This window comes from Polaromonas sp. LjRoot131, from assembly GCF_964252805.1.
In the GTDB taxonomy this organism is placed as follows: domain Bacteria; phylum Pseudomonadota; class Gammaproteobacteria; order Burkholderiales; family Burkholderiaceae_C; genus Polaromonas.
In genome coordinates this window covers 494,450-550,615 of the sequence record NZ_CAXUPF020000002.1, presented here as the reverse complement: position 1 = coordinate 550,615, position 56,166 = coordinate 494,450, and the positions used below count along the sequence as shown (strand labels likewise).

General features: G+C 65.9%; 51 protein-coding genes (2 of these 51 only partly in view). 33 read left to right on the top strand and 18 right to left on the bottom strand.

All coding sequences use genetic code 11. The features are described from left to right. The 3 genes in view from ACSQ27_RS13110 to thiL are tightly spaced (at most 37 nt apart) and all read left to right on the top strand, a layout consistent with a single transcriptional unit that may run on beyond the window. A protein-coding gene (locus ACSQ27_RS13110) for a cation:proton antiporter (protein WP_436155931.1) crosses the window boundary here: on the top strand, positions 1-648 show its 3' portion. Its footprint begins 621 nt before the window's first position; 648 of the gene's 1,269 nt are visible here — the last part of the coding sequence; its start codon lies off the left edge, out of view; the stop codon is at positions 646-648. Then, on the top strand, positions 638-1,777 hold the full coding sequence (locus ACSQ27_RS13105; protein WP_436155930.1) for a YbdK family carboxylate-amine ligase: 1,140 nt from the start codon (positions 638-640) through the stop codon (positions 1,775-1,777). Before ACSQ27_RS13110 ends, ACSQ27_RS13105 begins: the two co-directional genes overlap by 11 nt. 37 nt (positions 1,778-1,814) lie before the next feature. Further along, on the top strand, positions 1,815-2,801 hold the full coding sequence (gene thiL / locus ACSQ27_RS13100; RefSeq protein ID WP_436155929.1) for a thiamine-phosphate kinase: 987 nt from the start codon (positions 1,815-1,817) through the stop codon (positions 2,799-2,801). Here the strand turns inward: thiL and ACSQ27_RS13095 are convergent. Further along, positions 2,789-2,977: a hypothetical protein gene (locus ACSQ27_RS13095; RefSeq protein ID WP_436155928.1), complete on the bottom strand. Its 189-nt coding sequence runs from the start codon at positions 2,975-2,977 to the stop codon at positions 2,789-2,791. The two genes, thiL and ACSQ27_RS13095, sit on opposite strands and share 13 nt — an antisense overlap. A 153-nt stretch (positions 2,978-3,130) precedes the next feature. Between ACSQ27_RS13095 and ACSQ27_RS13090 the strand changes: the two genes are divergently transcribed. From ACSQ27_RS13090 to ACSQ27_RS13065, 6 genes are all read left to right on the top strand, one after another. After that, a complete protein-coding gene (locus ACSQ27_RS13090) occupies positions 3,131-4,057 on the top strand; it encodes a LysR substrate-binding domain-containing protein (RefSeq protein ID WP_436155927.1) in 927 nt (308 codons plus the stop codon). 85 nt (positions 4,058-4,142) lie between these two features. Continuing rightward, on the top strand, positions 4,143-4,661 hold the full coding sequence (locus ACSQ27_RS13085; protein WP_436155926.1) for a phosphatidylglycerophosphatase A family protein: 519 nt from the start codon (positions 4,143-4,145) through the stop codon (positions 4,659-4,661). Continuing rightward, complete coding sequence (locus ACSQ27_RS13080; protein WP_436155925.1) at positions 4,658-5,149, top strand: CinA family protein; 492 nt, start codon at positions 4,658-4,660, stop codon at positions 5,147-5,149. Before ACSQ27_RS13085 ends, ACSQ27_RS13080 begins: the two co-directional genes overlap by 4 nt. 82 nt (positions 5,150-5,231) lie before the next feature. Continuing rightward, on the top strand, positions 5,232-5,723 hold the full coding sequence (locus ACSQ27_RS13075) for a nuclear transport factor 2 family protein (protein ID WP_436155924.1): 492 nt from the start codon (positions 5,232-5,234) through the stop codon (positions 5,721-5,723). Between the two features lie 19 nt (positions 5,724-5,742). Further along, positions 5,743-6,675: an alpha/beta fold hydrolase gene (locus tag ACSQ27_RS13070; protein ID WP_436155923.1), complete on the top strand. Its 933-nt coding sequence runs from the start codon at positions 5,743-5,745 to the stop codon at positions 6,673-6,675. A 21-nt stretch (positions 6,676-6,696) separates the two neighbouring features. Further along, a complete protein-coding gene (locus tag ACSQ27_RS13065) occupies positions 6,697-7,170 on the top strand; it encodes an OsmC family protein (RefSeq protein WP_436155922.1) in 474 nt (157 codons plus the stop codon). A gap of 9 nt (positions 7,171-7,179) precedes the next feature. On the opposite strand, the gene corA is transcribed toward ACSQ27_RS13065, so the two are convergent. Together corA and ACSQ27_RS13055 are read right to left on the bottom strand one after the other, a co-directional pair. Further along, the gene (corA, locus tag ACSQ27_RS13060; protein WP_436155921.1) at positions 7,180-8,166 is read right to left on the bottom strand and encodes a magnesium/cobalt transporter CorA; all 987 of its coding nucleotides are present in this window, start codon (positions 8,164-8,166) and stop codon (positions 7,180-7,182) included. Between the two features lie 245 nt (positions 8,167-8,411). Then, positions 8,412-9,629, bottom strand: coding sequence for a patatin-like phospholipase family protein (locus ACSQ27_RS13055; RefSeq protein WP_436155920.1), 1,218 nt, complete (start codon positions 9,627-9,629; stop codon positions 8,412-8,414). A 469-nt stretch (positions 9,630-10,098) separates the two neighbouring features. Here ACSQ27_RS13055 and hpf point away from each other — a divergent pair, with 469 nt between their 5' ends. From hpf to hprK, 3 genes are all read left to right on the top strand, one after another. Beyond that, positions 10,099-10,428, top strand: a complete 330-nt coding sequence (gene hpf / locus ACSQ27_RS13050; RefSeq protein ID WP_092132342.1) for a ribosome hibernation-promoting factor, HPF/YfiA family — start codon at positions 10,099-10,101, stop codon at positions 10,426-10,428. Between the two features lie 217 nt (positions 10,429-10,645). After that, positions 10,646-11,119: a PTS sugar transporter subunit IIA gene (locus ACSQ27_RS13045; protein ID WP_436155919.1), complete on the top strand. Its 474-nt coding sequence runs from the start codon at positions 10,646-10,648 to the stop codon at positions 11,117-11,119. 33 nt (positions 11,120-11,152) lie between these two features. After that, positions 11,153-12,103, top strand: coding sequence for an HPr(Ser) kinase/phosphatase (gene hprK / locus ACSQ27_RS13040; protein WP_436155918.1), 951 nt, complete (start codon positions 11,153-11,155; stop codon positions 12,101-12,103). A gap of 168 nt (positions 12,104-12,271) precedes the next feature. Here hprK and fur read toward each other — a convergent pair whose 3' ends face one another. Beyond that, positions 12,272-12,724: a ferric iron uptake transcriptional regulator gene (gene fur, locus ACSQ27_RS13035; protein ID WP_436155917.1), complete on the bottom strand. Its 453-nt coding sequence runs from the start codon at positions 12,722-12,724 to the stop codon at positions 12,272-12,274. A gap of 126 nt (positions 12,725-12,850) precedes the next feature. On the opposite strand from fur, the gene ACSQ27_RS13030 reads away from it, so the two are divergent. The 6 genes from ACSQ27_RS13030 to ACSQ27_RS13005 all read left to right on the top strand — a co-directional run bounded on the left by ACSQ27_RS13030 (position 12,851) and on the right by ACSQ27_RS13005 (position 18,634). Beyond that, positions 12,851-13,411 (top strand): outer membrane protein assembly factor BamE, encoded by a 561-nt coding sequence (locus tag ACSQ27_RS13030; RefSeq protein ID WP_436155916.1) that lies wholly within the window; start codon positions 12,851-12,853, stop codon positions 13,409-13,411. Further along, positions 13,408-14,241 (top strand): 4-hydroxy-tetrahydrodipicolinate reductase, encoded by an 834-nt coding sequence (dapB, locus tag ACSQ27_RS13025; protein ID WP_436155915.1) that lies wholly within the window; start codon positions 13,408-13,410, stop codon positions 14,239-14,241. The genes ACSQ27_RS13030 and dapB overlap by 4 nt, the downstream gene beginning before the upstream one ends. Positions 14,242-14,280: 39 nt before the next feature. Beyond that, on the top strand, positions 14,281-14,922 hold the full coding sequence (locus ACSQ27_RS13020) for a MotA/TolQ/ExbB proton channel family protein (RefSeq protein WP_436155914.1): 642 nt from the start codon (positions 14,281-14,283) through the stop codon (positions 14,920-14,922). Between the two features lie 2 nt (positions 14,923-14,924). Next, positions 14,925-15,359 (top strand): ExbD/TolR family protein, encoded by a 435-nt coding sequence (locus tag ACSQ27_RS13015; protein WP_436155913.1) that lies wholly within the window; start codon positions 14,925-14,927, stop codon positions 15,357-15,359. Between the two features lie 118 nt (positions 15,360-15,477). Next, on the top strand, positions 15,478-18,099 hold the full coding sequence (leuS, locus tag ACSQ27_RS13010; protein WP_436155912.1) for a leucine--tRNA ligase: 2,622 nt from the start codon (positions 15,478-15,480) through the stop codon (positions 18,097-18,099). A gap of 28 nt (positions 18,100-18,127) precedes the next feature. Next, positions 18,128-18,634, top strand: coding sequence for an LPS assembly lipoprotein LptE (locus ACSQ27_RS13005; protein ID WP_436155911.1), 507 nt, complete (start codon positions 18,128-18,130; stop codon positions 18,632-18,634). A gap of 23 nt (positions 18,635-18,657) precedes the next feature. Here ACSQ27_RS13005 and rocF read toward each other — a convergent pair whose 3' ends face one another. After that, entirely contained in the window at positions 18,658-19,572 is a 915-nt protein-coding gene (gene rocF / locus ACSQ27_RS13000; RefSeq protein ID WP_436155910.1) for an arginase, read from the bottom strand. Beyond that, positions 19,572-20,660, bottom strand: coding sequence for an ornithine cyclodeaminase (locus ACSQ27_RS12995; protein ID WP_436155909.1), 1,089 nt, complete (start codon positions 20,658-20,660; stop codon positions 19,572-19,574). The genes rocF and ACSQ27_RS12995 overlap by 1 nt, the downstream gene beginning before the upstream one ends. 138 nt (positions 20,661-20,798) lie before the next feature. On the opposite strand from ACSQ27_RS12995, the gene ACSQ27_RS12990 reads away from it, so the two are divergent. From ACSQ27_RS12990 to ACSQ27_RS12970, 5 genes are all read left to right on the top strand, one after another. After that, the gene (locus tag ACSQ27_RS12990; RefSeq protein ID WP_436155908.1) at positions 20,799-21,221 is read left to right on the top strand and encodes an Lrp/AsnC family transcriptional regulator; all 423 of its coding nucleotides are present in this window, start codon (positions 20,799-20,801) and stop codon (positions 21,219-21,221) included. 34 nt (positions 21,222-21,255) lie between these two features. Then, entirely contained in the window at positions 21,256-22,350 is a 1,095-nt protein-coding gene (gene holA, locus ACSQ27_RS12985) for a DNA polymerase III subunit delta (RefSeq protein WP_436155907.1), read from the top strand. A gap of 114 nt (positions 22,351-22,464) precedes the next feature. Next, positions 22,465-23,718 carry a glutamate-5-semialdehyde dehydrogenase gene (locus ACSQ27_RS12980; protein WP_436156237.1) on the top strand — a complete coding sequence of 418 codons (1,254 nt, stop codon included), beginning with the start codon at positions 22,465-22,467 and terminating at the stop codon, positions 23,716-23,718. Positions 23,719-23,869: 151 nt separating this feature from the next. Then, positions 23,870-25,165, top strand: a complete 1,296-nt coding sequence (gene gshA / locus ACSQ27_RS12975; RefSeq protein WP_436155906.1) for a glutamate--cysteine ligase — start codon at positions 23,870-23,872, stop codon at positions 25,163-25,165. Positions 25,166-25,465: 300 nt separating this feature from the next. After that, the gene (locus tag ACSQ27_RS12970; RefSeq protein ID WP_436155905.1) at positions 25,466-27,334 is read left to right on the top strand and encodes a potassium transporter Kup; all 1,869 of its coding nucleotides are present in this window, start codon (positions 25,466-25,468) and stop codon (positions 27,332-27,334) included. A 659-nt stretch (positions 27,335-27,993) separates the two neighbouring features. On the opposite strand, the gene ACSQ27_RS12965 is transcribed toward ACSQ27_RS12970, so the two are convergent. Beyond that, complete coding sequence (locus ACSQ27_RS12965; RefSeq protein WP_436155904.1) at positions 27,994-30,981, bottom strand: L-glutamate gamma-semialdehyde dehydrogenase; 2,988 nt, start codon at positions 30,979-30,981, stop codon at positions 27,994-27,996. A gap of 121 nt (positions 30,982-31,102) precedes the next feature. Between ACSQ27_RS12965 and ACSQ27_RS12960 the strand changes: the two genes are divergently transcribed. From ACSQ27_RS12960 to ACSQ27_RS12950, 3 genes are all read left to right on the top strand, one after another. Next, the gene (locus tag ACSQ27_RS12960; RefSeq protein WP_411885618.1) at positions 31,103-31,582 is read left to right on the top strand and encodes an Lrp/AsnC ligand binding domain-containing protein; all 480 of its coding nucleotides are present in this window, start codon (positions 31,103-31,105) and stop codon (positions 31,580-31,582) included. Positions 31,583-31,797: 215 nt separating this feature from the next. Continuing rightward, complete coding sequence (locus ACSQ27_RS12955; protein ID WP_436155903.1) at positions 31,798-32,937, top strand: ABC transporter substrate-binding protein; 1,140 nt, start codon at positions 31,798-31,800, stop codon at positions 32,935-32,937. Between the two features lie 89 nt (positions 32,938-33,026). Continuing rightward, positions 33,027-33,584: a DUF3617 domain-containing protein gene (locus tag ACSQ27_RS12950; RefSeq protein ID WP_436155902.1), complete on the top strand. Its 558-nt coding sequence runs from the start codon at positions 33,027-33,029 to the stop codon at positions 33,582-33,584. A gap of 117 nt (positions 33,585-33,701) precedes the next feature. Here the strand turns inward: ACSQ27_RS12950 and ACSQ27_RS12945 are convergent, their stop codons facing one another. Beyond that, positions 33,702-34,400, bottom strand: coding sequence for a YggS family pyridoxal phosphate-dependent enzyme (locus ACSQ27_RS12945; protein ID WP_436155901.1), 699 nt, complete (start codon positions 34,398-34,400; stop codon positions 33,702-33,704). Between the two features lie 48 nt (positions 34,401-34,448). Between ACSQ27_RS12945 and ACSQ27_RS12940 the strand changes: the two genes are divergently transcribed. The 3 genes from ACSQ27_RS12940 to ACSQ27_RS12930 all read left to right on the top strand — a co-directional run bounded on the left by ACSQ27_RS12940 (position 34,449) and on the right by ACSQ27_RS12930 (position 37,769). Further along, complete coding sequence (locus ACSQ27_RS12940) at positions 34,449-35,492, top strand: type IV pilus twitching motility protein PilT (RefSeq protein WP_436155900.1); 1,044 nt, start codon at positions 34,449-34,451, stop codon at positions 35,490-35,492. 152 nt (positions 35,493-35,644) lie between these two features. Beyond that, positions 35,645-36,781 carry a PilT/PilU family type 4a pilus ATPase gene (locus ACSQ27_RS12935; RefSeq protein WP_436155899.1) on the top strand — a complete coding sequence of 379 codons (1,137 nt, stop codon included), beginning with the start codon at positions 35,645-35,647 and terminating at the stop codon, positions 36,779-36,781. A gap of 73 nt (positions 36,782-36,854) precedes the next feature. Continuing rightward, positions 36,855-37,769, top strand: coding sequence for an NAD(P)-dependent oxidoreductase (locus ACSQ27_RS12930; RefSeq protein ID WP_436155898.1), 915 nt, complete (start codon positions 36,855-36,857; stop codon positions 37,767-37,769). A 74-nt stretch (positions 37,770-37,843) separates the two neighbouring features. Here the strand turns inward: ACSQ27_RS12930 and ACSQ27_RS12925 are convergent, their stop codons facing one another. After that, positions 37,844-38,506 (bottom strand): BON domain-containing protein, encoded by a 663-nt coding sequence (locus ACSQ27_RS12925; protein ID WP_436155897.1) that lies wholly within the window; start codon positions 38,504-38,506, stop codon positions 37,844-37,846. Beyond that, positions 38,503-39,102: a phosphoheptose isomerase gene (locus ACSQ27_RS12920; RefSeq protein WP_436155896.1), complete on the bottom strand. Its 600-nt coding sequence runs from the start codon at positions 39,100-39,102 to the stop codon at positions 38,503-38,505. The genes ACSQ27_RS12925 and ACSQ27_RS12920 overlap by 4 nt, the downstream gene beginning before the upstream one ends. A 298-nt stretch (positions 39,103-39,400) precedes the next feature. On the opposite strand from ACSQ27_RS12920, the gene ACSQ27_RS12915 reads away from it, so the two are divergent. Beyond that, positions 39,401-39,718, top strand: coding sequence for a hypothetical protein (locus ACSQ27_RS12915; protein ID WP_436155895.1), 318 nt, complete (start codon positions 39,401-39,403; stop codon positions 39,716-39,718). A gap of 26 nt (positions 39,719-39,744) precedes the next feature. Here the strand turns inward: ACSQ27_RS12915 and ACSQ27_RS12910 are convergent, their stop codons facing one another. Next, the gene (locus ACSQ27_RS12910; protein WP_436155894.1) at positions 39,745-40,200 is read right to left on the bottom strand and encodes a YraN family protein; all 456 of its coding nucleotides are present in this window, start codon (positions 40,198-40,200) and stop codon (positions 39,745-39,747) included. 50 nt (positions 40,201-40,250) lie between these two features. Here ACSQ27_RS12910 and rsmI point away from each other — a divergent pair, with 50 nt between their 5' ends. Continuing rightward, the gene (rsmI, locus tag ACSQ27_RS12905; RefSeq protein ID WP_436156236.1) at positions 40,251-41,099 is read left to right on the top strand and encodes a 16S rRNA (cytidine(1402)-2'-O)-methyltransferase; all 849 of its coding nucleotides are present in this window, start codon (positions 40,251-40,253) and stop codon (positions 41,097-41,099) included. Beyond that, a complete protein-coding gene (locus ACSQ27_RS12900) occupies positions 41,096-42,328 on the top strand; it encodes a multidrug effflux MFS transporter (protein ID WP_436155893.1) in 1,233 nt (410 codons plus the stop codon). The genes rsmI and ACSQ27_RS12900 overlap by 4 nt, the downstream gene beginning before the upstream one ends. Positions 42,329-42,452: 124 nt before the next feature. Here the strand turns inward: ACSQ27_RS12900 and ACSQ27_RS12895 are convergent, their stop codons facing one another. The 7 genes from ACSQ27_RS12895 to ACSQ27_RS12865 form a co-directional block, all read right to left on the bottom strand. After that, on the bottom strand, positions 42,453-42,932 hold the full coding sequence (locus ACSQ27_RS12895) for a hypothetical protein (protein ID WP_436155892.1): 480 nt from the start codon (positions 42,930-42,932) through the stop codon (positions 42,453-42,455). Positions 42,933-43,010: 78 nt separating this feature from the next. Further along, a complete protein-coding gene (locus ACSQ27_RS12890) occupies positions 43,011-44,057 on the bottom strand; it encodes a 3'-5' exonuclease (RefSeq protein WP_436155891.1) in 1,047 nt (348 codons plus the stop codon). 385 nt (positions 44,058-44,442) lie between these two features. Then, the gene (gene ggt / locus ACSQ27_RS12885) at positions 44,443-46,209 is read right to left on the bottom strand and encodes a gamma-glutamyltransferase (protein ID WP_436155890.1); all 1,767 of its coding nucleotides are present in this window, start codon (positions 46,207-46,209) and stop codon (positions 44,443-44,445) included. Positions 46,210-46,248: 39 nt separating this feature from the next. After that, a complete protein-coding gene (locus tag ACSQ27_RS12880) occupies positions 46,249-47,109 on the bottom strand; it encodes a dienelactone hydrolase family protein (RefSeq protein WP_436155889.1) in 861 nt (286 codons plus the stop codon). Beyond that, positions 47,096-50,998, bottom strand: coding sequence for a beta strand repeat-containing protein (locus ACSQ27_RS12875; protein WP_436155888.1), 3,903 nt, complete (start codon positions 50,996-50,998; stop codon positions 47,096-47,098). Before ACSQ27_RS12875 ends, ACSQ27_RS12880 begins: the two co-directional genes overlap by 14 nt. A 15-nt stretch (positions 50,999-51,013) precedes the next feature. After that, complete coding sequence (locus ACSQ27_RS12870; RefSeq protein ID WP_436155887.1) at positions 51,014-54,043, bottom strand: porin; 3,030 nt, start codon at positions 54,041-54,043, stop codon at positions 51,014-51,016. 439 nt (positions 54,044-54,482) lie between these two features. Next, positions 54,483-55,373, bottom strand: coding sequence for a dienelactone hydrolase family protein (locus ACSQ27_RS12865; RefSeq protein WP_436155886.1), 891 nt, complete (start codon positions 55,371-55,373; stop codon positions 54,483-54,485). 258 nt (positions 55,374-55,631) lie between these two features. Here ACSQ27_RS12865 and ACSQ27_RS12860 point away from each other — a divergent pair, with 258 nt between their 5' ends. Continuing rightward, a protein-coding gene (locus ACSQ27_RS12860; RefSeq protein WP_436155885.1) for an ornithine cyclodeaminase family protein crosses the window boundary here: on the top strand, positions 55,632-56,166 show its 5' portion. The gene runs 419 nt beyond the window's last position; the window shows 535 of its 954 coding nt (coding positions 1-535); its start codon is at positions 55,632-55,634; its stop codon lies beyond the right edge, outside the window.

Here is a 56,166-nt window from a genome sequence, read left to right as displayed (position 1 = left end):
CTCTCCGTGGTGGTGGGCGCCGCGCTGGCCCTGATGCTGCGCACCGCGCTGCGCGTGATGAGCCCCACCAGCGAAAACACCGCCATCCTGCTGCTGGCCCTGATCGCCGCGGGCGCCGCGCTGGCGGCCCACTTCGGCGGCTCGGCGCCGCTGGCGGCGCTGCTGGGCGGCATGCTGCTCAAGCAGCTCAACCCGCGCCCCTGGTCATGGCCGCGGCAGATGGGAACGGCCTCGTCCATGCTGACCATGCTGATGTTCGTGCTGGTCTCGGTGGTGGCGGCGCAGGCCGACTGGAGCGGCCCGGTGGCCGGCCTGGTCATTGCCATGGTCGTCGCCCGCATGGTGGCCAAGATCGCCGGTGTCGCCATCGGCAACGTCGGCAGCGGTGCCAGCTGGAAGCAGGCCCTGTGGGTGGGCTGCGCGATGTCGCCGATGTCCTCGGTCGCACTGCTGCTGGTGTCACAGTTCGCCACGGCCTCCGGCGCCCTGGGCCGCCAGATCGCCAGCGTGGCCCTGCCCGCCATCCTGCTGATGGAGGTGCTGGGCGCGGTGCTGGCCACCGTGGCCATTTACCGCGCCGGCGAAAGTTCCAAACCCTGGGCGCCGCTCACACGCGGCCCCGCATCCGGACCCGTCCATGAGCCTTGAACCCTTTCAAAAATCGGCCGCGCTGTCGCTGGGCGTGGAGCTTGAGCTGCAGCTGGTGAACACGCACGACTACGACCTCGCGCCCTATGCCGAGGACATGCTGCGCCTGATGGCCAAAATCCCGCTGCCCGGCGCCGTGGTGCCCGAGATGACGTCCAGCATGATCGAGATCTCGACCGGCGTGTGCCGCAACGCCTCGGAGGTGCTGGGCCAGCTCTCGCAGATCCGCGATGCGCTGGTCAAGAGCGCCGACAAGCTCAACATCGCCGTGGTCGGCGGCGGCACCCACCCCTTCCAGCAGTGGCATGAGCGCCGTATTTACGACAAGCCGCGCTTTCGCGAACTGTCCGAGCTCTACGGCTACCTTTCCAAGCAGTTCACGATTTTCGGCCAGCACGTGCACGTGGGTTGCCCCGACGCCGACAGTGCGCTGCTGACGCTGCACCGCATGTCGCGCTACATTCCGCACTTCATCGCGCTGTCGGCCTCTTCGCCCTATGTGCAGGGCCAGGACACGGCCTTCGATTCGGCCCGGCTCAACTCGGTGTTCGCCTTTCCGCTGTCGGGCCGCGCGCCCTTCGCGCTGACCTGGGACGACTTCACCGTCTATTTCGACAAGATGACGCGCACCGGCGTGGTCAAGAGCATGAAGGATTTTTACTGGGACATCCGGCCCAAGCCGGAATTCGGCACCATCGAGATCCGTGTGTTCGACACGCCGCTCACGGTGGAGCGCGCCACCGCGCTGGCCGGCTTCGTGCAGTCGCTGGCCTCCTGGTTCATGCACGAACAGCCCTTCATGCCCACCGAGGACGACTACCTGGTCTACACCTACAACCGTTTCCAGGCCTGCCGCTTCGGCCTGGACGCCGTCTATGTGGACCCGGCCACCGGCGGCCACATGCCGCTGCGCGAACACATCCTGCTGACCATGGCGCAGATCGAGCGCCATGCCACCGGCATGGGCGCGGGCGCGTCGCTGCACCTGTTGCGGAGCAGCGTGGAACGCGGCGACAACGACGCCCGCTGGCTGCGCGAAAAACAGGGCGAGGAGCACCTGCTGGCCGAAGTCATACGCCAGGCGGCCGACCGTTTCCGCGGCGGCGTCACGCACCAGCAATATCCCTGACCCGGGTGTCCCGGGCGCAGCCTGTATGCTCTGCGCCATGGGTGAGTTTGACCTGATCGCACGCTATTTCACGCGCCCCGCCGCGCGCGCCGCGCTGGGCGTGGGCGACGACTGCGCGCTGCTGCAGCCGGCGCCCGGCACGCAGTTGGCCATCTCCAGCGACATGCTGGTCGAGGGCCGGCACTTCTTCGCGGACGTGGACCCTTTCGCGCTGGGCCACAAGGCGCTGGCCGTCAACCTCAGCGACCTGGCCGCCTGCGGCGCCAAACCCCTGGCCTTCACGCTGGCCCTGGCCTTGCCGCGGGTCGACGAAGCCTGGCTGGCTGCTTTTTCGAAGGGTCTGTTCGCGCTGGCCGACGCGCACGGCTGCGAGCTGGTGGGCGGCGACACCACACAAGGGCCGCTCAACATCTGCATCACCGTGTTCGGCGAAGTGCCCGTGCTGAACGGAAAGAGCCAGGCGCTGCTGCGGTCGGGCGCCAGACCCGGCGACGATGTGTATGTCAGTGGCACCTTGGGCGACGCCCGGCTGGCGCTGGAGGCCTTGCGCGGCACGGTCGCCTTGCCGCCCGATTTACTGGCCCAGGCCAGGCAACGGCTGGAGCAGCCCGCACCGCGCGTCGCATTGGGCCAAGCGCTGCGCGGCATTGCCTCGGCGGCCATTGACGTGAGCGACGGTCTGCTTGGCGACCTTCGCCACATCCTGCACACCTCGAAAACAGGCGCCACGCTTGAAACAGCGCTCGTGATCAATCTGGTCGCTGCTGGTTCACGTTCCGACTGGCCCACAGCCGGAATCGATGCTGAAAAGCAGATGGCGTTCGCGCTGGCGGGCGGCGACGACTACGAGCTTGCCTTCACCGCCCCGGCCTTGGCCCGTGAGGCCGTTCAGGCCGCAGCCCGCCAGGCGCAAACACCGGTCAGCCGGATCGGCCGTATCGACGCGGACCCCGGCTTGCGGCTGCTGGACGCGGCCGGCGCGCTGCTGGAGCGGCGCTACGCCTCCTTCGATCACTTTGCCTGAGGGCGCGGTGCGGCCTCTACCTGCGTGCGGTGCGCAAGCCGACCGGCCGCGCTGTAGGCCCAGTTGACAATCGCGGACCAGAACTCAGCCGCGGCCAAGGCGCGCAAACGACGGGCTTCGGTTTCGGCGGCGGTTGCCAGGCGGTTTTCTTCGGCTGCGGTGTAGAGGTAGTTCATGAACATGTCCTTTCGAAGTGGCCCGCTTTTCCGATAACGGGGCTACACGGTTACTGTGCGCAAAACGGCACCGTCCGGAAACCACCCCCGCCGCAAATGCGTCTTGCATCAGGCGCAAAACCAAAATACGCCGCGATAGGTAATATGGCCGGCATGCGGAACCTGAACTTTGACGACATGCACCTGTTCGCGCGCGTGGCCGAGATGGGCAGCTTCTCGGCTGTGGCCCGTGCGCGGGATGTGCCTGTCAGCCAGGTGTCGCGCGCCATCGCCCGCATCGAGAAAACCTGCAATGCGCGGCTGGTGCAGCGCAACACGCACGCGCTGACCCTGACACCCGAGGGCGAAACCTTCCTCGGTTATTGCCGGCGCATGACACAGACGCTGGACGACCTCGAAGGCGAGTTCGCCAGCCAGAGCGGCGAGGCCAGCGGCTGGGTGCGGGTGGCGGCCAGCACTGTCATGGCCGAATACCTGCTGGTGCCCAGCCTCGAAGGACTTCACCAGCGCCACCCGCGCGTTCGCGTGGAACTGAAAGTGGACGATCGCCTGGTGGACATGGTGCGCGACGGTGTCGACATCGCGATCCGCAGCGGCATGCATGCCAACGAGAACACGGTGATGCGCCAGATAGGCACGCATGGGCGACGGCTATATGCCACACCGGCTTATCTGGAAGCCCACGGCACGCCGGAACACCCCGACGACCTGGGGCGGCACCGCCTGATCAGCAACAGCGCCGCGACCTCACTCAACCGCTGGCCCTTCATCGTCGGTGGCCAGCCCGTGGTGATCACGGCAGACGGCTGCTGGCGCGCCGACTCCACCGGCACGACCAGCCAGCTGGCCCTGCAGGGCCTGGGCATTGCGCGCTTTGCCATGCTGGCGGCCGAGCCCCTGGTGCGGCGCGGCCTGCTGGTGCCGGTGCTGCCGGGCTTTGTCGACGAGCAGCCCGTGCCCATCCACGCCGTGACACTGGGCGGGCGCCACCGGCTGCCGAAGATCCGTGCCTGCATCGACTATTGGGCCGAGTGGTTCAGCCGCGAAAGAGACCTGGTGGGTGGCCCGCCCGCCGGTTGACCAGCGCGCTGTGCAGGCAGCGTGTGAAACCGCTGTGACAAAATCAGCCTCAACCCCGGGCATCCGCGCCTGGCAACCCCCCACCATGACCGACACCACGCCGCCGCCCGCCTTCCGGCCCACCGCGAAATTTCTGCTGGCGCATCCCGCGCATTTCATCGCCCTGGGCTTTGGCGCCGGCCTGAGCCCGGTCGCCCCCGGCACGGCCGGCACGCTGTGGGCCTGGCTGGCTTTCCTGGTGCTGCAGCAGTGGCTCACGCCGGCTGAAATGGGCTGGCTGATCGCCGCCTCCACCCTGGTGGGCTGGTGGGCCTGCACCGTGACGGCCAAGGCCATGAAGGTCCTGGACCCGGGCAGCATCGTCTGGGACGAGGTGGTGGCCTTCTGGCTGGTGCTGTGGCTGGTGATGCCCGCCGACTTCTGGTCGCAGCTGGTGGCTTTTGTGCTGTTCCGCTTTTTTGACGCCGTCAAACCCGGCCCCGTGGCCTGGGCCGACCAGGCCTTCAAGGGCTTTAACTGGCGCGGCGGCTTCGGCATCCTGTTTGACGATTTTGTGGCGGCCTTCTGCGCGCTGCTGGTGATCGCCCTCTGGAGGTTCTGGTGAGCCGGGCACTCGCCGAACGGCTCGCCGCCCTGCTGCAAGCCCAGGGCCGCATGCTGGCCACCGCCGAAAGCTGCACCGGCGGCATGATCTCCGCGGCCTGCACCGACCTGGCCGGCTCCAGCAACTGGTTTGAGCGCGGCTTCGTCACCTACTCCAACGAGGCCAAGACGGAATTGCTGGGTGTGGACGCCGCGCTGATCGCGAAACACGGCGCCGTCAGCGAAGAAGTGGCGCGCGCCATGGCCTCCGGCGCCATCAGCCACTCGCGTGCCCAGGTGTCCGTGGCGGTGACGGGCGTGGCCGGCCCGACCGGCGGTAGCGCCGCCAAGCCCGTGGGTACGGTATGGTTTGCTTTCGCGCTGCCGGGGCGGCTGGTATCGGAAGTCCGGCGTTTTGACGGCGACCGGGCCGCGGTGCGCAGCGCCACGGTGCGGCATGCGCTGCAGCGCTTGCTGGAACTGCTGGAAGAACCGGAAGAAGCCGGCTGACGCGTGAGCGACGCCCGCGCGGCACCAGGCGCTATAGAGTTCGCGGACCCCGACCACCACGATATGCCGACCAGGAGACAGCATGCACCCCAACCAGATCACCCTCGAACACTTCTACGCATCCTTCGCCCGCCTGGACTCCGATGCCATGGCCGCCTGCTATGCGCCCGACGCCCAGTTCGACGACGAGGCCTTTTCGCTGCGCGGGCACAAAGAGGTCACCGGCATGTGGCACATGCTCTGCGACGTGACCAAGGCCAAGGGTGCCGACGTCTGGAAGCTCAGCTGGAGCGGCATTGAAGCCGATGCGCGCAGCGGCAAGTCCCACTGGGAGGCCGACTACCGCTTCAGCGCCACCGGGCGCATGGTGCACAACGTGATCGACGGCGAGTTCGAATTCAATGAACAGGGGCTCATCAGCCGCCACCGCGACCACTTTGATTTCTGGGCCTGGTCGCGCCAGGCGCTGGGCGCGCCCGGCCTGCTGCTGGGCTGGACGCCTTTTCTGCGCGCCAAGGTGCGGGCAGGGGCGGCGGCGAATCTGCAAAAATACCTTGCTCAGCGCAAAAACTGAATTTCAACGGGAGTTGCCCATGACCTGGTTTGACGGTTTTGAATCGCGCAGTTTTGAGGTCAACGGCGCCTCCATCAACGCGCGCGTCTCGAAAACCACGCTGGGCGAGCCGCAGCGTCCGGCATTGCTGCTGCTGCACGGCTTCCCGCAATCGCACGTGATGTGGCACCGTGTGGCACAGCGCCTGGCCGGCGACTATTTCCTGGTCATGCCCGACCTGCGCGGCTACGGTGACTCCTCCAAGACGGCGGGCCTGCCCGACCACAGCAACTACAGCAAGCGCAACATGGCGCACGACATGACGGGCGTCATGGACGCGCTGGGCGTCAACCGTTTTTTCCTGTGCGGCCACGACCGCGGCGGGCGCGTGGCGCACCGGCTCGCGCTGGACCACGCCGCGCGCGTGGCCAGGCTTTGCGTCATCGACATCGCGCCCACGCTGGACATGTACGAGGGCCGCAGCATGACCGAGCCCTACATGGCGTTTGCCCGCGCCTACTACCACTGGTTCCACATGCTGCAGCCGGCGCCGCTGCCGGAGATCATGATGGGCGCCAACCATCCCGAAACCGCCAAAGCCTATTTGCATGCCAAGCTGGGCGGCTGGGGCAGCGCGGGCATGAACTACATCGAGCCGCAGGCGCTGGCCGAATACGAGCGCAGCTTTTGCAACGCCGAGGCGCTGCACGCCGCTTGCGAGGACTACCGAGCCAGCGCCGGCATAGACCTGGAGCACGACCGCGACGCACGCGCGCACGGCCTGAAGCTGGCCTGCGACCTGCTGGTGCTGTGGGGCGAGCGCGGCGTGGTGCACCGGATGTTCGACCCGCTGGCGCTGTGGCAGGCCCAGTGCAGCGGCGAAGTCACCGGCCAGGGCATGCCGGCCGGGCATTTCATTCCCGAAGAGCAGCCCGAAGCCACCGCGCAGGCGCTGCGCAACTTCTTCAACTGATTCACGCCGGACGCCTCAAAAATGTCGCACTACGCCGCAGAAACCTTGTGGGAACGCAAGGACGCCGACTTCCTGGACAACCGCTACAGCCGCCGCCACCTGCTGCGTTTTGACGGCGGGCTGGAGGTGCCGGGTTCGTCCTCGCCGTCCGTCGTGCCCTTGCCCATGTCCGACGCGTCGGCGCTGGACCCGGAAGAGGCTTTTGTGTCCTCGCTGTCGAGCTGCCACATGCTGTGGTTCCTGACCATGGCGGTCAAGCGCAAATTCCGGGTGGACCGTTATTTCGACGCGGCGACCGGCGTGATGGAAAAGAACGCCGAGGGCCGCGTCGCCATGACCGTCGTGACCCTGCACCCGGAAGTGACGTTCTCCGGCGAGCGCCAGCCCAGCCGCGAGGAACTGGACAAGCTGCACCATGACGCGCACGAGGCCTGCTTCATCGCCAATTCGGTGAAGACCGAGGTGCGCTGCGAACCGGTGTACGAAGGCGTCTGACCGCCCGGCCTACTTGAGCCAGCCGCGCTTCCTGAAGTACCACATGGGCACCACGGCGCTCGCCACCATCAGCAGGATCGCGTAGGGATAGCCCAGCGACCAGTCGAGCTCGGGCATGAGCTTGAAGTTCATGCCGTAGACGCTGGCGATCAGCGTGGGCGGCAGCAGCGCGACGCTGGCCACCGAGAAGATCTTGATGATCTTGTTCTGGTTGATGTTGATAAAACCGACCGTGGCGTCCATCAGGAAGTTGATCTTGTCGAACAGGAAGGCGGTGTGCGAGTCCAGCGAATCGATGTCGCGCAGGATCTGCCGCGCCTCCTCGAACTGCTCGGCATTGAGCATCTTACTGCGCATCATGAAACTGACGGCGCGCCGCGTGTCCATCATGTTGCGGCGTATGCGGCCGTTCAAGTCCTCGTGGCGGGCGATGGCGCCCAGCACCTCGCCGGCCAGCGCGTCGGTCACGTCGCCCGACAGCACCTGGGCGCTGACTTTTTCGAGCTCGACGTAAATGCCTTCGAGCGTGTCGGCCGAGTATTCGGCGTCGGCGTCGAACAGCTTGAGCAGCACTTCCTTGGCATCCTCGATCAGGCCGGGCGCGCGGCGCGCGCGCATGCGCAGCAAGCGGAACACCGGCACGTCCTCGTCATGGATGGAAAACAGCACGCCCTTGCTCTTGAGGTCGTCGTTGACGAGGTTCAGGATGAAGGCCACGCGCACGGTGCGCGGTTCGGCGTCGTCGGCGATCAGGAAGTCGGAGCGTATGTGCAGCTCGCCGTTGTCTTCCTCGTAAAAACGCGCGGACTCCTCAATGTCCTCGTCCATCGCGTCTTCGGGAATGGACAGGCCGTAGTACTGCTTGATCCAGCGTTTTTCTTCGAGGGTGGGGGATTCCAGGTCCACCCAGATCGGCTGGAACTTGGAGAGCTCTTCCAGGGATTCGATTTCTTCCTGGAAAAGCCGGCCGTTGGCGAGCGTGAAAATATTGAGCATGGCTGACTGCCTATCGGTTCAAGGGCCCGCGCAAGGCATGCGCTCGGGGCCTTGCGCGAAAGCGGGGTAAAGGGGCGGTGGGATGGTGCATCGCTTTCAACCCCCTTTTTGAACGTGAGCTTTTGCAAGCCTGCGTCAGTCTGCGGTGTTGAAAGCTAGCGACTAGGGCTGCTTTCCAAGGATTTCTCCGTAATTGAATCAGCGGCGATTATGGCATTTCAAGCCCCGCTTATCCACCGCTCAAACTACATAAAAAAGGCCAGCAGCTCGTCCTTGCGCGCATAGGCATCGTGCTCACCCAACGCCATCAGCGCCTTCACAAAACCCGGTTCGAACAGCAGGTAACTGGCCAGCGCGGCGCCGCCGGGACTGCCCTTGGCGCCCAGCGCACCCAGGCCCGCGAGGGCGTTGTAGGTGGCGGCCGGCAGTTCGTTCGCGTGGGCCTGCGCCAGCGCGTCCAGCGACTGCGAAGGTGCGATCGCGAGGATGTCCACCGGCCGGTAGGGCATGACGGCCGCGATTTCCCGCGGCATCTGGCGCACGGTCTTGCTCACGCGCTGGGCCTGCTCCACGTCGGCCTGCAGCGTGTCCTGGAAAACGCTGGCCATGGCATGGCCGGCGATGGCGCCCAGCGTGGGCCGGCCGGTGACGCTGGCGCCGTTGCCGCCGCCGACAAAACCGGCGCGCTCGGGCTGGCCGACGCCTATCACCAGCACCTTGCCGGCGCCCAGGTGCAGCGCGGGCGACAGCGGCGAGCTCTGGCGCATGGAACCGTCGCCGAAGTATTCGGGATGGCCGTCCACCCACAGCGGCGTGGACGGAAACAGGAAGGGGATGGCGCTGGAGGCCATCAGGTGCTCGATGGTGATGGGCTGGAATTCGGCGCGGCGGCCGGGCCGGTTCCACAGGTCGGACTGCCGGCCCGCCGCCATCTGGCAGAAGGTCCAGTGCACGCCGCTGCTGTAGCTGGAGGCGGTGACGGCCACGGCGCGCAAGGTCTTGTCCTGCAGGGCCTGCTCGATGCGGCCCAGCGAGATCACGCGGTGCAATGTGTCCACCAGCGGCGTGTTGTCCAGCAGCGCCTGCTGCGCCCGCACCTGCTGCGACAGAAACAGCGCCGCCGCGATGCGGCTGGAGCGTATCCACGCCGGCACCTTGAGTTTGTAGACCTGCGAGGAACGCAGGGTGGTCCAGAAGCTCGCGAGCTGGGAAAAGGCCTGCAGGCCTTCGCCGGCGCGGCTGGCCAGGAAGGCGGCATTGAGCGCGCCGGCCGAGGTGCCCACCAGGATGCTGAACGGAAAACGCTCGCCGGCCGCGCCGCCCTGCAGGCTCAGCATGGTCGACAGCGCATGCAGCACACCCGCCTGGTAGGCGGTGCGCGCGCCGCCGCCCATCAGCACCAGGGCGTTGCGGTCCTCGTCGGGCCGGGTCAATGCGGAGGAAATAATGGTCTCAAGCGACATGGCCGGGCCGGGTCTGCGGCGAATGGGGTAAGAGCGGGCGGTGCATGGTCGTGAAGAGGCCGGTTGTTATGGTTTTTTCTGCTGCCCGCGGACAAGCCCGCTCCGTCCGTGGCCGGAGCTTGTCCCGGCACAGGCAGGCACACGTCAATGTGTGTCCGCATGATGCCGCCCGCGCGGATTTCCCGCAAGCCCGGTGCCCGTTTGCGCGCGGCACCGGCCGCAAAAAATCCAGCGAAATCAAGCGCTTGCCGCGCCCGTGCAGATGGCACGACGGCGCGGCCTCGCGCGGCGAACTGCAGGGTCAAGGGGTTTTTCACAAGGTTTCATTATTTATTGCAAGCCCGGTTGCAATTGGGGGCCTTCGGGCGCATAGTAAATCCAAGAGCGTTGTCCCCGTCTGCCGCCCTTCCCTCACGGGCCGGGTGGTGTTTTCAAACCCCAGCTCCAACCCTGGAAAAGGAGTCTCTTTATGAACTTGACGATCAGCGGTCACCATCTTGAAGTCACCCCCGCGCTGCGCGGCTACGTGACCAGCAAGCTGGATCGGATTACCCGGCATTTCGACCAGGTAGTGGACGTAAAAGTCCTGTTGACAGTGGACAACATGAAAGAAAAGGAAAGACGCCAGCGGGCCGAGTGCAATGTGCACGTCAAGGGCCGCGACCTGTTTGCCGAGAGTTCCCACGCTGATCTTTACGCCGCCGTTGACGAGTTGACCGACAAGCTGGACCGTCAGGTCGGACGTTACAAAACCAAAACCCAGGACCATCACCACATTGCCGCCAAGCGCCAGGCCTGAAGGGCCTTCCCGTTTTTTGCCCCAGCCGGTGCGCCGCCCCGCCAGGGGTGCGCATCCTTCGCGGTGCGGCCCGGCGGAAGATTCCGCCCCGGCCGCTCCGTACAGAGCTTGTGCGAGTTGCTGAAAGAAGCCGCTTGAAGCCTCAAGCGGCTTTTTTATGCCTCTTTTTCCAGCAAACCCGCTGCAAAGTGCATAATTCGGCGACTAAAAGATTGTTATGAACCGTCTTTCGCAAATATTGCCCCCCTCCCAAGTGCTGGTCAGCGTCGAAGCGACCAGCAAAAAACGCGCTTTTGAAGAAGCCGGGCTGCTGTTCGAGAACCAGCACGGCCTGAACCGCGCGCTGATCACCGACAGCCTGTTCGCCCGCGAACGCCTGGGCTCGACCGGCCTGGGGCACGGGGTGGCGATCCCGCACGGCCGCATCAAGGGACTCAAGGCGCCCATGGCGGCGGTGTTCCTGCTGCAGTCGCCGATCGGTTTTGACGCACCGGACGAGCAGGCCGTGGGCCTGCTGATTTTCCTGCTGGTCCCCGAAGCCGCCACGCAAAAACACCTCGAAATCCTCTCGGAAATTGCCGAACTGCTCAGCGACAGCGCCCTGCGCGAGCAGCTCAAGACCAGCACCGATGCCGCCGGGCTGCACCACCTGATCGCTTCCTGGCACTCCGTCCACGAAGTCAGTTCTTAGGGCTTACCGCCCCTTCCCGCACTACAGGCAGGCATGAAGCCCACCGTCGTCAGCGCTGACGTTTTATTTGAAGACCACCGCGCGTCCCTGAAATGGGAATGGGTCGCAGGCCTGGGCGCCTCCGAGCGGCGCTTCGACGAAGTCGCCGTGCGGGCCGCGCGTTCCGGCGCCGACCTGGTCGGCTACCTCAACTACATCCACCCCTACCGCGTGCAGATCCTGGGCGAACGTGAGGTCGCCTACCTGACCAACGCCAGCCCCGAGGACTGCGCCCGCCGCATCTCCCGCATCATCACGCTGGAGCCGCCGGTGCTGGTCGTGGCCGACGGCCAGGTGGCGCCCGACACGCTGCTGTCCATGTGCGAGCGCGCGCAGCTGCCGATGTTCTCCACGCCGGAGTCGGCCGCCTTTGTGATCGACGTGCTGCGGGCCTATCTGTCCAAGCACTTCGCCGACCGCACGTCGATGCACGGCGTGTTCATGGATATCCTGGGCCTGGGCGTGATGATCACCGGCGAGTCCGGCCTGGGCAAAAGCGAGCTGGGCCTCGAGCTGATCTCGCGCGGCCACGGCCTGGTGGCCGACGACGCGGTGGACCTGTACCGCATCAACCAGACCACGATAGAGGGGCGTTGCCCCGAGTTGCTGCAGAACCTGCTCGAAGTGCGCGGCATCGGCCTGCTCGACATCAAGGCGATCTTCGGCGAGACCGCGGTGCGCCGCAAGATGCGCCTGAAAATGATCGTGCACCTGGTGCGCCGCGAGACGCTGGAGCGCGACTACGAACGCATCCCCTATGAACCGCTGACGCAGGACGTGCTGGGCATTCCGGTGCGCAAGGTCATCATCCAGGTGGAGGCCGGCCGCAACATCGCCGTGCTGGTGGAGGCCGCGGTGCGCAATGCGATTTTGCAGCTGCGCGGCATCAATACCTACCAGGAGTTCGTGGAGAGGCACCGCCGAGCCATGGAACAAGACGACTGAAGGCGGAATAAACCTACTGCGCGGCCCGATCTCGCACTTCCGGTCCTCACCGTACTGGAGTACGGCTCCGGTCCTCAGTGCGACCTCGGACCGCTCGCTACGGTTTTTTCGCGCCTTCAGGCCGCCCTGCTTGTTCCTCGTTCAACAGACCAGGAATTCCTGGAACCCTCAAGCGTGGTGATGCCTCACCGGCGTACCGTTGCGGTTGGGGCATTTGTCCTTGGTGCAGTTGGCGTAGATGGACAGGGAATGGTCGGCGATGGCGAAACCCTTGGACTTGGCGACCGACTGCTGGCGTTTTTCGATTTCGGCGTCGTAAAACTCCTCGACCTTGCCGCAATCCAGGCAGACCAGGTGGTCGTGGTGCTGGCCTTCGTTGATTTCGTAGACCGCCTTGCCCGACTCGAAATTGCTGCGGTTCAGCAGGCCCGCCTGCTCGAACTGGGTCAGCACGCGGTAGACGGTGGCCAGGCCGATGTCCGAACGCTCTTCGAGCAGCACCCGGAACACGTCTTCGGCCGTCATGTGGCGCTGTTTGCCCCCCTGGAAAATCTCCAGGATCTTCAGGCGCGGCAAGGTTGCCTTGAGGCCGGTGTTTTTCAGTTCGTCGATGTTGCTCATGGGAAAACTCTCTGGGTGAAACCGGTGTGACGCGGCGGTTGTGACCCTTCAGGGCAGGCGCAGGCCAGGAGCCCCCAGCCGCTACAATGAACAATCATATCGCTACACCCCCTTACTATGTCAGCCATGCCTGCAAATCATCGTTACAGCGCCCGAACCGCTTTCCTGCTCCTGGCTTGCACGGTGCTGGCGTCCTGCGGCGGCATGGGCGGCAGCTCCATCAACCCGGTCAACTGGGTGACCCCCTACAAGATCGACGTCATCCAGGGCAACTTCGTCTCCAAGGAGCAGGTCGAGCAGCTGAAGGCCGGCATGACGCGCGACCAGGTCAAGGCCACGCTGGGCACGCCGCTGATGGCCAGCCTGTTCCACGCCGACCGCTGGGATTACGTTTTCACCCTGAAGCGCCAGGGCGTGGAGCCCCAGTCTTACAAATACACCGTGTTCTTCAAGAACGACCAGCTGGAGCGCTTTGAAGGCGACGCCATGCCTAGCGAGACCGAATTCATCGCCAAGCTGGGCAAGCGGCGCAAGCTGGGCGACGTGCCCGTGCTGGAGGCCACCGAAGCTCAGCTGAAGGCCGCCGAAAAACCCAAATCCGCCACGGCCAGCGCCGCGGTACCCGCCAGCGTGCCCGCCGGCGCCCCGCCCGCCAGCTACCCCCCCCTCGAAAGCGCGAAACAGTGAGCGGGACAGCCCCCAACCAGGCCCGCCGTCACCGGGTCGCGGTGGCGGGCGCCAGCGGCCGCATGGGCCAGATGCTGGTCGAAGCCATCGCCGCCAGCACCGACTGCCAGTTGACCGGCGCGCTTGACGTAGCCTCCAGCCCAGCCGTGGGCACCGATGCAGCCGCGTTCTCGGGCCGCGCCAGCGGCGTCCTTATCAGCGCCGACATCCGCCAGGGATTAAAAGACTCCCGCGTTCTGATTGACTTCACCCGCCCCGAAGGCACGCTGGCCCATCTGGCGGCCTGCCGCGACATGGGCGTCAAGCTGGTCATAGGCACCACCGGTTTCTCGGAAGCGCAAAAGGCCGAAATCGCCGCCGCCGCCAAAGACATCGCCATCGTCATGGCGCCCAACATGAGCGTGGGCGTCAACGTCACGCTCAAGCTGCTCGAGATGGCAGCCCAGGCCCTGTCCACCGGCTACGACATTGAAATCGTCGAGGCGCACCACCGCCACAAGGTCGACGCGCCCTCCGGCACCGCGCTCAAGATGGGCGAGGTGATCGCCGGCGCGCTGGGCCGCGACCTCAAGGACTGCGGCGTCTATGCGCGCGAAGGCGTGACCGGCGAACGCGACCCCTTGTCCATCGGCTTTTCCGCCGTGCGCGGCGGCGACGTCGTGGGCGACCACACCGTGATGTTCCTGGGCACCGGCGAACGCATAGAGATCAGCCACAAGTCGTCCAGCCGCAGCAACTATGCCCAGGGCAGCCTGCGCGCCGCCCGCTTCCTGGACGGCCATGCGACCGGTCTTTTCGACATGTTCGACGTGCTGGGCCTCAAAAAATAAACGTGGCGCAAGCTGCGGCAGCTTCAAAGGTGTAACCGGATGGACTTCTTCAGCCTCATGACCCAAGGCGGCATCGTCAGCCAGCTGGTGGCCATCCTGCTGCTGGGCATGTCGGTGGCGAGCTGGGTCGTGATCCTCTGGAAAACCTGGCTGCTTCACCGTGCCGGCGGCGACGTGGCCCGCAGCACCGCCGCCTTCTGGCAGTCGGCCTCTGTCGAACAAGCCCGTGAAAAAGTCGCCGCCTTCGACCGCGAAGCCCTGGTGCTGCCGCTGATCGCCGCGACGGCCCTCCCGGCCGGCGGCACGCTGGCCACCGCGGGCGACAAATCCCAGCAATTGACCCGTGTGCTGCGCGACGCACTGCACGCCGTGCTGCACAAGCTGCAGTTCGGCCAGGTGCTGCTGGCCACGGTCGGCTCCACCGCACCATTCGTGGGGCTGCTGGGCACGGTCTGGGGGATTTACCACGCGCTGGTCGGCATCGCCTCGGCCGGCCAGATCACCATCGACAAGGTTTCCGGCCCGGTCGGCGAAGCCCTCATCATGACGGCGGCCGGCCTGGCCGTGGCCATCCCGGCTGTGCTGGCCTACAACATCTTCGGCCGCTACATAGGCCGCATCGAAGCCGATCTTGAAGGCTTTGCCCGCGATTTACGTGAGCTTTTGGCGCACCAGGCTTGACCATGGCTTTCGGACGCCTTGAACGCACGCCGGGCCCGCAGCCCATGAGCGACATCAACGTCACGCCGCTGGTGGACGTGATGCTGGTGTTGGTGGTCATCTTCATCATCACCGCGCCACTGCTGGCCAGCAGCATACGGCTGGACCTGCCCAAGACCGACGCCGCCAAACCGGCCGACGCGCCGAAATTCGTCACGCTGGTGGTCGACAAAGCCGGCCAGGCCTTCCTCAACGACAAGCCCCTGAACATGGACGAACTGGCCGGCCGGCTGCTGGAGACCGCCGCCCAGAATCCCGACACCGAGGTCCAGCTAAGGGCCGACGAGGGTGTGCCCTATGGCAAGGTGGTCCAGGTCATGGGCGTGGCGCAAAAAGCCGGTCTCAACCGCATCGGCTTTGTGGCCGACAACCCTTCCGGCCCGGCTGTGAGCCGCTAAGCGGCGCGGATACTGCCCCTGCCCCTAAAATCGGGGATTCGCGGCAATCGGCCGCGCGGCCCGCGCCGTCGGGCTTTTTTCCTGTTTCCTGTTCCGCTTTCCGCCTTCCCGGTTCTCCATGCAAGACAAATACAACCATCTCGACGTTGAGCGCGACGCTCAAGCCCACTGGACCGCTGCCGACGCCTACCGCGTGACGGAGGACGCCGGCCGCAAGAAATACTACGCCTGCTCCATGCTGCCCTACCCCAGCGGCAAGCTGCACATGGGCCACGTGCGCAACTACACCATCAACGACATGCTCACGCGCCACCTGCGCATGAAGGGCTACAACGTGCTGATGCCCATGGGCTGGGACGCCTTCGGCCTACCGGCTGAGAACGCCGCCATGAAAAACGGCGTGCCGCCGGCGCAGTGGACCTACGACAACATCGCCTACATGAAAAAGCAGATGCAGGCGATGGGGCTGGCCATCGACTGGAGCCGCGAAGTCGCGACCTGCGACCCGGGCTACTACAAGTGGAACCAGTGGCTGTTCCTCAAGATGCTGGAAAAAGGCATTGCCTACCGCAAGACGCAGGTCGTGAACTGGGACCCGGTCGACCAGACTGTGCTGGCCAACGAGCAGGTCATCGACGGCAAGGGCTGGCGCACCGGCGCCGTGGTGGAAAAACGCGAGATCCCCGGCTACTACCTGAAGATCACGGCCTACGCCGAAGAACTGCTCGACAGCGTCAGCCACAAGCTGCCCGGCTGGCCCGAGCGCGTCAAGCTCATGCAGGAGAACTGGATCGGCAAGAGCGAAGGCGTGCGCTTTGCCTTCACGCACGACGTCCAGGATGCTTCCGGCAAGCTGATCGGCGATGGAAAGATGTACGTCTTCACCACGCGCGCCGACACCATCATGGGCGTGACCTTCTGCGCCGTGGCGCCCGAGCACCCGCTGGCCCTGCACGCCGCCGCCTCCAGCCCCAAAGTCGCCGCCTTCATCGAAGAAAGCAAGGCCGGCGGCACGACGGAAGCCGAGCTCGCCACCCAGGAGAAAAAAGGCGTGCCCACCGGCCTTTTTGTCACGCACCCGCTCACCGGCGGCAAGGTCGAGGTCTGGGTCGGCAACTATGTGCTCATGAGCTACGGCGACGGCGCCGTCATGGGTGTACCCGCGCATGACGAACGCGACTTCGAGTTCGCCAAAAAATACGGCCTGCCGATCAAGCAGGTGGTCGACGTCAAGGGCCAGGCCTACAGCACCGACGCCTGGGCCGACTGGTACGGCGACAAGCAGCAGGGTGTGACCATCAACTCCGGCAAATACGACGGCCTGGGCTGTAAAGCCGCCGTCGACGCCGTCGCGGCCGACCTCGCCGCCAAGGGCCTGGGCGAGAAAAAAACCACCTGGCGCCTGCGCGACTGGGGCGTGAGCCGCCAGCGCTACTGGGGCACGCCGATTCCCATCATCCATTGCGAAGAGCATGGCGCGGTGCCGGTGCCCGAAAAAGACCTGCCCGTGGTACTGCCGCAGGACTGCGTGCCCGACGGCTCCGGCAACCCGCTGCACAAGCACACGGGCTTCCACGCCGGCGTGGTCTGCCCCGTCTGCGGCAAGCCCGGCCGCCGCGAAACCGACACCATGGACACCTTTGTCGATTCGTCCTGGTACTTCATGCGCTACTGCGACCCGAAGAACAGCGAAAAGATGGTGGCCGACGGTGCCAATTACTGGATGCCCATGGACCAGTACATAGGCGGCATCGAGCATGCCATCCTGCATTTGCTCTACGCGCGCTTCTGGACCAAGGTCATGCGCGACCTGGGCCTGGTGAAAGTCGACGAGCCCTTCACCAAGCTGCTGACGCAGGGCATGGTGCTCAACGAGGCTTTTTCGCGCACCACCACCGGCAAGCAGTATTTCTGGGCGCATGAACTCGACATCGTGCGCGACGAGCACGCCAAGGTGATCTCCGCCACCGCCAAGGCCGACGGCCTGCCGGTGCCCTACGAGGGCTGGACCACCATGTCCAAGTCCAAGAACAACGGCGTCGACCCGCAGGACCTGATCGAGAAGTACGGCGCGGACACCGCCCGGCTCTACACCATGTTCACAGCGCCGCCCGACACCACGCTCGAATGGAACGATGCCGCGCTCGAAGGCTCTTACCGCTTCCTGCGCCGCGTCTGGAACTTCGGCGTCAAGCTCGGCGCCGGCAAACAGCCGGAGGGCGCGCCCGCGTTCGACAAGGACACCAAGGCCTTGCGCCTGGAAATCCACACGGTGCTCAAGCAGATCGACTACGATTACCAGCGCATGCAGTACAACACCGTGGTGTCGGGCAACATGAAGCTGCTCAACGCGCTGGAAGACTTCAAGGGCGCGGCATCGGCCGGTTCCGACGCGGCCCTGCGCGAGGGCTTCGGCATCCTGCTGCGCTGCCTGTACCCGGCCACGCCCCACCTGGCGCATGCGCTGTGGTCGCAGCTCGGTTATGCCGCGCAGCACGGCGAGCTGCTCGACGCGCCCTGGCCCCAGGTGGACGCCGCCGCGCTGCAGCAGGACGAGATCGAGCTGGTACTGCAGATCAACGGCAAGCTGCGCGGCGCCGTCACGGTGCCGGCCGGCGCCGACAAGGCCACCATCGAGGCGGCCGCGCTCGCGTCGGAAGCTTTCACCAAACAGGCTGCGGGCGCGCCCGCCAAAAAAGTGATCGTGGTGCCCGGCCGCCTGGTCAACATCGTCATCTGAGACCGTTTCAACGAAGAGAAGGCAAGCCATGCAGCGTCGCGCATTCCTCTCCCTGTCGGCCACCGCCGCCGCCCTCACGCTGAGCGGCTGCGGCTTCGCGCTGCGCAAGGCGCCCAACTTCGCCTTCAGCACGCTGTACTCCGGCCTGGGCGAAAGCTCGCCGCTGGGCGTGGAACTCAGGCGCTCACTGCAGTCCACCCGCAAGGTGGAGGTGATCTCCGACTCTCGCCGCATCAGCGAGGCGCAGGTGATCCTCGACGTGCTGGGCGACCAGCGCGAGAAGGTGGTGCTCAGCACCAACGCCTCCGGCCAGGTCCGCGAGTTCCAGCTGCGCCTGCGCTTTCGTTTCCGGCTGCGCACGCTGGCAGGCAAAGAGCTGATTCCCGAGACTGAAATCCTGCAGCAGCGCGACATCAGCTTCAACGAATCCGCCGTGCTGGCCAAGGAAGCCGAAGAAAACCTGCTTTACCGCGACATGCAGAGCGACGTGGTCCAGCAGATCATGCGCCGCCTGGCGGCCGTGACGGAGCTCTAGGGCCCGCGGGCACCAGGCCCGTATCAGGCCCGCATCAGCGTGCTCTTGCCGAACAGGCTCTCGATCAGGTCCACCGCGACTTCGGCCGTGCCGTTGCGCACGTCCAGCGCCGGGTTGAGCTCCATCACGTCCAGCGAGCCCAGCAGGCCGGTGTCGGCGATCATCTCCATGCACAGCTGGGCCTCGCGGTAAGTCGGCCCGCCCTTGATGGCGGTGTCCACGCCCGGCGCGATGGACGGGTCCAGGAAATCCACGTCGAAGCTCACGTGCAGATGGGTGCCGGCGTCCATGCCGGCCAGCGCTTTTTCCATGGTGTGGCGCATGCCCATCTCGTCGATGTAGCGCATGTCGAACACCTCCAGGCCCTGCTGGCGCACAAAGCGTTTTTCGCCTTCGTCCACACTGCGGATACCGATCTGCCGTATCGCCGAGGGGCTCATGGCCGGCGTGGCGCCGCCTATGCCGGTGAGCTCGGCCGGGCCGTGGCCGCAGAGCACGGCCACCGGCATGCCGTGCACATTGCCGGTGGGTGTGAGGGCGTTGGTGTTGAAGTCGGTGTGCGCGTCCAGCCAGAGCACGCGCAGTTTCTTGCCGGTGGTGCGGCAGTGGCGCGCCACCGCGCTGATCGAGCCAATGCCCAGGCAGTGGTCGCCGCCCAGCAGGATGGGCAGGCGGCCGGCGGCCAGGCTCCGGTACATGGCTTCATGCACGGACTTGTTCCAGTCAACCACTTCATCCAGGTGGCGGTAGCCGTCGGCCGGCGGCAGCCAAGGGTTGGTCGGGCCGGCCAGGTTGCCGGTGTCGGCGACCTCCAGGCCGCGCGCCTGCAGCGCTTCGCGGATGCCGGCCACGCGCAGGGCTTCGGGGCCCATGGAAGCGCCGCGGCTACCGGCGCCTATGTCGGTGGGTGCGCCTATCAGGTCAACGGTAGTGGTCATCAACGAGCCATTTCAGGGACGATGTCGGGACGGGGTGCCTTGACTGTACGGGTTGCGGCCGGCGCCAGCAAGCCGAACAAGTCCTTGGGGTTGTCCAGGTACGGTACCAGGTCGATGCGCCGGCGGTTGGCGGCGTCGGCGAGCTGCAGCTTGTGCAGGTAGCGCAGGGCCGAATAGTCCTCCAGCGCGAAACCGACCGAGTCAAAAATCGTGAGCTCCTGCGGCGAGGCGCGCCCCACGGCCGTGCCCTTGAGCACGTCGGCGAATTCGGCCACCTTGAAATCCTCGGCCATCTGCTGGATCTCGCCCTCGATGCGCGACTGCGGCTCGAACTCGACCACCACACGCGCGTCGGAGCGCAGCAGGATGTCGGCGTGCAGCTCGGTCTTGCCCGGGCAGTCGCCACCCACGGCGTTCAGGTGCATGCCGGGCTGGACCATTTCCGGCGTCAGGATGACGGCGTTGCGCTTGTCGGCGGTGATGGTGGTCACAATGTCGGCGCCCTGCACGGCCTCCGCCGCGGAACGGCAGATCACCACACGCAGGCCCGGCAGTCCCATGGCGTGCAGGTTGCGCGCCAGTTTGTCGCTGGCGGCAGCGTCGATGTCGAACAGACGCATCTCGCGTATGCCCAGCATGTGATGGAAGGCGATCGCCTGGAATTCGCTTTGCGCGCCGTTGCCGATGATGGCCATGACGCGGCTGTCCGGCCTGGCCATCCATTTCGCGGCCAGCGCCGAGGTGGCGGCGGTGCGCAGCGCGGTGGTGATGGTGAGCTCGGACAGCAGCAGCGGATAGCCGGTGTCCACGTCGGCCAGCACGCCGAAGGCGGTGACCGTGAGCAGGCCCAGTTCGGTGTTCTTGGGATGGCCGTTGACGTACTTGAAGGAATACTGGTGGCCGTCGCTGGTCGGCATCAACTCGATCACGCCGTCGGGCGAATGGATGGCGTGGCGCGCCGACTTGTCGAAATCGTTCCAGCGCCGGTAGTCGTGCTCGATTTCGCCGGCCAGGCCTTCGATGAAGGCGGCGGCGCCGCGCTGGCGCACGATTTTCTGGATGCTCTCAATGCCAATGTAGTCAACCATGTGGGGCTCCCGGTCCTTGTGTTGATTTCCATTGTCCGCAGTGCTTGCGCCAAATAAAAGTCAGTAAGTTGATCAGATTTATCCATTGTTTGAACAAAAAGCCAGCCTCTATTGGCGTTATGACAATAAAATGCGCGCATGGACGATACCGACCGCCAACTGCTGTCCCTGCTGCGCGACAACGCCCGGGCCTCCGTCGCCTCGCTGGCCAAGGTGCTGCGCGTCTCGCGCGGCACGGTGCAGAACCGGCTGGCCCGGCTGGAGGCCGACGGCACCATCACCGGCTACACCGTGCGCCTCAAGCCCCAGGCCGAGGGCCACCGCATACGCGCTTTCATGACGGTGGCGGTGGAAGGCAACCGCACGGCGGCCGTGCTGGCGGCCTTGCGCGGCGACCCGGCTGTGAGCGCGCTGCACACCACCAACGGCCGCTGGGACATGGTGGCCGAACTGCAGGCCGACAGCCTGGAAGCCTTTGACAGCGTGCTAAGCCGCATCCGCCTGCTCGAAGGCATCGCCAACACCGAAACCAGCCTGCTGCTGTCAACCAGCAAGCTTTGAGTTCCGACACACGCCAGCCGCTAAACTCCCTCCCATGAATCTGGCCCCCGCCCAACTCCAGGAACACCTCAAGCGCGGCTTGAAGAGCCTGTACACCCTGCACGGCGACGAGCCCCTGCTGGTGCAGGAGTTCGCCGACGCGCTGCGCGCTTCGGCGCGCGCCCAGGGCTACACCGAACGCACGGTGCACACCGTGGCCGGCGCGCATTTCGACTGGAGCGAGGTGCTGGCCAGCGGCGGTTCGCTGAGCCTGTTCGCCGACAAGCAGATCGTTGAAATCCGCATCCCCAGCGGTAAACCCGGCAAGGACGGCTCGGTCGCGCTGCAGCAGATCGCCGAGCGCGCGCAAGGCGACGACAGCACGCTCACGCTGGTCATGCTGCCGCGGCTGGACAGCATGACGGCCAAGGGCGCCTGGTTCGGCGCGCTCGAAAGCTTCGGCATCACCGTCAAGTTCGACCCCATCGACAGGCGCAACCTGCCGCAGTGGATCGCCCAGCGCCTGCAGCAGCAGGGCCAGCGCGTGGCCGCCGGCGAGGAAGGCCAGCGCACGCTGCAGTTTTTCGCCGATCGCGTCGAGGGCAACCTGCTGGCGGCGCACCAGGAAATCCAGAAGCTGGGCCTGCTCTACCCGGCCCAGTCAGGCGGCAGCGACGGCGTCCTCAGCTTCGACCAGGTCGAAAACGCCGTGCTCAACGTGGCGCGCTACGACGTCTTCAAGCTTTCGGAAGCGGTGCTGGGCGGCCAGGCGGTGCGTGTGGCGCGCATGCTGGACGGCCTGCAGTCCGAGGGCGAATCCGAAGTGCTGGTGCACTGGGCGCTGGCCGAGGACATCCGCAGCATGAAGCGTGTGAAGGATGCGATCAGTGCAGGCCGGCCCATGCCCATGGCGCTGCGCGAAAACCGCGTCTGGGGCATCAAGGAAAAGCTCTTCGAGCGCGTACTGCCGCAGATCGGTGACACCACCCTGGCCAACCTGCTGCATGCCGCCCACAAGGTCGACGGCATCGTCAAGGGCCTCAAGCAGCCCGACTGGCCCGCCGACGGCTGGCAGGCCCTGCATCGCCTGGCCGGCATGGTGTGCGAGCAATGCGCCATGCAAGGGTCGGGGCGCGCCCGGCAGGCATAGCCCCCGGCTCCGTGGGCCCCCTCCGGCAGGCCTAAAATGGACCGGATGAACGCGCCCGACCTCCAAAAAGCCCTTTCTTCATCCAGCGATATCGCCAGCGACGTCCCGCGCTTGATGGAATTGCTGGGGTCCCGGGCCAAAGCGGCGTCGGCCGAACTGGCGCGCGCGCCGGCGGCCGTCAAGAACAAGGCCTTGCTGAACCTGGCCAAGGCGCTGCGCAAGAACGTCGCGGCGCTAGCAACCGCCAACCAGCGCGACCTGGAACGCGCCCAGGCCGCCGGCCTGGCCGCCCCCCTGCTGGACCGCCTCAAGCTCACGCCCAAGATCATTGACACCGTGGCCCAGGGCTGCGAGCAACTGGCCGCCATGGTCGACGTGATCGGCGACATCATCGGCATGAAGGAGCAGCCCAGCGGCATACGCGTGGGCCAGATGCGCGTGCCCATCGGCGTGTTCGGCATGATTTACGAAAGCCGGCCCAACGTGACGATTGAAGCCGCGTCGCTGGCGATCAAGAGCGGCAACGCCTGCATACTGCGCGGCGGCTCGGAAGCCATTGAATCGAACAAGGCGCTGGCCGCGCTGGTGCAGCAGGCCCTGGCCGACGCCGACCTGCCGCCCGATGCCGTGCTGCTAGTGCCGACCACCGACCGCGAGGCCGTGGGCCAGCTGATCGCCATGCCGCAGTATGTGGACGTCATCATCCCGCGCGGCGGCAAGGGCCTGATCGAGCGCATCAGCCGCGACGCCAAGGTGCCGGTCATCAAGCACCTGGACGGCAACTGCCATGTGTATGTCGACGACCCCTGCGACCTGGACATGGCCGTGAACGTCGCCGACAACGCCAAAACCCAAAAATACAGCCCCTGCAATGCCAGCGAAGGTTTGCTGGTCGCGCGCGGTGTAGCGGCCGCCTTCCTGCCCAAAATCGGCGCGATTTACGCCGCCAAGGGCGTGGAGATGCGCTGCGACGCTGAGGCGCTGGCCATCCTGTCCGCCGTCAAAGGCGCCAACACCACGGCCGCGACCGAACAGGACTGGTACGAGGAATACCTGGCGCCCATCATCAGCATCAAGGTGGTCGAAGGCATCGATGAGGCCATTGCCCACATCAACCACTATTCCAGCCACCACACCGACGCCATCCTCACGCGCGACCATATGCATGCCCAGCGTTTTCTGCGCGAGGTGGATTCGGCCAGCGTCATGGTGAATGCGAGCACCCGCTTCGCTGATGGCTTCGAGTTCGGGCTGGGCGCCGAAATCGGCATCAGCACCGACAAGTTCCATGCGCGCGGGCCGGTCGGCATTGAGGGGCTGACCTCCCTTAAGTATGTGGTGCTCGGGCAAGGCGAAGTGCGCACCTAAGGGCATGCCGGGCCGCGATGCCGGCCCACGGATTTTTGGATGGCTTAGGCGGCGTTACCCCTTGTAACCCGTCTGCCCCACCCCAATCTCCCTAAAATTCGGTCAGCTATAACCGAAGCAAATAACAGATTCCCCTATCGAAAGTGGCCGAATGGTTCCGCACCTCATCACCGCCCTGAACGGCCCCATCAACGAACTCGAACAACGCGTCCTGGACTCCACCCCCGCGATTGAGCGCTGGTTCCGGCTGGAGTGGATGGAGCACACGCCGCCCTTTTACAGCTCGGTCGACATCCGCAACGCGGGCTTCAAGCTGGCACCGGTGGACACCAACCTCTACCCCGGCGGCTGGAACAACCTGACGCCCGAGATGCTGCCGCTGGCGGTGCAGGCCGCCATGGCCGCGATCGAGAAGATTTGCCCCGAAGCGCGCAACCTGCTGGTCGTGCCCGAAAACCACACGCGCAACAGCTTTTACCTGTCCAACGTGCTGCAGCTCAAGCGCATCTTCCACCAGGCGGGCCTGAACGTGCGTTTCGGCTCGCTGAGCGCCGACATCAAGGAACCCACCACCTTGAACCTGCCGACCGGCGAGACCATCACGATAGAGCCGCTGATCCGCACCGACCGGCGCCTGGGCCTGAAAGACTTCGACCCCTGCACCATCCTGCTGAACAACGACCTGTCGGCCGGCATCCCCGGCATCCTCGAAGACATCAACGAACAGTACCTGCTGCCGCCTCTGCACGCGGGCTGGTCGGTGCGCCGCAAGTCGCACCACTTCAAGGCCTATGAAGAAATTTCCAAGCGCTTCGGCAAGCTGCTGGGCATAGACCCCTGGCTGATCAACCCGATGTTCGCGCAATGCGGCGAGGTCAACTTCGCCGAGAACACCGGCATGGAGTGCCTGACCACCAACGTCGATGCGCTGCTGACCAAGATCAAGCGCAAGTACAAGGAATACGGCATCAACGAAAAGCCTTTTGTCGTCGTCAAGGCCGACAACGGCACCTACGGCATGGGCATCATGACGGTGCGGGACGTGAAGGACCTCGAAGCGCTGAACCGCAAGACCAAGAACAAGATGAGCACCACCAAGGACGGCCAGGCGCTGTCCGAAGTGATCATCCAGGAAGGCGTGCTGACCAACGAGCGCGTCAACGACGCCGTGGCCGAGCCCGTGGTCTACATGATGGACCGCTACGTCGTCGGCGGCTTTTACCGCGTGCATGCCGAGCGCGGCGTGGACGAGAACCTCAACGCGCCCGGTGCCAGCTTTGTGCCCCTGGCCTTTGCCGACAGCGGCCGCCTGCCGCAGCCCGGCGAGAAGCCCGGCTCTAGCAACCCCAACCGCTTCTATATGTATGGCGTGATCGCGCGCCTGGCCATGCTGGCCGCCAGCTATGAACTGGAAGCGACCGACCCGGATGCCGAGGTCTACGACTGAAAAAGCCCCGCCAGGGGCTTTTTTCATGGCTATTCCGGTTTTCGCCTGCCAGGCCGGGCATGGCGCACTCTTAAATAGATAGCATTACCCGGCAAGCGGTGACGCATCGGCTTTAGCCCTCTATCGGGCTACTCCCGTTACAAGTTGTTGCGGTGCAACAAAATGGGGATTAGTTGGATTTAGGGATGTCCGCCGACTTGCAAGCCGGGCCCCTGGGCGCAAAATAGCGTTCCCAAAGGTAACCATTCCCGCCGCCTTGGACCCGCTAAGCACGGGCCAGGCGCAAGACGGGAAGTTTTTGTGTCCAGAAAAAAATCATCCCTCGCGGCGCTCACCCTGGGCGCCATCGGTGTCGTCTACGGCGACATCGGAACCAGCGTCCTGTATGCCGTCAAGGAAGTTTTCGGTTCCGGGCACGTTCCTTTCACCCCCGACAACGTCTACGGCATCCTGTCCATCTTCTTCTGGACGCTGACCGTCATCGTTTCCATCAAGTACGTGGCGCTGGTGCTGCGCGCCGACAACAACGGCGAGGGCGGCCTGATCGCCATGCTGGCGCTGGCCTCCACCGCAGTGAAGGACAAGCCCCAGCTGCGCAAGACCCTGCTGATCGTCGGCATCTTCGGCACCTCGCTGTTTTACGGCGATGGCGTCATCACACCGGCGATTTCGGTGCTGTCGGCCGTCGAGGGCCTGGAAGTCGTCTCGCCGGCCTTCAAGCAAGGCGTGATTCCGATCACCCTGGTGATCCTCTTTGCCCTCTTCGCGGTGCAAAAGCACGGCACGGCCGGTATTGGCAAATTTTTCGGGCCCATCACGCTGGTGTGGTTCGGCGTACTCGCGCTGCTGGGCATTTCGCAGATCGCGAGCAACCCCCATATCCTGGTGGCGCTGAGCCCGCATTACGCCCTGATGTTCATGTGGGCCAACCCCGGCACCACCTTCATCATCCTGGGCGCCGTGGTGCTGTGCGTGACCGGCGCCGAGGCGCTGTACGCCGACCTCGGCCACTTCGGCAAGAAGCCGATACGCCTGGCCTGGTTCTCGGTGGTCATGCCTTCGCTGGTGCTCAACTACTTCGGCCAGGGCGCCTTGCTGATCAAAAACCCCGCCGCCGTGAAGAACCCCTTCTATTTGATGGCGCCCGAATGGGCGCTGCTGCCGCTGGTGGGCCTGGCCACCATGGCCACCGTGATCGCCTCCCAGGCCCTGATCACCGGCGCCTTCAGCGTGACCAAGCAGGCCATCCAGATGGGTTATCTGCCGCGCCTGAACATCCAGCACACCAGCGTGCGCGACACCGGCCAGATCTACATGCCCTTCGTCAACTGGGGCCTGTTCATCACCATCGTGCTCGCGGTGGTGATGTTCCGCTCGTCCAGCAACCTGGCGGCCGCCTACGGCATCGCGGTCTGCACCGACATGCTGATCACCACCATCCTGACTTTTTACGTGATCCGCTACGGCTGGAAGTACCCGCTGAGCCTGTGCATCGCGGCCACCGGCATCTTCTTTGTCGTTGACTTCGCCTTCTTCGCCTCCAACCTCATGAAGCTGTTCGCCGGCGGCTGGTTCCCGCTGGTGATCGGCGGCGCGGTCTTCACGCTGATGATCACCTGGAAGGAAGGCCGCCACCTGCTCAACGAAAAGCTGCGTGCCGACGCCATAGACCTGCCCAGCTTCCTGGACGCCGTTTTTGTCAGCCCGCCGGCCCGCGTCGAAGGCACGGCCGTGTTCCTGACCGCCGAGCCCGGCAGCGTGCCCAATGCGCTGCTGCACAACCTCAAGCACAACAAGGTGCTGCACGAGCAGAACCTGTTCGTGACGGTGCGCAACCATGAGGTGCCCTGGATAGGCATGCACAAGCGCCTGGAGATCCAGGCGCTGGGGCATGACTGCTGGCAGGTCAACGTGCACTACGGCTTCAAGAACGACCTGGACCTGCCCAAGGCCCTGCAGCAAATCAAGGGCCGGGGCTGCGAGCTGGAGTCCATGACCACCAGTTACTTTCTTTCCCGCGACGTCGTGATCCCGACGATTGGCAGCGGCATGGCGCCGTGGCGTGAGAAGCTGTTTGCGCAGATGCACCATAACGCAAGTGGGGCGGCGGATTTTTTGAATTTGCCTAATAACTCTGTTGTGGAGTTGGGTAGCAAGATTGAGATTTGAGTTTTTGCCTCCTGCGCGGAGCTCTGCTTGATCGATTGTTGATGTTCTCTTCTTGGTTCTGCTGGCCGGGGATTGCCCGGCGGCAAGTAACTTTCTTTTGCTTCGCCAAAAGAAAGTCACCAAAGAAAAGGCGACCCGCAGTCTGGGTCCCTACGCTTCGCTTCGGGCAACCTGCGGTGCTCGACTACGGCGGGGTCTCGCGCAAACTCGCTTCGCTCAGACAAGCGCGATCCCTGATCCGCCTACGTCTGCGCTCCTCGGCCCAGCCAGGACGGGGCAATCGGGATCGGGGACAGAAGACAAATACCAAAGAACAAACCAAGACAAACAAGGACTCGCCGTGGCGAGTCCTTGTTTCTTCATGTATTCGGTATTCGGCTGTTTGGTATTCCTTCCCCACCCCTTGTGGATGCGCCGAGGAGCGCAGGGCCAGACGGATCAGGGATCGCGTTGTCTGAGCGAAGCGAGTTTAGCGAGACCCCGCCTGAACCGAGCACCGCAGGTTGCCCGTAGCGAAGCGAAGGGACGCAGCAACCAGGGTCGCCTTTTCTTTTGCTTACTTTTCTTTTGGCGAAGCAAAAGAAAAGTGAGTTGCCGCCGGGCTACCCCCGGCCAGCAGAACTAAGAAGAGAGCGCCAAGTCGGAACAAGATCCGACCTTTAAGCCCCTCCAGCCAGGAGAGCAGCATTCCCCCCAGCCGCCGTCGTATTCACCGTCACCGTCTGCTCAGCACAAAACCGATAAAGATAATGCGGCCCACCGGCTTTGGGGCCAGTCCCGGAGAGCCCCTCTCCGCCAAACGGCTGCACCCCCACCACCGCACCAATCATGTTGCGGTTGACGTAGATGTTGCCGACGTGCGCGGCCGCCGCCAGCGCCTGCGCGCGGGAATCGATGCGGGTCTGTATGCCCAGGGTGAGGCCGTAGCCCAGTGCGTTGATCTGCGCGATCACGGCTTGCGGGTCCTTGAGGTCGCCGCTACCCCAGCGCACGACCTGCAGCACCGGGCCGAAGATTTCGTCTTTCACGTCGGCCAGGCTGGGTACCTCAAAGGCCGCGGGCGGGATCAGGTTGGCCAGCGGGCCGGACGCGGCCTGTGGGCGCTGCGCCGGGCTGACCAGCACCTTGGCGCTGGAGTTCAAACGCTGCAAGTGCTTCTGGATATTGTCGAACGCCTCGCGGTCTATCACCGGTCCGACGTCGGTGGCGAGGTCGGCGGTTTCGCCGGCCGCCAGTTCCTGCGCCGCGCCCTTGATCATGTCCATCACGTGGTCGGCGATGCCCTCGTGCACGCACAGCAGGCGCAGTGCCGAGCAGCGCTGGCCGGCGGAGCGGAACGCGCTTTGCACCACCGCGTCGGCGACCTGTTCGGGCAGGGCCGTGCTGTCGACCAGCATGGCGTTGATGCCGCCGGTCTCGGCGATCAGGGGGACGATGGGGCCATCCTTGGCGGCGAGGGCGCGGTTGATGATTTTGGCAACCTGGGTGGAGCCGGTGAACACCACGCCGGCCACCTGGGGCGCTGCCACCAGGGCCGCGCCCACGGTGTCGCCGGGGCCGTGCGCGAGTTGCAGCGCGCCTTCGGGCACACCGGCTTCATGCAGCAGCTTGACGGCCTCCCAGGCCACGCCCGGTGTCTGCTCGGCGGGCTTGGCCAGCACGGTATTGCCGGTGGCCAGCGCGGCCGCGACCTGGCCGGTGAAGATGGCCAGCGGGAAATTCCAGGGGCTGATACAGACCCAGGGGCCGCGCGCCGTGAGGCGCAGCTCGTTGGTCTCGCCGGTCGGGCCCGGCAAGGCCATCGGCTGCATGATGCGCTCGGCCTCGTTGGCGTAGTAACGCAGGAAGTCCACCGCCTCGCGCACCTCCGACACGGCGTCGCCCCAGGTCTTGAAGGCTTCCTTCACCAGCAGCGCGCAGAACTTCGGCATCTGCCGCTCCATCGCATCGGCGGCGCGGCGCAGGACTGCGGCGCGTTCGGCCACGTCCACCTTGCTCCATTGCCGATAGGCGCTGGCGCTCTTCTCCACCAGGCCGCCAGCCTGCCGGGGGTCGAATTCCGGCACCACCGGCACCGGCGTGGAAGCCAGCGCGGCGAGCAGCGGCGCGCGCATGCTTTCAACCGTGAGGTCCAGCCCCAGGCTGTTGGGGCGGCCGGGGCCGTAAAGCGCGGGCGGCAGCGGCAGCGAGGCGTCGGGCTCCAGACGCAGCGGCGAGGTCAGCAGCTCGCCCATGCCGACCGACTCATCGGCGAGCTGGTGCACAAACGAAGAGTTGGCGCCATTCTCGAGCAGGCGGCGCACCAGGTAGGCCAGCAAGTCGCGGTGCGCGCCCACGGGGGCGTAGACGCGGCAGCTGATCAGCGGGTTCTTGAGCACCTCGCGGAACACGCCCTCGCCCATGCCGTGCAGGCGCTGCAGCTCAAAGGGTACCGCGTTGCGCGAGGCCATTTGCAAAATCGCGGCGATGGTCGCGGCGTTGTGGCCGGCGAACTGCGGGTAGATCGCATCGGGCGCGGCCAGCAGGGCCTGCGCGCAGGCCAGGTAAGACACGTCGGTGTGGTGCTTGTGCGTGAACACCGGGTAATGCGGCAGGCCCATCTCCTGCGCGCGCTTGATTTCCGAATCCCAGTAGGCGCCCTTGACCAGCCGGCACATCAGGCGCAGCTTGTACTTGCGGGCGATGGCGGCGATGTGGGCAATCAGATCGAGTGCGCGCGTCTGGTAGGCCTGCATGGCCAGGCCGAAGCCCTGCCACTGCGGATGATGTTTCGCGACCAAGGCGGCCAATGCTTCAAACACATCGAGAGACAGCTCCAGCCGGTCGACTTCCTCGGCATCAATCGTGAGGTTGATGTTGGCCCGGGCCGACAGCTCGCACAGGCCCCAGACGCGGGGTACCAGCTCGGCCATCACGCGTTCGCGCTGGGCGTCTTCGTAGCGCGGGTGCAGCGCGCTGAGCTTGATGGAGATGCCGTCGTTCTTTTCCGTGGCGTCTGCGGCATTCGCGCCGGCGGCGATGGCCTGGATGGCGTTGGTGTAGCTGGCCAGGTAGCGCAGCGCATCGGCGTCGGTGCGCGCGCCCTCACCCAGCATGTCGTAGCTGAAGCGCAGATTCGGGATTTTTTTGCGGCTGTCGTCGGCCTCGGCCATCGCGTCGCCAATCGTCTGGCCCAGCACGAACTGGCGGCCCAGCAGCTGCACGGCGCGCAGGGTGGCGGCCACGACGGTGCGCGCGCCCAGCTTGCTCATGAGATTGGGCTGGCCGCCTTCGGGCAAGAACATCTTGGACATCGCGATGGCGGAGGCCGACAGGCGGGCCATCACGCCGTCGCCGGCGCCGTCGAAATCCGCGCGCCCCAGCTGGTCGGCCGTGAGCGCAATCGCCGTTTCGGCATCGGGCACGCGCAGCAGGGCCTCGGCCAGACGCATCAGGGCCAGGCCCTCGGCGCTGGAGATCGGGTATTCCTTGAGCAGGCTTTCCATGGCCCAGAAAGGCGGCGGGTTGTCGCGCACGGCCTGCACCCAGGGCTGGGCTGACAGCGCCGCCGCCGCCCAGTCCAGCGCGCCGGCCAGGCCGCGCAGCTGGCTGGCCACGATGTCGGCTTCAGGGCGGTAGGGGAAGGGCAGGCGCGGGGAAGCGGACATCGGGAGCTCCATGGAGGATTTGACGGTTTGGGGCACTTATTCAGTGGACACAGAGATGTTCCATTGAATAATGCCGAATTTCCCGCTAAATTTCCGCATATAACCGAATAATTCACTAGCCATGTTTGAAGCCTCGCCGGAAATTGACCGCATTGACCTCAAAATCCTGAATGTTCTGCAGCAGGACGGCCGGATCTCCAACCTCAAGCTGGCCGAGAGCGTGGCCCTGTCGCCGACCGCCGTGCTGGCCCGCGTGCAGCGCCTGAGCCGCGACGGCTACATCCTGGGCTATGAGGCGCTGCTCAACCCGCTCAAGCTGGGCGCCGGCATGATGGTGTTTGTGGAAGTGCTGCTGGACCGCACCACGCCCAATGTCTTCGAGGCCTTCAAGGCGGCGGTGCAGGTACACCACGAAATCACCGAATGCCACATGGTGGCCGGCGGCTTCGACTACCTCCTCAAGACCCGCATGGCCGACATGGCGGCCTACCGCTCCTTTGCCGGCACCGTGCTGTGGCAGCTGCCGGGCGTGCGCGAAACCCGTACCTATGCGGTGATGGAAGAAGTCAAGAACACCACCCGCCTGGCGCTGGGCGTGTGATCCCCTGGATAAGGCCGTCCACGTTTTTGCCCCTTTTGCCCCTTTTGCCGCTTTTTCAGGCCTTTTTCACGTTTTCCAGCCCCAAACCCCCTCGGCGAGGGCTAACCGGGTTGCCAAGCGGCCCACCTTGGCATACCTTGCGACCTAAGAAGCGGATTGCATAAGACAAGCCGCAGCCAGACAACATCGGCCATTGCGCCCGGAGGGTCCTCCAGATGAACGTCAAGCCATGGTTCTCATGCAGCGCAATGCTGCTGGCCTTTTCCGTCTTTTCCGCCCAGGCAGCGGAAACCGGCGTCACGGACGCGGAAATACAGGTCGGGCAGTTCGCCGCCCAGACCGGCCCCGCGGCCGAACTGGGCAAACGCATGCAGCTGGGTATATTGGCCCACTTCAATGCGGTCAATGCTGCGGGCGGCATCAGCGGACGGACGCTCAAACTGGTTTCGCGCGATGACGGCTACGAACCCGAGAAAGCCGCCGCGGCCGTCAAGGCGCTGATCGAGGAAGACAAGGTGTTCGCGCTGATCGGCTCGGTCGGAACGCCGACCACGCTGGCGGCGGTGCCGGCGATCAACGCCGCAGGCATCCCGCTGATCGGCCCCTTCACCGGCGCGCAGGCCCTGCGCGAGCCCTTCAACCGCAACCTCTTCCATGTGCGCGCCAGTTACTTTGACGAAACCGAGCGCATCGTGCAGCACCTGAGCACCGTCGGCATCACCAAGATCGCCATCTTCTACCAGAACGACTCCTACGGCAAAGCCGGGCTGGAGGGCGTGATGCGGGCCCTGACCAAACGCAACCTCAAGCCGGCGGCCAGCGTCACCGTCGAGCGCAACAGCGTGGACGTGGCCGCGCCGCTGGCGGAAATCCTCAAGGCCGCGCCCGAAGCCGTGATCCAGATCAGCGCCTACAAATCCTGCGCGGCCCTGATCAAGCAGGCCAGGGCCAAGGCCTACGGCGGCCAGTTCTTCAACGTGAGTTTTGTCGGCTCCAAGGCGCTGGCCGAGGAACTGGGCGATGCCGGGGCCGGCGTGACGATTTCGCAGGTCGTGCCCTTCCCCTACACGCCGTCGTCGGCCGTCGTGCGCGAATACCAGCAACGCATGATGGAAGCCGGCCACAAGGATTTTGATTTCTCGAGCATGGAGGGTTTCCTCGCGGCCAAGGTGTTCACCGAAGGCCTGCGCCGCGCCGGCAAGAACCTGACCCGCGAGAGCCTGATGACGGCGCTCGAATCCATACGCGACCACAACATCGGCGGCTTCACCGTGAACTACGGGCCCAAGAGCCACGAGGGTTCGCGCTTCACCGACCTGACCATCATCGGGCGCGGCGGGAAGTTCATGCGCTGACCCGGCAAGGCCGGGCTTGCCAAGCCGCGGCCGCTGGCAATAATGCGAACTGCTTCCGTTTTTGCACTTCAACAACAACAGGGATGTCCATGAAATTCACCACGCCTCTCCTGGCCGCCGCCGCGCTGGCCTTCGCCGCCGGCGCCGCCGCGCAAACCACCAAGCCCGGCTTGTGGGAAATCACCAACAAAATGCAGTCGAGCTCCGGCGAAATGGAAAAAGCCATGGCCAACATGGAAAAGCAGATGGCCGGCATGTCGCCCGAGCAGCGCAAGCAGATGCAGGACATGATGGCCAAGCAGGGCATGTCCATGGCGCCGGGCAGCGGCGGCGGCATGAGCATGAAGATGTGCATCACCAAGGAGATGGCCGAGCGCAATGAGTTGCCGCAGCAGCAGCAAGGCGACTGCAAGACCACCCGGTCGCCGCGCAGCGGCAACACCATGAAGTTCTCCTATGCCTGCGCCCAGCCGCCCTCCAGCGGCGAAGGCGAGATGACCTTCTCGGGCGACACCGCCTACACCATGAAGATGAACACGACGACCAGCGTCAAGGGCAAACCCGAGAAGATGACCATGAACGCCTCGGGCAAATGGCTCTCAGCCGATTGCGGCGCCATCAAACCCCTCGCTCCTCCTAAGAAATAGAAGCCTCAGAGGCAGGCATATCTTCACCAGCAGGGGCCGCGGAACCGGCTTTGCCGGGCCGCAGGCGCAGCGGCCCCTCGGGGGCAGGGAGCTACGCGAAGTGAGCGACCGTGGGGCTCACCTATTGCCGAAGATCGCGGTACCCACTCGCACCATGGTGCTGCCAGCGTGAATCGCCGCCTCCAGGTCCGCAGTCATGCCCAATGACAGGGTATCCATAGGTACGGGCAAGGCACCGGAGGCGTTGACCGCATCAAAAACAGCCTTGGTCCTGGCGTGCAACTCGCAGGCAGCATCAAAATCAGCGGCCGGCTCGGGAATGGCCATCAGGCCGCGCAGGACAAGGCGCGGCAGTTGCGCGACTTCCCGCGCCAGGGCCAGGACGTCGTCCGGCGCCAGGCCCGACTTGTTGGCGCCGCCGTCGATGTTGACCTGCAGGCAGATCTGCAGCGGCGGCAGGCCGGCGGGCCGCTGCTCGCTCAGGCGCTGGGCGATCTTGAGCCGGTCGACCGACTGCACCCAGTCAAAGTGCTCCGCGACCAGGCGGGTTTTATTGCTTTGCACCGGGCCTATGCAGTGCCACTCCAGGGGCTCGCCGGGCCGGCCGCGCAGCGCCAGGATCTTCTCAACGCCTTCGGCGATGTAGTTTTCGCCGAAGGCACGCTGCCCGTCCGAAGCGGCGTCGGCCACGGCCTCCGCGCCAAAGGTCTTGGACACGGCCAGCAGACGTACGGTGGCCGGGTTCCGCCCGGCGGCGACGCAGGCCGTGGTGATACGGTCACGGACTAGCTGGAGATTGCGCACAATCGTGGTCATAATCGAACTGTAAACTTAGTTTGAAAACCAATTTCAAAGGGCCCCGGGATGGATATCACGCAGTTGCTGGCTTTTAGCGTCAAGAACAAGGCGTCTGACTTGCACTTATCGGCTGGCCTGCCGCCCATGATCCGGGTTCACGGCGACGTGCGGCGCATCAACATCGATCCGCTGGACCACAAGCAGGTGCATGCCATGGTGTACGACATCATGAACGACACCCAGCGCAAGACCTACGAAGAATTCCTCGAGGTCGACTTTTCCTTTGAAATCGACGGCCTGGCCCGCTTCCGGGTGAATGCCTTCAACCAGAACCGCGGCGCCGGCGCCGTGCTGCGGACCATCCCGTCCAAGATCCTGACACTGGAGCAGCTCAACGCACCCAAGATTTTCGGCGACCTGGCCATGAAGCCGCGCGGCATGGTGCTGGTCACCGGCCCCACCGGCTCGGGCAAGTCCACCACGCTGGCGGCCATGGTCAACTTTTTGAACGAAAACGAGTATGGCCACATCCTCACCGTGGAAGACCCGATCGAGTTCGTGCACGAGTCCAAAAAATGCCTGATCAACCAGCGCGAAGTCGGCCCGCACACCCTGAGCTTCAACGCCGCGCTGAAATCCGCGCTGCGCGAAGACCCGGACGCCATCCTGGTGGGTGAAATGCGCGACCTGGAAACCATTCGCCTGGCCATGTCGGCCGCTGAAACCGGCCACCTGGTCTTCGGCACGCTGCACACCTCCAGCGCCGCCAAGACGATCGACCGGATCATCGACGTGTTCCCGGCCGAGGAAAAGGAAATGATCCGCTCCATGCTGTCGGAGTCGCTGCAGGCGGTGATCTCGCAGACGCTGTGCAAGACCAAGGACGGCGCGGGCCGCGTGGCGGCGCACGAGATCATGCTGGGCACCAGCGCCATCCGCAATTTGATCCGCGAAGCCAAGGTCGCGCAGATGTATTCGTCCATCCAGACCGGCAACAGCGTGGGCATGCAGACGCTGGACCAGAACCTGACGGACCTGGTCAAGCGCAATGTCATCTCCGCCGCCGAAGCACGCGGCAAAGCAAAGATCCCGGAAAACTTCCCAGGCTAGAACCATGCGCGACACTCGCAGTACAAGCCTGTCCAAGGCAAGCAGGGGCCGCGGAACCGGCTTTGCCGGGCCGCAGGCGCAGCGGCCCCTTCGGGGGGCAGCGCAGTACGCGAAGCGACAAGCGTGGGGGCATCATTTTTTAGGAGTCGTTCATGGAACGCGACCAGGCCAGTAAATTCATCAACGACCTGCTGAAACTCATGGTCAGCCGCAACGGCAGCGACCTGTTCATCACGGGCGATTTCCCGCCGGCCATGAAAGTGGACGGCAAGGTGACCAAGGTGTCGCCGCAACCGCTCAACGCCGGCCACACGCTGGCGCTGGCGCGTTCCATCATGAACGACAAGCAGGCGGCGGAGTTTGAGCGCACCAAGGAATGCAACTTCGCGATCTCGCCGCCCGGCGTCGGCCGTTTTCGCGTGAACGCCTTCATCCAGCAGGGCAAGGTCGGCATGGTGATGCGGACCATCCCGGCCGTGCTGCCCACCATTGACGGGCTGGGCGTGCCCCAGGTGCTCAAGGAAGTGGTGATGAGCAAGCGCGGCCTGACCATCCTGGTCGGCGCCACCGGCTCCGGCAAATCGACCACGCTGGCCGCCATGGTGGACTGGCGCAACGAGCAGTCCTACGGCCACATCATCACGATTGAAGACCCGGTGGAGTTTGTCCACGCGCACAAAAACTGCGTGATCACGCAGCGCGAAGTGGGCCTGGACACCGACAGCTGGGAAGCGGCGCTGAAAAACACGCTGCGCCAGGCGCCGGACGTGATCCTGATGGGCGAGATCCGCGACCGCGAAACCATGGAGCACGCCATCGCCTTCGCCGAAACCGGCCACCTGTGCTTGGCCACGCTGCACGCCAACAGTGCCAACCAGGCGCTGGACCGCGTGATCAACTTCTTCCCCGAAGAACGCCGCACCCAGCTGCTGATGGACTTGTCGCTCAACCTGAAAGCCATGATCTCGCAACGACTGGTGCCCAAGCAGGACGGCAAAGGCCGTTTCGCCGCGGTCGAGGTCATGCTCAACTCGCCGCTGATCTCCGACCTGATCTTCAAGGGCGAAGTCTCCGAGATCAAGGAGATCATGAAGAAAAGCCGCAACCTGGGCATGCAGACCTTCGACCAGGCGCTGTACGACGCCTTCGAAAGCCACTTCATCACCTACGAAGACGCCCTGCGCAATGCCGATTCGGTGAACGACCTGCGCCTGCAGATCAAACTCAACTCGACGCGCGCCAAGTCGTCCGACCTGGCGGCCGGCACCGAAAACTTCGCCATCGTTTAAGTCCGGGCAGCCTGCCGGCTTCGTGCCGGCGGCTCCCGTTCGTCCTTCCCATTCCTCTTTCAGGCAGCTCCCCATGTCCAGCACCACCGCCAAAACCTACGAATCTTCCACTCCCCGCCAGGTCGCCTTCCTGGGCCTGGGCGTCATGGGCTACCCCATGGCCGGGCACCTGGCGCTGGCCGGCCACAGCGTCACGGTCTACAACCGCAGCCCCGCCAAGGCCGCCGCCTGGGTCGCCGAATATGCCGCCACGGCCAAGCCGGCGCACGCCGCCCTGCCGCGCCTGGCGGTGGCCGGCGCCGACATCGTGTTCTGCTGCGTCGGCAATGACGACGACCTGCGCGCCGTCACGCTGGGCGCGGACGGCGCCTTCGCCGGCATGAAGCCGGGCGCGATTTTTGTCGACCACACCACGGCCTCGGCCGACGTGGCGCGCGAACTCTACGCGGCCGCCGCCAAGCTCGGCCTGCAATTCATCGATGCCCCGGTGTCGGGCGGCCAGGCCGGCGCGCAGAACGGCGCGCTCACCGTGATGTGCGGCGGCGACGCCGCGGCCTTCGATGCCGTGAAACCCGCCGGCATGGCGTTTTCCAAGGCCTTCACGCTGATGGGCGCCAGCGGCGCAGGCCAGCTCACCAAGATGGTCAACCAGATCTGCATCGCCGGCCTGGTGCAGGGCCTGAGCGAGGCGGTCGCCTTCGGCCAGAAGGCCGGGCTGGACGTGAACCAGGTGCTGGACGTGATCGGCAAGGGCGCGGCGCAAAGCTGGCAGCTCGACAACCGCGGCAAGACCATGGTCGCCGACAAGTTCGACTTCGGCTTCGCCGTCGACTGGATGCGCAAGGACCTGGGCCTGGTGCTGGACGAGGCCAAGCGCAACGGCGCCCGCCTGCCCGTCACCGCCCTCGTCGACCAGTTCTATGCCGACGTGCAGGCCATGGGCGGCCAGCGCTGGGATACGTCCAGTTTGATCAAACGCCTCAAGTAGCGCGGGGGATTTTCCCCCCAAAAAAAAGCGGCTGCACCGGATGAACCGGTGCGGCCGCTTTGCTTTGCCTTGCTTCAGCTGCCTGCGGGCTTGGTGCTTTGAGCCGGGGCCGGAGCAGGTTTGGCCGGCAGCATGCGCGCCAGTTCTTCCTCGCTGATGACCTCAAAAATCCGGACAACCTTCTGCACACCGGGCGTTGAGCGCACCACCTCGGTGGCGCGATCGGCCTCGCGTTGCGTGACGCGGCCCATCAGGTAGGTCGTGCCGCGCTCCGTGATCACCTTGAAGGCGTTGGAGGACAGGTCGCGCGCATCGACCAGCATGGCCTTGACGCGGCCGGTGACCAGGACGTCGGAAGAGCGCTGCGTCAGGGTCGCGTTGCCCATGACGGCCAGTTCGTTGACCACCGAGCTCACGTTTTCCACGCGCGCGACGATCTGCTCGACCAGCTGCTTGTCCTGCGCGGTCGGCACTTCGCCCGTGAGCAGCACCTGCCGGTTGTAGCTCGTCAGGTTGACGTGCACGCGCTCGCCGACATTGCTGCGGATGCGGCTGGTGGCGCGCAATTCGATGCCCTCGTCTTCCAGCTGCGCGCCGGAAGTGCGGCGGTCGGTCGCCACCAGCGCGCCGCCCGCGACGCCGCCCACGACCAGCGGGAAGCAGGCCGTCAGGCTGCCGCCCAGCAGGGTTGCGGCCGTGATGGCCAAAGTCAGCCGTTTAAACCGGACAAATTTCATACAGAGGTCTCCTGGTCGCCAAGTAACTGGGTGTCCACGCCATCGCAGATGCAATGGAGGACGAGAAGGTGCACTTCCTGGATACGCGCGGTCCGCTCATGCGGAACGCAGACATGCACATCGGTTTCACGCAGGGCGTGGGTGATCTTGCCGCCGCCCCGGCCCGTCAGGGCCACCACGGTCATCTCGCGCTCGTGGGCGGCTTCGATGGCGGCCAGCACGTTGGCCGAGTTGCCGCTGGTGCTCATGGCCAGCAGGACGTCGCCGGCACCGCCGAGCGCGCGCACCTGCTTGGAAAAAATCACCGAAAAATCGTAGTCGTTGGCGATCGCCGTGATGATGGAGCTGTCCGTCGTCAGGGCGATCGCGCCCAGCTCGGGCCTTTCGCGTTCATAGCGGCCGACGAACTCGGCCGCGAAATGCTGGGCGTCGGCGGCCGATCCGCCATTGCCGCAGGCCAGCACCTTGCCGCCGCTGGTGACGCTGGCCAGGATGGCCTGGACCGCCGCCGCGATCGGTTTGGACAGGACCTGGGCGGCCTGGTACTTGAGGTCGGCGCTGTCGATGAATTGCTGTTCTATGCGTTGTTCAAGCATGGGCCAATGATAGCGGGTCATGCCGGCCCTTCGCGCCCCGGCCTGCTTGCGCGCCTTTTCGCGACAGGCAGCGGCCAGCCTCCTTCGCAATCTTTATAGAATCAGAGGCTTTGCGCAACGGCAGGCCCCCCGCTCCGACCGCGAACATGGCTTGAATGACGGGGCTTGAAAAACCGGAACTAGTTACCGGAACTATGCCCGGTTCATTCTGAAAACTTCGCCCGCGACGGCAGCGCCGGGGAAGATTGCGCCATCATCGATACACCCAGTTACTAAAAGAGCGAAGTCCACGCACCCCATGAGCAGTCCCGTTTTTGATCCCGAGGTCGCCAGGAACGCAGCCGCCGCCTTCATGCGCGCGACGGCCGCGAGATGGCCGTCCCCGAGCGTGGAGCTGCAGGACCGCGACACCTTCATGCTGATACGCGTGGACGTGCCGCCCTCGGACAGCCTCGACATCGACGTGTCGGTCCGGCAGTCCATCGCGCTCGCGCTCAACGAAGCCGTTCCCATGCATTTCACGCAGACCTTCGGCCACTGGATCGTGGCCTTCCTGCGCGACAACAAGATGTTCGAGACCGTCCACCCGAGCGAATTCCAGGCCCTGACGAAGTAGCCGGCCGCGCGCCGGCAAGCCCTCATTCACGAAGCATCAAACGCCGCCGGCAGCCACTCGATGGCGGCGGCCGTTTTGTCGCCCAGCGCGCCGTTGACCAGCACCACGTCAAAACGGCAGGGCGGCGGGCTGGCGAAACGCATCAGGTAGTGGCGCGCCGCCAGCACGATGCGCTGCCGCTTGGCGGCGCTGATGCTGGCCGCCGCCCCGCCGTGCAAAGCATCCGCGCGCTGGCGCACTTCCACAAACACCAGCGTGCCGTCGGGCGCGCGCATCACCAGGTCGATCTCGCCGCCGCCGCGGCCGGGCGTGCGGTAATTGGCCTCCACGAAGCGCAGGCCGGCCCGTAGCAGGCAGGCGCGCGCGGCGGATTCCGCGGCATCGCCGCGCGACTTGGTGGTAACCTGCCCGGGCAAGGGACGCGCGTCGGCAACCGCGGCCGCCGGCGGCACCTTGGAAACCTGTTTTCTGGAAAACCACATTGAACGCTTCTTTCGAACTGGCACTGGATGCGGCGCGCGCCGCGGCGGGCATGCAGCATTATCCGGAAAGCGCGCTGTACGTCGTGGCCACGCCCATCGGCAACCTGGCCGACATCAGCCTGCGCGCGCTGCAGGTGCTGCAGCTGGTCGACGCCATTGCCTGCGAGGACAAGCGCCACTCCCAGCCCCTGCTGCGCCAGTACGGCATCGACAAGCCGCTGCTCGCGGTGCATGAACACAACGAAGCGCAGGCCGCCGGCCTGGTGATTGAACGCCTGCAGCGCGGTGAGCGCGTGGCCTACGTCAGCGACGCCGGCACGCCGGCCGTGAGCGATCCCGGCGCGCGCCTGGTCGCCGCGGTGCGCGCGGCCGGTCTGGCCGTCATGCCCCTGCCCGGCGCCAGCAGCGTCACCACGGTGCTCAGCGTGGCCGGCCTCGGCAGCCCGGGCGGTGAAACCGGATTTGTCTTTGCCGGCTTCCTGCCGAGCAAGGCCGGCGAGCGCGACCAGGCCATCGCCGATTTGCAAACCGACAGGCGGGCCATCGTGATCCTCGAGGCGCCGCACCGCATCGAGGCGCTGGCGCGCGCCATGGCCGTGCTGGGGGAGCGCCTCGTCACCGTGGGGCGCGAGCTGACCAAGCAGTTCGAGGAAATCGCGACGGTGCCGGCGCAGGGCTTCGCGGCCTGGCTGGCCGCCGGGCCGCAGCGCACACGCGGCGAATTCGCCCTGGTGCTGCACCCCTCTTCCGCGCCCGAGAGCGCCGAGGACGGCACGCGCGTGCTGCAGCTGCTGTTGGCCGAACTGCCGCTCAAGACCGCCGTGAAACTGGCCGCCGACATCACCGGCGTGGGCCGCAACGAACTCTACGAAACCGCCCTTAAACTCAAAAACGCATGAACCCCAACGCCGACCAGCTTTGGCGCGCCCCGCGCTGGACACTCGCCGCCCTGCTGGCCATCCTCGGCATGCTGGGGCCGTTTTCCATCGACACCTACATCCCGGCGTTCTCCGGCATCGCGCGTTCGCTGGGCGCCACGCCGGTGGAGATGCAGCAGACGCTGTCGGCCTACCTGTTCGGTTTTGCCTTCATGAACCTGTTTCACGGCGCGCTGGCCGACAGCTTCGGCCGCCGGCCGGTGGTGCTCTGGGGCATCGCGCTGTTCACGCTGGCCTCGGCGGGCTGCGCGCTGTCGCAAAGCATAGGCCAGCTGGTTTTCTTCCGCGCCGTGCAGGGTTTGTCGACGGGCGCCGGCATCGTGGTCTCGCGCGCCGTGATCCGCGACATGTACCCGCCGGCCCAGGCCCAGCAGGTCATGAGCCAGGTCACGATTTATTTCGGCGTGGCGCCCGCGCTGGCGCCCATCGTGGGCGGCTGGCTGTTTGTGCACCTGGGCTGGCACAGCATCTTCTGGTTCCTCACGGGCGTGGGCGTGGTGCTCTGGACGACCAACTTCCGCTTCCTGCCCGAAACATTGCCGCCGCTGGACCGCCAGCCCTTCGAAGTCCGGCATTTGATGCGCGGCTATTGGCAGCTGGGCTCCAGCCCGCGCTTCCTGTTGCTGGCGCTGGCCAGCGGCGTGCCCTTCAACGGCATGTTTTTGTACGTGCTGTCGGCGCCGGCCTTCCTCGGCGAGCACCTGTCGCTGCAGCCCACCGAGTTCTTCTGGTTTTTTGTCCTGACCATCTCCGGCATCATGTCCGGCGCCTGGCTCAGCGGCCGCCTGGCCGGCAAGATCGCGCCCAAGCAGCAGATACGCCACGGTTTTGTGGTCATGCTGGTGACCTCGGTGCTCAACCTCGCGGCCAACCTGGTCTTCACGCCGCATGCCTCATGGGCGCTGTTCCCGATCGCGGTGTTCGCCTTCGGCTGGGCGCTGATGGTGCCTGTCGTCACCCTGCTGGTGCTGGACCTTTACCCCGAGCGGCGCGGCATGGCGTCGTCGCTGCAGGCCTTTATCGGTTCGACCGCCAACGGCATCGTGGCCGGTATCGTCGCGCCGCTGGTGATGCATTCCACCCCCGCGCTGGCCGCGGTGTCGCTGGGCATGATGTGCATAGGCCTGGTGGCCTGGATGTATTTGCACCATCGCTGGCCGGAGATAGGCCGGCTTGCGTCGCGGGATTGATTCTTGCCCCTTCTCCCTTTGGGAGAAGGTTGGGATGAGGGCTTGCGGCGCTGGTGTTTCGCCGCGTTTGTTTTGAGGCCGCTGGCCCTTACCCTAGCCCTCTCCCAGGGGAAGAGGGGATAAGTCAGCGGTCGTTCACCCTGATCGGGAACTCCATGCCCTGGCCGACACGCTGCACCACGTTGCCCGCATCCAGGTAGACAAAGAAGAACATGTCCTGGACACCGTCGCGCCAGCGGTAGGTCATGATGTCGCCCGGCCAGGAGATCACACCGTCGACCTTCGCGGGACGCCCGAACTCGCGCTCCACGTCCGCGCGCGTCCATTTGCCGACTTCGATCCTGGAGAAGTCCTGGATGTTCAGGACCTGCCTGCTACTGACCACTTTGCCCGCGGCATCGAGGTCGACCATGATGGCCCACTGGCCCGCCGGCTGGGCGGAGTATTGCAGGCGTGTGCCCGAGGCCAGCGGCACCGTGCGTGTCGGCGTGCCGTAGCTGGCGATGACCTGCTCGCGCGACATGCCGGGCTGTACGCTGGTGGCACAGCCCGCGGCCAGGAGCGCGGCCAGCACCGCGCCGGAAACAGTTTTAACGATATTCATGAGGGGAACTCCTGGGATTCATCCATAAGGCCGTCAGACACCGCCTGCGCGGGATTGTTCCCGGCAGGGGCCGGCGGGCTAGCCGTTCAGCTGCGCCCAGCCGGGCGTGCCCGCGCGGCCCGAGTAGCGGCTGGCGGCGTCGTAACGCTCCCACGCCAGGCGCGCGGCACGCCCGCCGTAGACCTCCTGCTGCAGCCATTCACATTCGGCCTGCAGCGCGGCGTCCCCGCCCAGCCGCGTGTGCCAGACCTTGGCGGTGCTGTCCCAGCGGTAGCCGCGGTTTTTGAGAGCGTCCTTGGCCGCGAAAGACGCGCCGGTGGCCTGCAGGCGGTAGCTCGGCAGGCGGGACGCCGAGAGAAGGTGCGCCAGCCCGTTGACACCCAGGCCCGGTAGCCCGGCCAGCAAGACCTTGAGCAGGGCGTGGCAGTCCATCTCCGCGCGGTGCGCATCGTAAAACCAGCCCAGCTCGGAGGCCAGGTAGCTGAGCTTGGCCGAGCTGTGGCCTGCCGCCGTCCAGTCGATGTCGGCGAAGGAGCAGGCCCAGTTCAGGCCCTGCGCCTGGGGGACCAGGCCTTCCACGAAGGGGCGGTCAAAACCAGCGTTGTGCGCGATGACCAGGTCCACGCCCTCCAGCAGGCTGGCGACGCGCGCCATGTCCAGTTGCTGGCCCGCCAGCATCTCGTCGGTGATGCCGGTGATCTCGCGCGCGATTTTCGGCACCGGCATGCCCGGGTCGCGCAGCCCGTCGTAGACCTGCACCGGCCCCGTCGCGAGCCCGGTCTGGGTGTCGACCTGAATGCGCAGCAGCGCCAGCTCCATGATCTGGTCGCGCGAGGCGTCGAGCCCGGTGGTTTCGGTATCGAGGATCACGACATGGGCCACGGGCCCCAGCGGCGCGCCGGGAAACTCCATGGCCGGCACCAGGCGCCTGAGCACGCGATAGTCGGCGTGCCGTTCCAGCGCCAGGGCCATGGCCTCCGGGCTGTCGCCGGTCGTGGCGGAGGGCGCCGCGGGTGCCGGGGGCGCAGGCTTGGGCGCCTTGGGCTTGCGCAGCTTGGCGGCCTCGGCGGCCATCGCCAGCATGCCCTCGTCAAAACCGAAACCCAGTTGCCCGCTCGTCGTCATGCGCGCGCAGAGGCCTGAAACCTCTCAGAGTGGATACCGTCTTGCATGCTTGCTCCTGGGTTTGCTTGAAATAAAGCACGCTATCTTCGCAGATAGCCAACCCAGGCTAAGAACCTGTTTACGATCTAAGTGGGGTCACGCAAGCCCCTTCTCGGGATGGGATGCAAGGCGCGGTGCGACGCCCATAGTTCATCTATGGGCTAGCGCCGCAACGCCGCAGACCGCCCGAGAAGGCGCTTGCCCTTCGGGTTGGGGTGAAATCGGGCGATTGAGCCACCCGGACCCTTGCATGGGCATAAGCCCATGCGGCGTGCCCGGTCGGCCCACTCATCCCGATTGCACCCCAACGTGACCCCACTTAGATCGTAAACAGGTTCTAAACGCCTTATTCCCCCAGCACAAAACCCTCGCGGCGCGGATCGGCGCCGCCGACCAGGCCTTGGGGCGTTACCACAATGCCCTGCAGGCCGCTGGTGAACTCGATGGCCTGCACCTCGTGGCCCAGCGCCTTCAAGGGACCGGACAGCTTTTCAAGCTCGCTGCCCAGCTCGACCTCGGTGGCGCGGTTGCGGCTGCCCATGTTCGGCAATGAAATCGCCTGTTGCACGTCCAGGCCCCAGTCCAGCACGCCCACCAGTGTCTTGGTGACGTAGTTGATGATGGCGCTGCCGCCGGGCGAGCCCACCGTCATCTTGAGCTTGCCGTCGGCGTCGAACACCAGCGTGGGCGACATGGTGCTGCGCGGGCGCTTGCCGCCTTCGATGCGGTTGGCCACCGGCAAGCCGTTTTCTTCGGGCGCGAGCGCGAAGTCCGTCATCTGGTTGTTCAGCAAAAATCCGCGCACCATGATGTGGCTGCCGAACACCGCTTCAATCGTCGTCGTCATGGACACCGCGTTGCCGGCGGGGTCGATCACCGAGATATGGCTGGTCGCCGGGATCTCCGATTCCTCATCGGGCGCCCAGGCCAGCTTGACGCCGGCCGGCACGCCGGGCGCGGCGCGCTTCATGCTCACGTCAGGGCGTATCAGTGCGCTGCGGCTCTTGAGGTATTCGGGCGAGACCAGCGCCGTCGCCGGCACGTTCACAAAATCGGGATCACCCACGTAGTAGTCGCGGTCGGCATAGGCCAGGCGGCCGGCTTCGGAAAACAGGTGCACGGCCTCGGTGGAATTGGGCCGCACGCCGGACATCGGGAAACGCTCCAGCGCACCCAGCATGGCCAGCACCGCGATGCCGCCCGACGAAGGCGGTGGCATGCCGCAGACCTTGTAGGCGCGGTAGGCGCCGCACAGCACCGCGCGTTCGCGCGCCTGGTAGCCGGCGATGTCCTGCAGCGTCATGCCGCCAGGCTGGGCCTGGCCATTCACGGCGGCCGAGATGTCGCGGGCGATCTCGCCTTTGTAAAAAGCATCCGGGCCTTCCTTGGCGACGCGCCTGAGCACCGCCGCGAAGTCGGGGTTCTTCAGCGTGGCGCCGACCGCCAGCGGCTCGCCGGCCGCGTCGTAAAAATAGGCGCGCGCATTCGCATTGGCGCGCAAGGTCTTGTCGAGCTTGATCACGGTGTGCAGGCGCTCAGACACCGCGAAGCCATTTTCGGCCAGGCGTATCGTGGGCTCAAACAGTTTTGCCCAGGGCAGCTTGCCGTGCTTCTGGTGCGCGAGTTCCATCACGCGCAGCAGGCCGGGCACGCCGACGGACTTGCCGGAATTGATGGCCTCCCTGAGCGGCAGGGGCTTGCCCTTGGCGTCGAGGAAACGGTCGCCTTTGGCCGAGGCCGGCGCTTTTTCGCGGCCGTCATAGGCGTTGAGCGCCTTCTGGCCCGCGTCGTAGCTCACGATGAAGGCGCCGCCGCCTATGCCCGAGGATTGCGGTTCGGTCAGATTCAGCATGACGGCGGCGGCGATGGCCGCATCCACCGCGCTGCCGCCGGCCTTGAGCATTTCCTGGCCCGCGCGCGTCGCGTGCGGGTTGGCCGTGGCGATCATGAATTTTTTGGCCGTGACAGCCTTCTTCTCGGTGTAGCCCGAGGAAGGCTCGGGCGCGACGTCCTGGGCCGGCACCGGTTGCAGCTGCGCGTGCACCGCCGCCTGTGACATAAAAAAAACAAAGCCCAGCTGCGCCAAAACGCGGGCTCGTGTGTGTAAACGCATGGTCTTTCCTTGTGAGTTTTTGGGAATAAAGGCGCCCGCTCAGTGAGCCGGCAGGTGTCTGGCGAAAAATTCGCGGATCCTCGCGTGGGCGGCGACACGCGCGGCCGGGTTGCCGCCCACGTGCACCGGCTTGCCGCTGCGCACCACGTCTTCACGCAGCTTGACGGCGCTGAGTTCGTCAAAGCCGTGGTAGGCCTCGGGGTAGACCTCGATGTCCACGGGTTGCCCGCGTTCCTTGCTGCGTTCGGCCAGCTTCTGGCAGTAGCGGGCCGGTGTCCAGTCGTCGAGCTCGCCGGCCAGGATGAGCAGCGGCGCATACGCCACATAGTCGGGCCTGGCCGCCAGCGTCGAAGCGCAGCCGGGGTACATGGCGATCGCCGCGGCAAAACCCGGCGCACCCTGCTGCTTTACCGGCAACTCGGCATTCATCACCTGCACGGCCGCCGTGCCACCGTGCGAAAAGCCGATGGCGCCTATCCTGCCCGCCACCACGTCGGCACGCGTGTTGAGGTATTCGATCGCGCCGTAGGCGTCCAGCCAGCGCTGCTCTTCCTGGATGGAACGGGCCTTGGGCGTGACCGTGCAGATCTGCCTTTCGCCGCGCGGGTTGAAGCTGTCGACCAGCAAGACGCCGTAGCCCATGCCGTTGAGCAGTTTTGCGGTGTCGCGAAAACGCTGGGTGATGGCGCCGCTTTTGCCCAGGGCGCCGGCGCAGCCATGGAACATCACCAGCGCGACAAAGCGGCCCGGGTCCGCCGGCTTGTAGAGGTAGCCGTCCAGCACCAGCCGTTCCGTGCCCTGCCAGCGGTCCAGGCTGGGGAACTGCACTTTTTCCTGCGCGAGGCAGGGCAAGGCCAGCGCCGCCAGCGCGGCCAGTTGCCATGCCTTAACGCGGCGCATCAAAGCCCTCCACCTTCAGCAGATTCGGTTCTTCGCCGCGCAAGGCCTGTGTGTTCTCGCTGGACTCATGGTCGGCCGCCGACCCGGGGGCTTGGTCATGCGTGGAGGCGACGATGGCGGCCTGCTGGCGCAGCGCATCGCTGGAGCGCACCGGCAGCACCACGGGCGCGGGGAAGGACGGCGGCCGCAGGTCGATCGCACCCGAAAGCGCGTTGCCCACACGCACCGAGGAGAAGCCGGCGACCTGGCCGATTTCCGTGCCGTCCCAGTTGAGCTGCCCGGTCGCGCCGTCGCCCATGCCTATAGTGGTACCCGGCGTCAGCTGCTCGAGGGTGAGCACACCGCCGGCGCTGGCTATGCGCACCGAACCGGTGCCGGTGGAAGTCGGCGAGCTGTCGTAGCTGTCGGTCTTGAAAGTAATGTTGCCGGCGCCGCGCGCTTCAATCGTCGCCATGTCGGTGCTGGGCCGGATGGCAATGCCGGTTCCCGAGTCCGCCGCGATGCCGGACAGCGTGATGTTGCCGGTCTGCGTGAGCCAGCTGTTTTTGCCGCTGGCCATGTTGATGCCGTCGCCGCCGCCCGTCGCCGTGCCGGTGGCCGACAGGTCGCCGCCCACGCTGCGGACCGTGTTGGTGCCGCCGGCCGCCAGCGAGATGCCGTTGCCCGATCCGACTGCCTTGCCGGCCAGCACGAGCGATCCGTTGCCGGTCGATTCAATCAGGTTGGTGCTCGAGCCCAGTGCCAGCGCGCTGCTGGTGCCGGCCGATTGCGCATTGACGGTCAGTGCGCCGTCCGCGGTGCGCAAGGTGTTGTTGCCGCTGGTGCCCATGCCCAAGCCCGAACCGGCGCCGGTGGCGGCCGATTGCGCGTTGACGCTGAGGCTGCCCTGGCCGCCCGCCTGGACCAGGTTGGTGCCGGTGGCCATGGAGATGCCGACGCCGCGCGTGCTGTTGCCGCTCAGGCTGATGTTCCCGCCCTGCGACAGCACGGAGTTGTTCAGCGAACCGAAGGTGATGCCGTCGCCGCCGTTGCCGCTGGTGCCCGACAGGGACAGATTGCCGCCGGCGGTCTTGACCTGGTTGGTGCCGCCGGCCAGCGAGATGCCATTGCCCGAGCCCGTGGCCGTGCCGGCCAGCGCCACCTGCCCGGCACCGGTCGCTTCCAGCGTGTTGCTGCCCGAGCCCAGCGCCAGCGCGCTGCTGGTGCCGGCCGACGAGGCGTTGACGGCCAGCAGGCCGTCAACCGTGCGGACGGTGTTGGTGCCGCCGCTGCCCATGGTCAGGCCCGAGCCGGAGCCGGCGTTGCTGGACTGCACGTTGAGCGTGACGTTGCCGCTGCCGCCCGCCTCGACCAGGTTGTTGCCCGAGCCCATCAGCAGGGCGCTGCCGCCGGTGTTGCCGGCCGTGAGCGTGATGCCGCCCGCGCCTGTGGTGAGGATTTTGCTGCCCCCGGTCAGCGCGATGCCTTGCGTCGCACCCGCGCCCGTGCCCGACACCGAGATGTTGCCGCCGCCGGAGCTCAGCGTCGCAAGGTTCATCGTGACCGGGCGATTCGCCGTGAGCGTGATGTTGCCCGCGCCCGTGGACTCGACCTTGGCCTGGGCCGCGCCATCGCCCAGCACGATGGCGCTGCCTGTACCCGTGGCCGTGCCGCTGATGGCGATGTTGCCGCCCGCCGTGCGCATCAGGTTGGTGCCGGTGATCATGGACACGGCGTTGCCCGAGCCGCTGGAGCTGCCGGTCAATGCCAGGCTGCCGCTGCCGGTGGCTTGCAGCGTGTTGGTGCCCGAGCCTATGGCCAGCGCGCTGCTGGAGCCTGTCGATTTGGCGTTGATGCTGAGCACACCGTCCGCGACGCGGATCGTGTTGTTGCCGCTGGAGCCCATGGTCATGCCCAGCGCGTTGCCGGTGGACTCGGCGCTGATCGTGATGTTGCCCGTGCCCGTCGACTGGATGATGTTGGTGCCGCTGTTCATGCCGAAAGCCGTGGCGTCGGCGTTGCGGGCATTCAGGGTGATGTGGCCGCTGGTGCTCTGGATGGTGTTGGCGCTGGTGCCCATGGAGAAGGCCTGGCCCGTCGCACCCTTGGCGTTGATCAGGATGTTGCCGGCGCCGCTGCTCAGCAGGCTGCCGCCGCCCACCATGCGAAAGCCTATGGTGGTCACGCCGCCGCCCGTGGCGTAACCCGTCGTGGGATCGGGGCCGCCGCCTATGGTGATGTTGCCGCCGTTGCTCACGATCTGCGCGCCCGAACCCAGGGACACCGAACCGACGGCCGAGCCGCCGGCGGAGGCCGAGTTCAGCACCACATTGAGTTTGGCCGTGCCGGAGGTGATGTTGGCATTGACGTTGATGTCGCGGTTCGCCAGCAGGGTCAGGGTGCGGTCGGTGCCGCCGTTGTAGGCGATGGCGCTGCTGACCGTGATGTCGCCCAGAGAGGCGCCGGCGCTGGCCGTGCTCACCGTCACATTGGCCGTGCCCAGCTGGTTGACCAGCGTGGTGGTGTTGAGGATGGACGAGGCGCCCGAACCGGTGAAGGTGTTGCTGCCGTTCCAGGTCGCGGTGTTGCCGCCCGTCGAGATCGTGATGTTGGTCGGGTCCAGCAGCAGCGAGCCCGCGCCGCCGTGGGCCGCCGTGAGGTCGGCCGTGCCCGCGTAGTCGAGGAAGTTGACGCCCGACACTTCGGCATTGCCGCCCTGGCCGCTCGCGGCGCCGCCTTTGGCGCTGATGCTGCCGTAGTAGCGCGTGCTCTCGTCGGACCAGGCCACCACCTTGCCGCCATTGCCGGTGCTCACCGCATCGGCCTTGATCTGCGCGTCGGCATCGATAAATGTTGCGCGGGCGCGCTGCTCACTGCCCGAGCCCTGCCAGTTGCCGCCCAGCAGCACGGTGCCGCCGCCGGCATCACCCGAGGCATCGACCCGCGCGCCGGCAAACAGCCCGACCTTGTCGCCCAGCACCTTGACGGTGCCGCCGGTCTGGCCGGCACCGTAGCCCGAGGCGTCCAGCGTGCCGCTGACGGCGACGACGCCAGTGTCGCCGCCTTCGAGGCGTATCACGCCGTTGCGGTTGCTGAGGCTTCTGGCCTGCACCGTGCCGCTGTTGTTGAGCACGGTGGCCAATGGGTCGCCGCCGGCACGCGTGGCCAGCACGACCAGCCCGCCGTCGGCCTGGATGGTGCCGCTGTTGGACGCCAGCGCCGCCAGCGCGGCACCGTCCACCTGCAAGTTGAGCAGGCCGTCGCCGTGCAGGTCCAGCGTGACGGCACTGCCCGCGCCCAGGGCCACGGTGCCGCGCTGCGCGCTGATCGTTCCCTCATTGGCGACCTGGGGACCTATCAAGGCGATGTAACCGCCTTCGCTCGCCGTGAGCGTGCCCTGGTTGAGCACCTGCCCGGCGGCGCCGGCACCCTGGGTGAAGCGCATGTTGCCCGCGGCGAAGTCGGCATTCGAAATGTCCAGCGTGCTGGCCACCAGCCCGCCGACGTTGATGCTGGAGCCGGGCGCGAACAGCACGCCCGCGGCATTGACCAGGAACACCTGGCCGTTGGCATTGAGCTGGCCGTAGATGCGCGAGGGATCGTTCGACATCACGCGGTTCAGCGCGATGGAGGCGCGCGAGGGCTGCACGAAATTCACCTTCGCCGCCGAGCCGATGTTGAAGGTATCCCACTGCGCCGTCAGCTTGTCACTGAGCTGGTTGACGGTCAGCACATTGCCCGAGGCGGCGATGCTGCCCGAACCGCCGACCACCTGGCCGTTGGTGGGCAAGGCATTGCCCGGCAGCGCGTCGGCGAAAACCCGCCCCGCCTGCAGCGCCAGCACGGCCAGCATGACGGCGTTCAACAGAGGGCGGAAGGAGCGGGAGGAACGGCGGTGGAGGGGATGCATGCGTGACTCTCTTTCTCAGAACCTGTACTTGAAACCCAGGCCGTAGCCGGTCACGTCGGCGCCTACGCCGGGCGCGTTGCCGGCCGAGGCGAAGACGGCGCCGGTGCGGAAGTTGTAGCTCGCCGACCCGTCGTTGCGGATGCGCGAGTAGGTGCCGTAAACGCTGAGGTTTTTGCTGACGGTGCGGTTAAAGCCCAGCGCCACCAGGGTCGCCCCCAGGCCCGTGGTCGAGCAGCTGCGCAGCGCGGGATCGTTGGACACCACGCTGCAGGTGCCGGGCGAAGCGCGGCCGGCGCTGGCGCGCAATTCCCACGGGCCTAGGGTGTGCGTCACGCCGACCAGCCCGGCGCCGCGGCGGTAGCCTTGCAGGTCCAGCACCGTGTTGCCGGGAATGACGTCCGACTCGGAATACGAGAGCTTGTCGAGCAGCACGGAAAAGGTCGTCGCACCCACCGTGTAGCTGGCGCCGAAGCTGGCGGCCCAGTCGCGCGACGAGGTGCCCTGGGTCACCGCGGTGGCCGAGGAACCAACGCCGCGGTTGTTGCGGCCCAGGCTGGCGATGCCGAAGTACTGGTTGTGCTGCTCGTAGGCGATGCCCAGTTTGAACGGGCCGTTCACGTAGGAGCCGCTGAAACCCCAGGCCGAGCCCGCGCCCAGGTCGGGCGCCGCCCTGCGCCCGTTGTTCGAATAGGCGATGCGCGCCGACAGGCCCTTCCATTCGGGCGTGGCGTATTGCCACACGCCCGGTTGCCGGCGTATGAAGGCCGCGTCGTCGTTGTTCGCGTCGCCCACTTCGGTGACCGGGCCGGCCACGCTGGACGAGCCCACGCCCAGGCCGGGCGAACCGATGATGCCGCCCGCGCCGCCGATGCCGTAGTCGTTGAAGGGGTCGAACTTCGCGGTCATGTCGCGAAACGGCATGGTCCACTGGCCGTAGCGTACGGCGCCCCAGTCGGCGCTGCGCAGGCCCACGCCCGCATCCTGCAGCGTGGTCGCCGCGTTGGATTCGGGGCGCTCGGAACTCGGGCCGGACTTGGGCACGTATTTGTAGGCCACGCCGGCCTCCGCCTGCCAGAAGGCCTCCAGCCCGCCGCCCAGGCCCAGCGCGCCGCGCACCCCGATCGAGGACGAAGGGTCGCTGATGCGCAGGTAGGAAGGCAGCTGCCTGCCCGTGGGCGTGGCCGACTGGGTGGCGCCGCGCGGGCCGGCCTGCGTCGCGCCGTCGCGGGCGACCTGCTCGAACTCCAGCCCGAAGCCACCAAAGATTTCAAACTTGTCCGAACTCAGTTCGGCATCGTCAGACAGCGAGGAACCCAGCCCGGCGAAGGCTTGCGGCGCGCCGCTGACCTGCAGCCACAAGGTCGGGCTGTGCGAGGCCTCCACCGTGCTCGGTGTGCTGGTGGGCTTGAAGGCCACGCCGACGCTGACGCTCAGCGCCCTGGGCCGCGTGAAGACCAGGCCGAGGCCGGCGCCCTGCAAACTCCTGTGGTTGCTCACCTGCGCGGGATCCCAGGGATTTTTGTCGATGCGCACGCGGCCCGCGTCATAAAAAAGAAACCCCTCCACGCCGAAACCGCCCATGCGGCCCAGGCCGTGGCGCAGCTCCAGCCGGGACAGCCAGCCCTCGTCGCCCGCGCCTTCGCCCTGCGGATAGGCCCGCACGCCATTCGGGCCGCCCAGAAAAAACTCTTCCGACGAGTCGAGGTTTTTCGAGGCCTGCTGGCCCGACAGCGAGGCATGCAGCGTGAAGCCGCCCGGCAGCGCCTGCAGGCGCGAGAGCGCCCAGTTGAGCTTGTTGAAGTTGCCGGCCGTCTGGGCCGCGCGCGCGTCGAAGGCTGCGTCCGACATGGTGTCGCGGCTCAGGCGGCCGCGCGTCAGGCCCAGGGAATAACTCGTCAACGCGGGGTTGCCGGTCACGCCGTCGCGCCAGTCGCCATAAATGTCCAGCCTGGCCAAGGTCGATGACTTCTTGACGTCCAGGCCGGCCTGGTTGACGCGGTCGATGTAGTTTTTCTGCTCCAGCGCCAACTGCCCCGTGAGGTTGGCCTGCCTGCCGCGCAGGAAAGGGTAGGCCACAAAACCGCCGAGGCTTTCGCCCTCGCCGCTGGCATCGAGCGGCGCGAAGTCACGGCCGATTTTGTAGAGCAGGTTGGTATAGGCCAGGCCCGCGCGCAGGCCGGAGCCGCCCAGCGGCGCCGACACGCCCAGCGTCTGGGCGGTCAGGCCCTCGAAGCTTGTGATGCCTTTGGCGCTCCAGGCTTCGCCCAGGCCCAGCCAGTCGTTGGCCGACAGCTCCACCGTGAGCCGGTTGCGGCCGGTGTAGCTGTTGCCCTGGTTGTCGAAACCGAAGCGCGCCTGCGCCAGCGGGCTTTCAGTGACGCGCACCACCAGGTCGGCCGTGCCGGGCTGGGCGCCCGCGCGCAGCACCGAGCGCACGCTGATGCCGGGGAGGTCCGAAAGCAGCAGCAGGGCGCGCTCGATCTCGTCCTCGCGGATCACCGCTCCGGGCACCAGGCCGGCTATGAAGCGGCGCGCGACCTCTTTGTCCAGGCGCACGTTTTTGGCGGGCTCCACGCTCACCATGCCCAGCCGGCCCTCCTGGATGTCCAGCCTGACCGTGCCGCCGGCGATGTCCTGCGCGGGCAGGTTGGCGCGCGCCACCAGGAAGCCGCGCGAGCGGTAAAAGCGGGTAATGCGCGCGGCGGCCTCGGTCAGCGCCTCGAAGCCGATCTCGCGGCCGGTGAAACCCTGCAGTTCAGCGGCCAGGGCCTGCGCGTCGATGGAGTCATTGCCGCTGAACTCGAAACGCGTCACGGTGACGCGCGCGCTGGAGTCGGCGGATACCGCGCGGCTTTCTTCCGCGGGTTTTTCAATCACGGCCGGCGTGTCCGCCGGCGCCGGGTTGCTGACGCCCGGCGCGCGTTCGCGGATGGACTCCAGCATGCGGCCGGCATCGGGTGCCTGCGCGAAGGCGCCATAACCGGAAAGCGCCAGCAAGCCGCCGATGACACTGGGTTTGAAAGGCCGGCTTCTGGATCTGTTCACGTTGGTTGCTTGCATCTGTAGTTTTTGAAAGGCTCTCCACCGGTCCCGTGCCGCGCATGAAAGCTGGTTTCCCCCGCTGGATATTTGACTTGTATTTATCTGTAAGGACCAGTTCGAAATACCCGCCCATATCCATAACCTGAGGTTATTTATCTGTGCAGAAAATATGTATCCGCCATCAACCAACCCACTTGTGCGCACTGTCTCGCGTCACCGCGCACCAGCGGCGTGCGCAAAGCAGAACGCCCGCAACAAGGCGGGCGTTCGATGTTTTGCCCCTTCTCCCTCAGGGAGAAGGCGGGGATGAGGGCTGACGGCGCTTGAGTTTCGCTTTGCGTATTTGAGGCCGCCGGCCCTCACCCTAACCCTCTCCCAGAGGGAGAGGAAACAAGAGAGGGACAACGCCGGGAGGACTTTGTGAGCGGCGCTCGGTGGCTTGTTAACGCGCGAGGAACTTGCCGAAGAAGGCTTCGGCGCGCTGCTTGCTGTCCTCGGCCGCCAGCTTGTTGGCCTGCACGGCTTCGCGCTTGCGCGTGGGCGTGTCGTAGGAGTGCTCGACACCGGGATACAGCACAAACTGCCAGTCACTGCCGTTGCGCTCGGCGATCCCGGAAAGCTGCGCGCAGCGTTCCGGCTTGACCTCCTCGTCGTCCGTGCCGATCAGCAGCAGCATGGGCGCATAACTGCGGTAGCTGCTGGTGAACCTGCGCATGACCTGGGCGCAAGCCGGGTACATGCTCAGGAAGGCCCGGAAGCCGGTGGCCTCGGTAGGCGCTTCAATGCCGGGCGCCGTGGTGGAGGCCGCGGACAGCGCCGTGCTGCCGCCGTTGGACCAGCCTTGCAGGAACACCTTGTCCTTGATCACGCCGGGCTGGCCGCGTAAAAATTTCAGGGCCGCATAGGCATCCAGCGGGCGCACCGTGATTTCGTTGACGCTGGCCGGCCGGCTGCCGTCGTTGGTGCCGGCTTCAAAACCGCGCGCATAACCACGGGGCCCGAAGGAATCCACGAGCAACGCCACATAACCGCGCTCGACCCAGAACTTCACCCACATCACATGGCGCGAAGACAGCGAGTCGGCATCAAAGGTCTGCTTGAGCGTCGAGTACAAACCACCGCGCCCGTGCAGCATCACCACCGCCGGGTGCGGGCCCGGCGTATCGGGCGCGTACTGGTAGGCCACCAGCGTCGTCTTGCCGTCTTCGCTGGGGAAGTTCACGGTTTTCGCTTGTTGCGCCCACGCGGCCTGGCTTGCCGGCAGCAACGCGAAGACCAGGATGCAAAGTTTGAAACCGGTGCGGAAAAAAAAACGGAAGGCGGACATGTCCATGAGGGCTCTTTCAGGCAAGCGGCTGCGCAAAAGCGAAGTACGCGGCCATCATGGCAAACGAAGCCCGGCGGCGTCAAGGCTTGCGGGCGTGCGCCGGCCGCCGTGCGCGCAAGCTCACCAGAGGGGCCCATAACTTCAGGTTATCGGACTCGCAGAAATGTGATGAGGGCGGGTGCGCGTGCCAACTTAGGATGAACTGATCCTCGGCCCCAAGCTTGGCTTTATCCGGCCGGGCCCTTTTTTCCGAAAGCACTTTTCATGATCCACACCTACCGCGACGAAGACGTCGCCCGCGCCATCAGCTGGCGCGAAGTCCTGCAGGACCTCCCCTCGGCCTTCGAATCCCTGCGCAGCGGCGACGCCGCCATCCAGGCGCGCCAGCGCATCGACTGCGGCAGCTGGAAGCTCAGCGGCATGGGCGCGCTGTGGGAAAGCCGCGGCGTCGCCGCGTACAAGACCTACACCAGCCTCAACGGCCAGTTCGACTTCCTGGTCAACCTCTTCGACCTGGCCCGGCAGGACCACCACGTGATGCCGGCGGCGGAAATCACGCGCGCCCGGACGGCCGCCATGACGGCCTGGGTGGCGCGGAAGGTCACCCGCCTGGGCGCGAAAAAGATGGCCCTCTTCGGCCTGGGCATCCAGGGCCGCACGCACCTGGAGGCCCTGCAGGAAACCATCGGTTTTTCCGAGATCGCCGTCGTCGACACGGCCGACGTCTCGCGTGCCTGCGAAGCGCTGGCCACGCGCTACGGCATTGCGGTGCGCCAGGTGTCGCCGCAGGAGGCCGTGG

Coding starts and splice junctions, on each gene's coding strand:
- ACSQ27_RS13105 (WP_436155930.1), top strand. CDS start 638: ATGAGCCTTGAACCCTTTCAAAAATCGGCCGCGCTGTCGCTGGGCGTG.
- thiL (WP_436155929.1), top strand. CDS start 1,815: ATGGGTGAGTTTGACCTGATCGCACGCTATTTCACGCGCCCCGCCGCG.
- ACSQ27_RS13095 (WP_436155928.1), bottom strand. CDS start 2,977: ATGAACTACCTCTACACCGCAGCCGAAGAAAACCGCCTGGCAACCGCC.
- ACSQ27_RS13090 (WP_436155927.1), top strand. CDS start 3,131: ATGCGGAACCTGAACTTTGACGACATGCACCTGTTCGCGCGCGTGGCC.
- ACSQ27_RS13085 (WP_436155926.1), top strand. CDS start 4,143: ATGACCGACACCACGCCGCCGCCCGCCTTCCGGCCCACCGCGAAATTT.
- ACSQ27_RS13075 (WP_436155924.1), top strand. CDS start 5,232: ATGCACCCCAACCAGATCACCCTCGAACACTTCTACGCATCCTTCGCC.
- ACSQ27_RS13070 (WP_436155923.1), top strand. CDS start 5,743: ATGACCTGGTTTGACGGTTTTGAATCGCGCAGTTTTGAGGTCAACGGC.
- ACSQ27_RS13065 (WP_436155922.1), top strand. CDS start 6,697: ATGTCGCACTACGCCGCAGAAACCTTGTGGGAACGCAAGGACGCCGAC.
- corA (WP_436155921.1), bottom strand. CDS start 8,166: ATGCTCAATATTTTCACGCTCGCCAACGGCCGGCTTTTCCAGGAAGAA.
- ACSQ27_RS13055 (WP_436155920.1), bottom strand. CDS start 9,629: ATGTCGCTTGAGACCATTATTTCCTCCGCATTGACCCGGCCCGACGAG.
- hpf (WP_092132342.1), top strand. CDS start 10,099: ATGAACTTGACGATCAGCGGTCACCATCTTGAAGTCACCCCCGCGCTG.
- ACSQ27_RS13045 (WP_436155919.1), top strand. CDS start 10,646: ATGAACCGTCTTTCGCAAATATTGCCCCCCTCCCAAGTGCTGGTCAGC.
- hprK (WP_436155918.1), top strand. CDS start 11,153: ATGAAGCCCACCGTCGTCAGCGCTGACGTTTTATTTGAAGACCACCGC.
- fur (WP_436155917.1), bottom strand. CDS start 12,724: ATGAGCAACATCGACGAACTGAAAAACACCGGCCTCAAGGCAACCTTG.
- ACSQ27_RS13030 (WP_436155916.1), top strand. CDS start 12,851: ATGCCTGCAAATCATCGTTACAGCGCCCGAACCGCTTTCCTGCTCCTG.
- ACSQ27_RS13020 (WP_436155914.1), top strand. CDS start 14,281: ATGGACTTCTTCAGCCTCATGACCCAAGGCGGCATCGTCAGCCAGCTG.
- ACSQ27_RS13015 (WP_436155913.1), top strand. CDS start 14,925: ATGGCTTTCGGACGCCTTGAACGCACGCCGGGCCCGCAGCCCATGAGC.
- leuS (WP_436155912.1), top strand. CDS start 15,478: ATGCAAGACAAATACAACCATCTCGACGTTGAGCGCGACGCTCAAGCC.
- ACSQ27_RS13005 (WP_436155911.1), top strand. CDS start 18,128: ATGCAGCGTCGCGCATTCCTCTCCCTGTCGGCCACCGCCGCCGCCCTC.
- rocF (WP_436155910.1), bottom strand. CDS start 19,572: ATGACCACTACCGTTGACCTGATAGGCGCACCCACCGACATAGGCGCC.
- ACSQ27_RS12995 (WP_436155909.1), bottom strand. CDS start 20,660: ATGGTTGACTACATTGGCATTGAGAGCATCCAGAAAATCGTGCGCCAG.
- ACSQ27_RS12990 (WP_436155908.1), top strand. CDS start 20,799: ATGGACGATACCGACCGCCAACTGCTGTCCCTGCTGCGCGACAACGCC.
- holA (WP_436155907.1), top strand. CDS start 21,256: ATGAATCTGGCCCCCGCCCAACTCCAGGAACACCTCAAGCGCGGCTTG.
- ACSQ27_RS12980 (WP_436156237.1), top strand. CDS start 22,465: ATGGAATTGCTGGGGTCCCGGGCCAAAGCGGCGTCGGCCGAACTGGCG.
- gshA (WP_436155906.1), top strand. CDS start 23,870: ATGGTTCCGCACCTCATCACCGCCCTGAACGGCCCCATCAACGAACTC.
- ACSQ27_RS12965 (WP_436155904.1), bottom strand. CDS start 30,981: ATGTCCGCTTCCCCGCGCCTGCCCTTCCCCTACCGCCCTGAAGCCGAC.
- ACSQ27_RS12960 (WP_411885618.1), top strand. CDS start 31,103: ATGTTTGAAGCCTCGCCGGAAATTGACCGCATTGACCTCAAAATCCTG.
- ACSQ27_RS12955 (WP_436155903.1), top strand. CDS start 31,798: ATGAACGTCAAGCCATGGTTCTCATGCAGCGCAATGCTGCTGGCCTTT.
- ACSQ27_RS12950 (WP_436155902.1), top strand. CDS start 33,027: ATGAAATTCACCACGCCTCTCCTGGCCGCCGCCGCGCTGGCCTTCGCC.
- ACSQ27_RS12945 (WP_436155901.1), bottom strand. CDS start 34,400: ATGACCACGATTGTGCGCAATCTCCAGCTAGTCCGTGACCGTATCACC.
- ACSQ27_RS12940 (WP_436155900.1), top strand. CDS start 34,449: ATGGATATCACGCAGTTGCTGGCTTTTAGCGTCAAGAACAAGGCGTCT.
- ACSQ27_RS12935 (WP_436155899.1), top strand. CDS start 35,645: ATGGAACGCGACCAGGCCAGTAAATTCATCAACGACCTGCTGAAACTC.
- ACSQ27_RS12930 (WP_436155898.1), top strand. CDS start 36,855: ATGTCCAGCACCACCGCCAAAACCTACGAATCTTCCACTCCCCGCCAG.
- ACSQ27_RS12925 (WP_436155897.1), bottom strand. CDS start 38,506: ATGAAATTTGTCCGGTTTAAACGGCTGACTTTGGCCATCACGGCCGCA.
- ACSQ27_RS12920 (WP_436155896.1), bottom strand. CDS start 39,102: ATGCTTGAACAACGCATAGAACAGCAATTCATCGACAGCGCCGACCTC.
- ACSQ27_RS12915 (WP_436155895.1), top strand. CDS start 39,401: ATGAGCAGTCCCGTTTTTGATCCCGAGGTCGCCAGGAACGCAGCCGCC.
- ACSQ27_RS12910 (WP_436155894.1), bottom strand. CDS start 40,200: ATGTGGTTTTCCAGAAAACAGGTTTCCAAGGTGCCGCCGGCGGCCGCG.
- rsmI (WP_436156236.1), top strand. CDS start 40,251: ATGCAGCATTATCCGGAAAGCGCGCTGTACGTCGTGGCCACGCCCATC.
- ACSQ27_RS12900 (WP_436155893.1), top strand. CDS start 41,096: ATGAACCCCAACGCCGACCAGCTTTGGCGCGCCCCGCGCTGGACACTC.
- ACSQ27_RS12895 (WP_436155892.1), bottom strand. CDS start 42,932: ATGAATATCGTTAAAACTGTTTCCGGCGCGGTGCTGGCCGCGCTCCTG.
- ACSQ27_RS12890 (WP_436155891.1), bottom strand. CDS start 44,057: ATGACGACGAGCGGGCAACTGGGTTTCGGTTTTGACGAGGGCATGCTG.
- ggt (WP_436155890.1), bottom strand. CDS start 46,209: ATGCGTTTACACACACGAGCCCGCGTTTTGGCGCAGCTGGGCTTTGTT.
- ACSQ27_RS12880 (WP_436155889.1), bottom strand. CDS start 47,109: ATGCGCCGCGTTAAGGCATGGCAACTGGCCGCGCTGGCGGCGCTGGCC.
- ACSQ27_RS12875 (WP_436155888.1), bottom strand. CDS start 50,998: ATGCATCCCCTCCACCGCCGTTCCTCCCGCTCCTTCCGCCCTCTGTTG.
- ACSQ27_RS12865 (WP_436155886.1), bottom strand. CDS start 55,373: ATGGACATGTCCGCCTTCCGTTTTTTTTTCCGCACCGGTTTCAAACTT.